Origin of the sequence: Vibrio sp. AH4 (genome assembly GCF_030710545.1) — a bacterium.
Classification (GTDB): Bacteria; Pseudomonadota; Gammaproteobacteria; order Enterobacterales; family Vibrionaceae; genus Vibrio; species Vibrio metoecus.
This window is the reverse complement of the sequence record NZ_JALAIV010000003.1, coordinates 692,057-749,727: the sequence shown is the minus strand read 5'-3', so window position 1 is coordinate 749,727 and position 57,671 is coordinate 692,057. Positions and strand designations below refer to the sequence as shown.

The following is a 57,671-nucleotide window of genomic DNA, read 5'->3' as shown; positions in this document are numbered from 1 at the left end:
TCGCATTCTTGCAATCTCAACAGCAGCGTCGTTTGGCTGTTCAAATTACTGTGGATGGCTTGCAACAGGGGTTATTAGAAGGCTTGGTGGATCCGAAAAAGCCATTCATTCAAGTGGCTTACCAACAACATGTTGATGCAGTTAAACATAACCATTCATCGTATTTTACAAAACCAGAGCATGAACAGCAGGTCCGATTCATGCACTTGCTCTCTGAGCAGCCTTACCATGATCCTCATTACTTACCATTTTTCAAACAGCTCTATCAGAACTATCGATCGAGTATTGTGCAGGTCGGCATTTCTTCAACACCAACGATCAGTGTAAGGAATCTTCCGATTATAAAAACCGGTGCGAAAGTCTCAGGGTTGGGGGGAACCGGTATCCCGAATTTTCATTTTGTGGATCGTAAAGAAGATCGCGCTTACTACTTTTTTGGTAACGACGCTTTGCAGTTAGATCGCTTAGTGAATGAACGTGGTGTAAAGACGATGTTTGATCGCCTCGATTATTTAAAAACGCTGAACTGTAATGCTCAATATGATTGGAATGCCCATGTTACCTACGATGGATTAGTGAACTTAGGGGCGGGAGAAACATTACGGGATTTTGGCGAAAAACGTTGTTTACGAGAGCTCAACGAACGAGCGGATGTCGAACAACGTTTGGCTAACTTAAGACCGAAGCTCATTGAGCAAATCTCGGCGTACCAAAATACGCCCAAGTGGGCATTGATAACCCGCGTCACCTTAAAACAACGCATTGAACAGCAATTAGAAAAATATGCCGAGCTAGATATCGATGGGATGCCAGATTACACCTTGATTTATAATCCTTGGCCTGATCATTTTGCGCATTTTACAGGGCCGTTCAGTGATGAAGTGATCATGCCAACCGGTGAATTAAATCGGTTAGATTACTGGTTGAGAGCAACGGAAGCTGCCTATCAAAAAGCGGGAGTTTACGATCGCACCTTGTGGGGTATGGCGGGTGATCATGGTTTGTCGCCAGTCTACGGTTCATTAAATCCCGAAAAACAGATTTTTGTGCCATTACAAGAGGAGCTGGGGATTTCGATTGTGGTCGAGAAAATCTCTTCCGATGAAGGCGAAGGCCCTAAGCTGACGAACGCGTTAAATGCACCGAGTTATCAAGCCGTGGATGTGGTGGTGGCTTCCACTGCTGGTGGCAACTTCATGTTGGACTTTTTTAACGCCACGGCGGGGTGGACAACACAACCTGTCTATAACGAGTTGACTCAATGGCAACCCAGAGGCGGTGATAAAGTGATTGATATCGTCAATGAAAGTCTTACCCGTTTAGGCGAAACGTTGGATTATTTGGTAGTAAGGGAAGGCGCTTGCACGCTTGAAGATTGCACGGTGCGCGTGATCGGTATGCGTGAGGGGAAACGTTTGGATGAACTCATCCGCCAATCAGGCAACAAACGTTTCTATTCCGCTGTGCAAGGCAAGCCTCAATTACTTCAATTGCAGCAACTTAACCCATATTTGCCCACCCCGGATGCGACGGATCTCAATGAATTTGCCCGTTTGATGGATAAATGCCTTTATCGCGCGAAGGAGAGTGATGTAGCGAGCTGGTGTGATGAGTCAGAGTGGCGGATGCTGACGCGTTTTACACCTCGTCCCGATTCGGTGAATCAATTAGCGGTGATTTATGAAGAAGATCGGGCCGGAACGATCAACCTATTTCCTCGTGATGGGCTAGGCTACAACACCAAAGTACCTGGCCGGCATGCTGGTGAAAGTTATTTGGAAAAAGACGCCTTCTTAGGTTTCTGGGGCAAACCCATAGGGCGCAATGCTACCGCCTTGCAATCAGAGCAAAACGGTTCTTTAGCACCGACGTTGTATGAGTACCTCACTGGAGAGCCTGTTGTTGTGGGCAACAATGGTTGGGGTTATCCCTCGTTACTGAATAAACTCGACATTCAGTAACGCAATAACAGAAGAAAACACATGATTGAGCCGGTTGATTCTCACGGCTCAATCACTCCTGCTTATTTCGGTTTTGTTGCTGTAACCAACGCGTTGGAGTGCAGCCAAACTGACGTTCGAATGCGCGAGAAAAAGCCACACCACCGCTGTAGCCCACTTCTAGGGCGATAAGTTTAACGGGTTGCCCTGCAAGTAATAATTGCTGTGCCAGTAGTAAACGTGATTCAGTCACATAACTTAATGGTGGCTGACCAATAACGTGATGAAAACGCGCGGCAAATTGTGATCGAGACATCCCTGCAAGCTTAGCTAGGTCCGCGATCGTCCATGGTGTATCTGGGTTCGCATGAATGGCTTCGATGGCTTTGGCAAGTTTAGGATCGGTCATCGCAGCCAATAAACCTGATGGGCATAAATGGTGCTCAACCAAATGGCGTAGCAACAGCAATAGCAGTAAATCCAATAAACTCGCGACAATAGCAGAGTGGGCGTAGCGTTGAGAAAAAGCCTCGTCAAACAGTAAATGGATAGTTGGAGCTAGCCCCTCAAGCTGAGCAAGAGGAATGATCAATGCATCAGGCAGCGCGCGAAAGAGAGGAGAATCACGAAACGACAAGCGAGCGCATACTAAATCACATCCACTAAAATGCATCGGTTGTAAACGATGATGCTGGCCTCGGGGGTAAACAATGAGAGTAGGCTCATCAATCATCAAAGTGGGGCTGCCTGCTTGATGGAGAGCCAGCTGACCACTGCGTAATAAGTGGAGTTGTCCCCCGTTGTAATGATCTTCGCTTACCGAGCTTTGACAAAGATTGCCGGAGAAAAATAAGCTAGCCTTGGGAGCTGCATGTTGTATGAGAGTGGAGAGTGCATCCATAAGATAAGACGTATTGTATGAATTTGTAGATGTTTAGTGATAATTCGTATTTTCCATTGTGTCAATATGCACAGCGTTAATTCACTGAAACACACAAGTCACTCAATCAATAAGGATCTTATTTATGAGCCGTATTCTTCCTGTATCGAACCCACAAGGTGAAGCTGCTGCAACACTGACTGCGATCAAGCAAAAAATTGGCATGATTCCGAATCTCTATGCCACGGTTGCGCATTCATCAACAGTATTAAACGCGTATCTCGCATTTAGCGAAGCTCTCAGCCACGGTCGCCTAACGGCTAAGCAACGTGAACTGATTGCGTTAGGAATTGGTCAAGCGAATGCGTGCCAATACTGCCTATCCGCTCATACTATGATCAGTCGTGGAGCAGGTATATCGGATGAACAAATCCTAGCTGCACGTCAAGGAATGGCATCCAATGCTCTAGATAATGCCTTGGTACAGTTAGCGGTAGCACTTGTGAAACAGCGTGGTGTTATCTCTGATGAACAATGGGTAGAAGCACAAGCACAAGGTATTGATGAAGGCTTACTATTTGAAGTTTTGGCCCAAGTGAGTGCAAATACTTTCACAAACTATGCCAACCATGTTGTCGGAACGGATGTGGATTTCCCTAAAGTTAACGTACAGCTGTAAAGCAACGCAATGGTGAAAAAAGAGCGCGCTTGTACAGGCGCTCTATTTCTCTATGAGAAACTTTGCCGGAAACACATAAGGTACAAAAAGTTCCCGCTGGGAACTTACCATTAAAAAATGAGAGTTTAATCCGTATCTAAGACGTTAAATCTCGGTGTGTTTGCCCAGTTTAAATATACATTTTTTACAGTAGCTCAATAGTAGCAATCCCTCTGATAACGCTTTCTTCAGTTCAGTAACTCAAATCACAAAAATCGCTATTTTCAAGGTTTCTTTCGGGTTTGGGATCTTCACCAATAAGATCGCATTGATCTTGTCCGTTGGTCAGTTTTTGTTGATCTAAATCAATACTCCTGCTTGATGCATTTCGTTAAATACGCCACAACATATAGTGTCAGTCGCAGAATAATTAACCCTATATAGTGTATTTGTGGATAACTCTGTGGGTATGCTGGGTAAGGAGAAAAGGTGAAACCTATCGTAATCAAACGTGATGGCTCAAAAGCGCCATTCAACAGGGATCGTATTCAAGCTGCTGTGGAAAGTGCTGCCGAGCACGCAGATCAAGACATCGCCATCTATGCATTGAATGTTGCGTTAGCGGTTGAGTTGAAGTTGCGAGATTACGAAGAGGTACATATTGCCGAAATCCAGACGCTAGTCGAAAACGAGCTAATGCAAGGCCCATATAAAGCATTAGCCCGCTCATACATCGAATATCGCCATGACCGTGATGTTGCGCGTGAGAAACAGAGCAAACTGACTCGAGAAATCGAAGGTTTGATCCAAGAAAGCAATGCGGATTTACTCAATGAAAACGCCAACAAAGATGGCAAAGTGATCCCGACTCAGCGTGATTTACTGGCGGGTATTGTGGCTAAGCATTACGCTAAAACCCGTATTCTTCCTCGTGATGTTGTGCAAGCTCACGAAGAGGGCGATATACATTATCACGATCTGGATTACGCACCATTTTTCCCCATGTTTAACTGCATGCTGATTGATCTTAAAGGCATGCTGACCCATGGCTTTAAAATGGGGAATGCAGAAATTGATACTCCTAAGTCAATTTCGACTGCAACAGCCGTCACGGCGCAAATCATTGCACAAGTTGCAAGCCACATTTATGGCGGCACCACGATCAACCGAATTGATGAAGTGTTGGCTCCTTATGTGACGGCAAGCTATGAAAAGCATCTAGATATTGCTCGTGAATGGGAGATCAGTAACCCAGAAGCATTTGCTAAAGCGCGTACCGAAAAAGAGTGTTATGACGCATTCCAATCTCTTGAGTATGAAGTCAATACCTTGCATACCGCGAATGGACAGACTCCGTTTGTCACGTTTGGTTTTGGTTTGGGAACTTGCTGGGAATCTCGCTTGATCCAGCAGTCGATCCTGAAAAATCGGATTGCGGGTCTGGGGAAAAATCGCAAAACGGCCGTATTCCCTAAACTGGTGTTTGCCATTAAAGATGGCCTAAACCATAAAGCCGAAGATCCCAATTACGATATTAAGCAACTGGCATTAGAGTGCGCGTCTAAGCGCATGTACCCTGATATTCTCAACTACGATAAAGTGGTAGAAATTACCGGCTCATTCAAAACCCCAATGGGATGTCGCTCTTTCCTCAATCCTTATGAGGAAAACGGTGAGCTGATTCATGAAGGGCGTAATAACCTTGGTGTTGTAAGCCTAAACTTGCCACGCATTGCCCTAAAAGCCAAAGGGGATGTTAAGAAATTCTATGCGCTGCTCGATGAAAAATTGAAGTTAGCTCGTCGTGCGCTGGATACACGTATCAATCGTTTAGAAAACGTGAAAGCTCGTGTAGCACCTATTCTTTACATGGAAGGTGCCTGCGGGGTGCGTTTGAAAGCCAATGATTCCATTGCCGATATTTTCAAGCATGGTCGTGCCTCAATTTCACTGGGTTACATTGGTGTGCATGAAACCATCATTGCGCTGTTTGGCCAGAAAACGCATGTTTATGATGATGTTCAATTGCGTGAAGAAGCGGTCAACATCATTCAACATCTACGCAATACCGTGGAGCAATGGAAGAAAGAAACTGGTTATGCATTCAGCTTGTATGGTACGCCGAGTGAAAACTTGTGTAGCCGATTCTGCCGTATCGATGCCAAACAATTTGGCGTGGTAGAAGGGGTAACTGATAAAGGTTACTACACCAACAGCTTCCACTTGGATGTGCAGAAAAAGGTCAACCCGTACGACAAGATTGATTTCGAGATGCCGTATCCGGAAATTTCGAGCGGTGGTTTCATCTGTTATGGCGAATTCCCGAATATGCAACGTAACGTGGAAGCGCTGGAAAACGTGTGGGATTACAGCTATCACCGCGTGCCGTACTACGGAACGAATACTCCAATTGATGAGTGTTATGAGTGTGGCTTTACGGGCGAGTTTGACTGTACTAGCAAAGGGTTTGTTTGCCCACGTTGTGGTAACCATGAGCCGACCAAAGTTTCGGTAACCCGTCGTGTGTGTGGCTATTTAGGCAGCCCTGATGCACGCCCGTTTAACGTCGGTAAACAAGAAGAAGTGAAACGTCGGGTAAAACACCTATAACTTTATGAATTATCATCAATATTACCCCATTGATGTCGTCAACGGACCGGGGACACGCTGTACGCTGTTTGTCTCTGGTTGCGAGCATCAATGCAAAGGGTGCTATAACCAAAGCACTTGGTCACTCTCCTCTGGGCATCCTTACACTCAAGAGTTGGAAGACCAGATTATTGCGGATTTGAATGACACGCGGATCAAACGGCGCGGTTTATCTCTTTCAGGAGGTGATCCCCTTCACCCCGCGAATGTTGACGCCGTGCTGCGTTTGGTTCGTCGAGTGAAAGAGGAATGCCCTGATAAAGATATCTGGTTATGGACGGGTTATCGACTGGCCGATTTTAATGACGCACAGCAAGCGTTGCTGCCTTACCTTGATGTATTGGTGGATGGCAAATTTGAACAAGCACTCGCGGATCCGATGCTGGAGTGGCGGGGCAGTGCCAATCAAGTGATCCATCGCTTTACGGTGTAATTTTTTTGTTCTTAGCGCTGTATGTAACGCTGTTGCGCTGAGAACAAAAAATCCCTTTCGGTTTTTATCTATCTGGTTTACTTTGTGGGTTGTTACCTGAATTTCAAAGGGTTGTGACTTTCATGTTTACTCATTTACCAGCACCAGTTTTAGATCCAATTCTTTCTCTCTCCGTTGCCTTTCGTAATGATCCTCGTCCACAAAAAGTGGATCTAGGAATAGGCGTTTATAAAAATAGTTTGGGCGAAACCCCAATCATGCGCGCGGTAGCATTGGCGCAAGAAAAGGTGGTCGCGACTCAGAAAACCAAATCGTACGTTGGTCTTGCTGGATGCGAAGAATTCAATCAGAGCATGCTGCAACTGGTACTTGGCTCAACGCTGGATACCGAACGCACGATTGCGATCCAAACGCCAGGAGCCAGTGGTGCACTGCGGATGTTAGGCGATTTAATGCGTGTGGCGCAGCCAGAAACGACCGTCTGGATCACGGATCCTAGCTATGTGAACCACAAACCTGTGATGGAAGCCGCTGGGCTAAAAGTACGATATTACCGTTACTTTAGCCGTGATACCAAAATGGTGGATACTCAACAGATGTTAGCGGATTTGGCACAAGCTGGTCCAAAAGATGTGGTTTTACTGCATGGTTGTTGTCATAACCCTACGGGGGCGGACATTGACTTTTCTGCATGGCAAGCAATCACAGATTTAGCCCAGAAAAATGGCTTTATTCCCTTTGTCGATATCGCTTATCAAGGTTTTGGTGATGGTTTAGAACAAGATGCACAAGGCCTACGTTATATGGCTGAACGCGTGGAAGAAATGTTAATTACGACCTCTTGTTCTAAGAATTTTGGGTTGTACCGAGAACGAACCGGTGCGGCCATTGTGATTGGTAAAAGCCTGCAAGATGTCACTAATGCACGGGGTAAAATGCTCACCTTGGCGCGCTCTACGTACACGATGCCACCAGATCACGGTGCCGCATTAGTGAAGACAGTGCTAAGAGATGAGCCGTTGACCGCGATTTGGAAGCAAGAGCTGAACGAAATGCAGCAACGTTTGTTAACTCTGCGCAAAGATTTGTGTAATGAGTTGAGAAATCAACACAATACGCGACAATTCGACTTCATTGAAAGCCACAGGGGGATGTTTACGGTGTTAGGCTTCTCCGCTGAGCAGATGGGGCGTTTACGTGAAGAGTTTGCCATTTACGGTGTGGCAGATGGCCGTATTAATATCGCCGGATTGACCGAGAAAGACATCCCGTATGTGGCGAATGCAATTATCCAGGTGTCATAAAGAAGATGGCAAAATCATACCCAATCAGGAAGGGTGGTATTTGATTAGGTGAAAGTATGAATCATCCACTGAAATTATTAGTGTCTTTAATGTTAAGTAGCGGGTTGGTGGCGTGTGCCACCACTCCTTTACCCGCAGAGCCCGAGAAAAATGCCACACCACCTGTAGCTCCGGTGGTTGAAGCTCCAAAAGTCATTGTTGATGAAAATGCACCGTTGGTAGAAACATTACCTCGTTTAGAACCAGCACATTCATTTGAATCGGAAGTCAAAGATGACTTCTCTATGGCGAAACACACCTCTGACGGCAAGATCGTGTTAGGGGATAAAGAGTGGGTTTACCTCCCTGGATTGAAAGAGAGTTTCAAAGCACGTATCGATACTGGTGCAACCACTTCATCGATCAGTGCGGTAGACATCGTCACTTTTGAACGCAGTGGGCAAGACTGGGTGAAGTTTCGGATTGAGCACGACAATGTGCGTAGTGAAGAAATCAGCTTACCAGTTGAACGCTGGGTGAGAATTCGTCAATCCAGTGCAGAGAAGCCGCAACGTCGAGCAGTGGTAATGGCATGGATCCAAATTGGTGATCTCAAAGAATATACCGAGTTTACTTTGACAGATCGTACCCATTTAACTTACCCACTTTTGCTGGGGCGCAGTTTCTTCAAAGATGTGGCGGTGGTGGATGTTTCTCGCCACTATATTCAAGAGAAGTTCTCACAAAATAAATAATGTAAACGTAAAGAAGCCAGTGTTTAACCACTGGCTTCTTTGATCTCATTGAGATTTTAAGCGGTCACGGGCTTAGCCTGTGCCGATTTTTTTACCATTGCATATCCGAAACCGGTGATCGCAGTACCGACCGCAATGGCCACTAAGTAGAGCAATACTGGGCTAATCGCATTTGGGATCAGTAGCACGAACAGACCACCGTGTGGAGCCATCAATTTCGCGCCAAACAGCATAGAAAGCGCACCCGTCACCGCACCACCCGCCATACAAGCTGGAATCACACGCATTGGGTCTTTCGCTGCAAACGGAATCGCACCTTCAGAAATAAAGCATAAACCTAATACAAAAGATGCTTTACCCGCTTCACGTTCACCTGCTTCAAACTTGTCTTTGGCAATGAATGTAGCAAGCCCCATACCTAGCGCAGGTACCATACCTGCTGCCATGATTGCTGCCATTGGCGCATACGTTTGTGATGCCAGCAGACCTACACCGAAAGTGTACGCGGCTTTGTTGACGGGGCCACCTAAGTCGAAACACATCATCGCACCAAGCACAATACCAAGTAGAACTGCGTTGGCTGAACCCATGTTGTTTAAGAACGTGGTCATCGCTGCCATGATGCTCGACATCGGTCCACCCACCACATAAATCATCACTAAGCCTGTGAATAAGCTAGCAATAAATGGGATGATCAGGATCGGTTTGAGCGCAGCCATGGATTGCGGGAGCTGCACTTTGTCTGCAATAAATTTGGCGCTATAACCGGCAAGGAAACCGGCTACTATGCCGCCAAGAAAGCCTGCACCGGTTGAACTTGCTAGCATACCGCCAATCAAGCCTGGGGCTAATCCGGGACGGTCAGCGATCGAGAATGCAATGTAACCCGCTAAAACAGGGATCATTAAGGCAAAGGCGGAGCCGCCACCAATTTGCATTAATGCCGCTGCCAATGTGCCTTCTTGTTTAAATGCTTCAATACCGAACACGAAAGAGAGCGCAATGATCAAGCCCCCTGCAACCACTACCGGCAGCATATGTGATACGCCAGTCATCAGGTGTTTGTACACACCTTTTTTCTCTGCAGATTGTTCGTTCGCATTGGCGCCGGTTGTGCTTGAGAACGTTTTGGCTTGAGCAAACGCGTTAGTTAACTCTTGAGCGGTCTTCTTCAATGCCAAGCCAGTGCTCGTTTTATAAAGAGGTTTGCCGTGGAAACGTTCTAGAGGCACATCAATATCCGCAGCGATGATCACAAGATCTGCATCGGCAATGTCTTGCGTCGTCAATTGGTTTTTAGCACCCACCGAACCGCGTGTTTCTACTTTGATCTGGTGTCCTTGTCGTACGGCTTCCGCTTCTAGTGCTTCTGCTGCCATAAAGGTGTGAGCAACACCGGTAGGGCAAGCCGTAATAGCGACAATTTTTTTCGCGGCAACAGGCGCTGTGGTGGGGGTATCACAGCGTGTTGCTTGGGCGGAACTCAGTTCGGTAGCTTGTGCTGCAGCTTGAGTTAGATAAGCCACAGGATCAGAGGTACAGGCCGAAATGGTGCTTTGATACACTTTTTTGCCCACAAAGCGTTGTGTATCGATTGAACTGTTTGTGGCTAGAACCACCAAATCCGCAGCGCGGATTTCGTCTGCAGTCAGGGAGTGCCCTGCGATCACTGTAGAGTGGCATTCAATCATTGCCTCCCAACCAAGGGTTTTAGAGGCTTGTTGCAGTAAACCTGCCGCAATTATGCTGTTAGCAACGCCACTTGGGCATGCGGTTACGATGGCTATTTTCATATTCATGACCTTCTGTCCTTAGGCACTCATCGTAGGATGGAGTGCGGATACTTGAATTTGTTGTTGTAGAGTATTGAGTTGTTCTTTATCGCTGATGCCTACACCCACTTGCGTCACCGCAAGAGCCGATAAGGCTGTGGCGAAACGGAGTAAATCATCCTTCTCCATATGTTGCATATGACCCCAGCATAGACCAGCAACCAGCGTATCGCCTGCACCAACAGTGCTCACTACTTGCATTTTGGGTGGTTTAGCATGCAGCCATTCATTTTCATTGAGCCACATCACACCATTAGCACCCATAGAGATGACGATGTTTTCAATCTCTTTTTGTGCTAGTTGAGATGCTGCTTGTTGGCATTCCTTTAACGTAGTCAGTTCTTTACCACACCATTGGGAAAGTTCTTCATCGTTAGGCTTGATAAGCCAAGGCTTCGCTTCAAGACCTGCCATGAGCGCCTCACGGCTACTATCAAAGAGCACTTTTTTATTCATACTGCGAAGTTGGCTAATCCAACCGGCACAGTGCTGCGGCGAAATGCCCTTAGGTAGGCTGCCTGCCAGTACGAAATAATCATGATCTTGTGCTAGGCGCAGTAATGTGGCTTCAAAAGCATCAATATCGGCTTGAGTGACAGTAATGCCCGGGAAATTGATATCGCTGACTGCACCATTGTGTTCAACCAATTTGACATTGATACGAGTCGCACCGTCGATGCGGATAAACTCATCATGAACACCGAGCTGATCAAACAACTGGCAAAACAGCTCTTGGTTATCACGGCCAAGAAAACCGGTGACGGTGACGTCTGCACCTAACTCGCTGAGAACTTTGGCGACATTGACGCCTTTACCCGCGGCATGCAGTGAACTGTGCTCAACAAGGCTGACAGATCCGACATTGAGCTGATCCATGCTACCGGTTAAATCCAAAGCAGGGTTCAGTGTGATGGTGACAACTTTATTCGTCATGATGCCTCCTTAACCTTCACCTAAGCCTGCATTGATCGCCGCGCCAATCGCTTGCAGTGCAGCCTCTGCATCTGGCCCTTCCGCCGTAAATTGCAGTTGATGATTGTGTTTCACCCCAAGCGCAATCACTTTCATTAGGCTTTTCGCGTTGACGACTTGTCCATCACCATCGAGGTTATAGACGCGAATGTTAGATTCAAATTTCTTCGCTTCCGCGACAAGCATCGCCCCGGGTCGAGCATGCAAACCATGGGTATTTTTAATCCGAAACGTTGCGTTGTGTCCGGTGGTGATGACCGGCTCGGCAACGGTTTCATTCTGTTCAGTAAACAGGCTAATCAACTGATTGACATCGGCTTGCAACAATGAGGCTTGTTTTTGTTGGAATACGAGTTCGGTAATTTTGGCCAGGAAAGGTTGATGTACATCGTTGCAAACGGAAAACGCAATTAAGGCTTTAACTGGTTGCTCATTATATTCACAATGGTTCGCAGTGGTCACAATCGACATACCTGTACGTTTGACTGCGCGATCACTGGCGAGTAACCAAAGACCATGACCCAAATGCGTTGGCGATTTCGTGACTAAATCAGCCACAAATTCACTTTCCGCGCAGCCGGTATTTCTTAATAATCCACCCGCTACCGCACTCATCTGTACCATATCGCTCGCTGGGAACTGCAATTGAATCAGTGAAGCATCAAAGTCTGGGTTGAGTTGGGCTTCACCTTTGATCACCGCGATGATTTGCTGGGCAGTTTTAGCTTGCTGTAACGCTTGCTCAACACTATCGGCAGATAGAACTTTGGTCAGTTGTTTGAGAATGCCTAAATGCTCATCTGACTTGGCGGCAATACCAATGGCAACGTATACGCGGTTACCGTCTCCCCAATCTAATCCATCAGGGAAGTGCATCGCAGTGACGCCAGTTTGCTTTACTAACTCGCGGGTATCGGTGGTTCCATGTGGAATGGCAATTCCGTTACCGAGATACGTAGAGTGTTGCGCTTCGCGATTGAGCATACCTTGCGCATAACCTTCAGCGACTAAACCTTTACTGGTTAGGGCATGAGCGAGTCCTTGAATCGCAGCTTGCTTATTCGCAAAGTGCTGCTGCAATTGAATATCTTGTGTAGTGAGTTCCAACATACTTAACCTCTTTTGGCCTTGTGGGCTGCCTATTAGGGCGGGATAACCTCGGTTGCATTTACCGGCTTATCAGGCTTAATTGCCTGTGGAGGTCATCCAATGTGTTTTGGTTTACCTAAAGCTGAATCGGTTCAGCTTTAGAGGCAAAAAAATTCAGCAAAGCCTCGAATAATCACGATCCTGCTGCTTTATCTCTCACTTTCTACACGAACTAAAAGTGCAGACTGTGAGTAAAGGGTACTTTTGCTGAATCCTTTCAGCTTTAATACTGAATCGATTCAGCGTATAATTCAACTCCAAGCAAGGATCAAAAATCGCGTTCTATGATCGGACGCACATAAAATGAGTAACCACTATGACACTGGATGAAATCGCAAAATTGGCGGGCGTTTCGAAAACCACGGCCAGTTATGTGATCAATGGCAAAGCGCAAAAGTATCGGATCAGTGAGAAAACCCAGCAAAAAGTGATGGCGGTGGTCGAGCAGTACAATTTCCGTCCCGATCATGCCGCCTCGGCGCTACGTGCCGGTAACAGTCGCTCTTTTGGTTTGATCATTCCTGATCTTGAAAACACCAGTTATGCGCGCTTGGCAAAACTGCTGGAACAAAACTCGCGACAGGCGGGGTATCAAATTTTGATCGCCTGTTCTGACGATGATCCTGAGATTGAAATGGCGGCAGCTGAGGCATTAGTCTCAAGGCGAATTGATGCTTTATTTGTGGCTAGTGGTATTCCTAACGCAAGTGAGTTTTATCTCAAGTTACAACAATCGGGTACACCGGTGATCGCGATTGACCGCGCACTGGATGATGAGTTTTTCTCTTGTGTGATCAGCGAAGATTTTGGTGCTGCTTTTGAATTAACCCGTTCATTATTAAGTCATGACGTTAAGAGTGTTGGCTTAGTTGGAGCCTTACCTGAACTGAGCGTTTCCCGTGAGCGGGAACAGGGTTTTACGATGGCGGCAAAAGAACGCAGCTTGTCCGTTATCCTCGGTTACGGCGAACACTTTAATCGTGAAGAAGGCCGTAAAGTCTTTGCACGCTGGGTGGAAAGCAACCAATTACCGGATGCGGTTGTGGCCACTTCATATACCTTGTTAGAAGGAATTTTGGATGTTCTGCTTGAACAACCAGAGCTGATGCAAAAAGTGCGCTTAGCCACTTTTGGTGATAATCGTCTACTCGACTTCTTACCGATGCGAGTCAATTCGCTGCCTCAACAGTTTGAATTGATCGCCGATAGTGCGCTGGCATTGGCGCTTAATGCTTCAGCCAAACGTTATCAAACGGGGATTGAGCTGATCCCGCGCCAATTAAAAGTGCGCACTTAAATCAGTGTTATTGCGCCGTGGTGGAGTGTGGTGCAAAGCTTTCCACCAAAGCGTGGTGATATAGCATAAAAAAGGCTGATTTATCGCAACTTATCGCGGTACAACATCGAAATTGCGCAAAATAAAGGTATGATATGCGCCAGTTTTCGTTTTCCCCTCAGGCAAGGCATGAAGTTTCTGCATACCTCAGATTGGCATCTTGGTCGCCAATTTCATCAAGTCACATTATTGGATGATCAACGAGCGGTACTCGACCAATTGATCACCTATTTACGCAATAACCCTGTGGATGCCGTGATTGTGGCGGGGGATATTTATGATCGCTCCGTCCCTCCTACGGCGGCCATTGACTTGCTTGATGATGTTGTACGCGTGATTTGTGGGGAATTGAATACGCCCTTATTGATGATCCCAGGTAACCATGATGGTGCAAAACGTTTAGGCTTTGCAGCTAGCCAAATGAAAAAATCGGGTTTGCACATTTTTGCTGATTTTGAGCAGATGATGCAGCCTTTGGTGCTGCACTCGGAGCAAGCGGGTGACGTGGCTTTCTGGGGAATGCCTTACCATGATCCAGAATCAGTACGTCACTATTTTCACAATGACATCAATAGCCATGACGCCGCGCATCAGTTTTTGTGTGAAAACATTCTCGCGCAAACGCAACCTTCCCAACGTAATGTATTGATCAGCCACTGCTTTGTTGATGGTGCAATGGAATCTGAGTCTGAACGGCCTTTATCGATTGGTGGCTCAGACCGTGTTGATCATCGCCATTTCTTGCCTTTTGACTATGTCGCGCTTGGGCATTTACATCAGCCACAAATGAAGGGGGCTGAGCACATTCGTTATTCAGGCTCACTCATGAAATACAGTTTTGGTGAGCAGCACCAAAGCAAAGGTGCAACGTTGGTCGAATTAGATCAGCAAGGTTTTGTGCGTGCCACCTCCGTGCCGCTGCAAGCGCCTCATCAAATGCGCATTATTGAAGGTGAACTCGAAGCGATTATAGCCAGTGGCGCGACGGATCCTCAACCAGAGGATTACTTATTGGTTCGTCTGCTGGATAAGCATGCGATTTTAGATCCGATGGAGAAACTGCGTCAGGTCTACCCGAATGTATTGCATATCGAAAAGCCGGGCATGTTGGTTGGCATTGACCAAGAAATGGGGAAAGCACGTTTGGCTCGGGGGGAATTGGATATGTTTCGTGATTTCTTTTTAGAAGCGAAGCGTGAACCGTTAACCGAGCAGCAAGAAAAAGTGGTGCTTGAGGTGATCCAACGTCTAAAAACGGAGGGAATGTAATATGCGCCCGTTAAAATTGACTCTACAAGCCTTTGGTCCTTTTGCTAGTAGAGAGGTAATTGATTTTACTGAACTTGGCGACGCACCTCTGTTTTTAATTAATGGAGCAACTGGAGCGGGCAAAAGCTCGATTTTGGATGCCATTTGCTATGCGTTATACGGAGAGACAACGGGCAGTGAGCGTACTGGCGATCAGATGCGCTGTGATTTTGCTGATCCTGAGTGTTTAACGGAAGTTGTTTTTGAATTTGAACTGGGCGGTCGGGAGTACCAAATCACCCGTCAACCCGATCAAGAAATCCCGAAAAAACGTGGCGAAGGCATGACCAAAAAAGCCCATTCGGCGATGCTGGTGGCATTGAAAAAGGGCGAAGATGAACTGCTTGCGAATAAACCAAGCCCCGTCGCGAAAGCGGTGGTTGAACTCATTGGCTTGGATGTGAAACAGTTTCGGCAAGTGATGGTACTGCCACAGGGCAAGTTTCGTGAGTTGTTGACGGCCAACTCGAAAGAGCGTGAGCAGATTTTTGGTCAACTGTTTCAAACTCAGCTCTACAGTCAAATTGAACGGGCATTGTTTGAACGCGCTTCTGGGATCCGCAAAGAAAAAGAAGAATTTGATCAGCAAATCAAAGGGACTTTGAATGTGGTGGGTTTAGCCAATGAGGAGGAGTTGCAGGCGGAGTTAGCTCACGTCACCCCTCTAGTTGGTCAAGCACAACAAGAGCTAAAGAATAAACAGCTTGGGTTGGATCAAGCGAAAGCCCAGTATCAAACGGCTTTGGAAATTGATCAGCAATTTGCTCGCCAACAACAACTGGTGGTTGAGCTTACTCAACATCAACAGCAGGTGACACAGATTGATACTCTGCGTCAGCAGCGGCAACAAGCCCAAAAAGCGGCGAATTTAGCTCCAGCGCATCAACAGTGGCATCAAACACAGCATGCTTTTATTCAAGCGGGACAACGGGTTGAACAGCAAAAGTGGCAACTTGAACGCATCGAGATCCTGCAGCGTCAAGCTCAGGAAGCTAGCCAGCAAGCGACGTTAGCCTGTGAAATCTTACCCAAACTGAATGAACAATGTATTCAGTGGCAACAGGCTGAGCAAAAGCTGCTCACGCAGGAGGCGGTACTGCAACGGGCGGCGAAATCGGAACGTGAACTGCAACTGACAACGCAAAATGTATTGAACTTGCAGCATGCGACCGAACGGCTTAGTCAAGAGATAAAAGCTAAGCGTGGACAATGGGAGCAACAACAACGCCAACTCACACATTTAGAGACCCAAAAGGCGCAGCTGAACCACCTTATGTTGCACATTCAGGGACGAGAACGTGAACAACGCTTGTTAGCAGAATTAAACAGTGTTCAGCAAGAGCAGCAACATCTCGATCAAGCGCATCAGCAAGCCCAACGCTATGTTGAGCAAGTTAAACGTACCGCAGATGAATTGGAGTTAGCGTGGCATACCCAACGTGCGGCGGAATTAGCCCAAGCATTGCAGCCGGACCATCCTTGCCCTGTTTGTGGCAGTATTGAACATCCACATAAAGCGCAGTTTTATGGTGACGTTGTCACTAAGTCTCAAGTTGAACAGGCTCGACAACAGCAACAACAGGCTATCGAACGCTTACAAACTGCACTGAATGTATGCCAACAACAGCGCTTCAAAGCACAGCAATTAGAGCAGACGATTGCCACTTTAGCGGCTGAGTTGAAGGAGCAAAATGCGGCAGATTTTGCAACATTGCAACAACAGCAACAAGTATTACGCCATGAAATTGAGGCTTTACAGCAGCTCCACCCCGAACAATTGCAACGCGAAATTGAAGAGACTGAACAGCGCTTAATTGAAACAACTGCGGCATTAGAAAAGCAAAATCAAATGAAGCAGCATGTCTGGCAGACTTTAGCGCAAGCCCAAGCGGAACTGGCGACGTTACGCCAAGATATTCCGGAAGCCATGTCGGATCTCAATACTTTGCGTAACGCAATAGAACAAGTGCAGTTGCAAATGGCAGGCTTACAAAGAAGTGAGCAGGTGGCTCGTGAGCAATGGGTGCAAACGCAAAAACAATGGGCAAGTGCTCAAGCCGCCTATCAAGCTGCGCAGGAGCAATATGCCCAATGTGATCAGCAAGCTCAACGGGCCATACACGATTGGCAGCAAGGTCTGCTCAAATATGGATTTTCCGATGAGCCACATTATTTATCTGCGCGATTGAATGATGACACGCTAACCCATATTGAAAAGCAAATTACTCAGTATGAAGAACGCTGTGCAATGCTCAATGGTGAGCTGCAAGCGTTATCTCGTCAATTAAACGATAAAGAGCCTCCGCTGCTTGAACCTCTCTTGCTTGGGGTGCGTGAGCATGAAGAATATGTAGCGCAAGCCTTGCAACAAATGACGCAACACCAATCGCGTTTAGATGGTTTACAACGAGTCGCGAAACAGCTTGATGAGCTATACCAGAAAAACCGTCTGCTAGAAGATGAATATCAGGTAGTGGGGACGCTCAGTGATATTGCCAACGGTAAAACGGGCGCTAAAGTGAGCTTGCACCGTTTTGTGTTAGGGGTGTTGCTGGATGACGTTTTACTGCAAGCCTCGCAACGGCTACTCAAAATGAGCCGAGGCCGCTATTTGCTCAAGCGCAAAGAAGAAAGAGCCAAAGGTAATGTAGGGTCTGGTTTAGATCTGATGGTTGAAGACAGCTATAGCGGTAAATGGCGTGATGTGGCGACCTTGTCGGGCGGTGAGTCATTCATGGCGGCACTCGCATTAGCACTTGGGTTGTCCGATGTTGTGCAGTCATACAGTGGAGGCATCCGTCTTGATACGCTATTTATTGATGAAGGCTTTGGCAGTTTGGATCCTGAATCTTTGGATCTGGCCGTTCAAACATTAATCGATCTACAGCAAGGTGGCCGTACGATCGGCATTATTTCCCATGTCAGTGAATTAAAAGAGCAGATCGGATTACGGTTGGATGTATTGGCTACGCGTGTAGGCAGTACACTACGGATAGTGACATAAGATAAGAAAACTAAGGGCTATGATGATTATCACTGACCTCGCACGAGAAAATAGGTAAATTAGGTGCATATTAATGAATAGCGAGAAAACGCAACGGTAGCGACGGTGAGCATGGATGTGATAAAGAAAGTTTACCAGTACGCAGAACCCAATCTTTCTTTAGTGGGATGGATGGGGATGCTTGGCTTTCCAGCCTACTATTTCATTTGGGAATACTGGTTTCCACAAGTCTATGAGAACTTAGGTTTGCGCTGTGCTGCTGCAGTCTTGTTCGCAGGGTTGGCATTTCGTGGCTCATTCCCCAAAAAATGGCAGCGCTACATGCCGCACTATTTTTTGTTGACCATAGGCTTCTGTTTGCCTTTTTTCTTTTGTTTCATGATGTTAATGAACGATTGGTCAACGATTTGGGCTATGTCGTTCATGGCATCGATATTTCTGCACATCTTACTTGTGCATGATACAAAAGTGATGGCACTACAAGCTATCTTCTCTGTGTTGATGGCTTACCTTGCAGTGTATGGTTTTACGGATTTTCGTCCCTCAACCTTGATTGAGTGGCCGTATATTCCCGTTTTTTTGTTTACTTATGTTTTTGGCAATCTGTGTTTCTTTCGTAATCAGATTTCTCATGAAACCAAAGTCTCCATTGCTAAAACCTTTGGGGCTGGGATTGCGCATGAAATGCGTAATCCACTCAGTGCACTCAAAACGTCTATCGATGTTATTCGGACCATGATCCCAAAACCACAAGCGGCGGCTCAAGCTGCATACCCGCTGGATGCGCAAGAGCTGGATCTATTACATCAGATTTTGAATGAAGCCGATGATGTTATCTATTCTGGAAATAACACCATTGATTTATTGCTGACGTCGATCGATGAAAACCGTGTTTCTACCGCGAGTTTTAAAAAATACTCTGCAGCCGATGTTATCGAAAAAGCTCTGAAAACGTTCCCGTATAAAAATGTGGCGGATCAGCACGCTGTTCAGCTTGAAGTTATCCAACCGTTTGATTTTTTTGGCAGTGATACGTTATTGAGTTATGCATTGTTTAACTTATTGAAAAATGCCTTTTATTACCAAAAAGAACAATTCTTTGTGCGGATTCAGATTGAACAAAGTGACGAGTGTAACCTGATTAAAGTTCGTGATAACGGTGTCGGGATCGCATCTGAAATGCTGGAAGATATTTTCCGTGATTTTTACACTTTCGGTAAAAATGGCAGCTATGGGCTTGGCTTACCATTTTGTCGAAAAGTGATGACGGCTTTTGGTGGCAGTATTCGTTGTTTTTCACAGCAAGGTGAATGGACGGAGTTTGTACTGGCGTTCCCTCGTTACGATTCTGATGTGGTACAAGACATTAAAGCGGATTTATTAAAGTCTAAATCTTTGATTTATATTGGGTCAAACCAAGCGATTGTTCGAGAGCTGAATCAATTAGCGCTAGAAGATGAGTTTAAATTCACGGCTATTTCTGCTGTACAGGCAGTGAGACGACAAGATTACGAATTTGAGTTTGATCTGATTTTGCTGGATTTGGATGAGGCGACAGCGCAAGGCGAATTACTTCCTAAGCTGGAAGGCACATTAAGTTTTACAGAAGGCTGCATTGGCTATGTGTATGATCCGGCCAAAGAGTATGCCGTTAATATCAATCGATACTTACATATTCAACCGATAAGTATCCATGCGGTGCTTCGTAAACCTAGAAGTATCATAGATCGTTTATTGTTTGAACAAGATTCACTGTTGATGAATCGTAACGCGATTCCGGTGCAGAAGAGTCGTCATGAGCGGCGAATTCTGGTGGTGGATGACAATCAATCCATCCGCACATTTACGTCTATCCTACTTGAACAGCAAGGATACGAAGTAATACAAGCGAATGATGGCAGCGAAGTCCTCACTCATATGGATGAACACACGATTGATCTGGTATTGATGGATATTGAAATGCCGAATGTGGGTGGATTAGAGGCCACTCACTTAATTCGCAGCTCTGATCGCGCTTATAAAAACATCCCAATTATAGGTTATACCGGTGATAACAGCCCGAAAACATTAGCGTTGATACAGACGTCGGGGATGAATGATTTTATTGTTAAACCCGCCGATCGTGATGTATTACTCAATAAAGTTGCAGCGTGGGTATAAAAGTGGGAGCTAAGCTCCCACTATAAAATGAAATGAATTTTTACTTACTATCGAAAATAAAAATCACCACATTTCACTGCGTCAGAGCAAATTTCAATTATTTTTGAAATCTCTTCTTCAGTTACATCACTATTGAGAGATAAGCGAATAATATTCTTGTTTTTTGAGGTCGCAGGACGACAAAATACAGAACCAAACACGCCGTTATTTTCTAAAAAGTCACGAACTTTTTCCGTATTTCTCTCATCACCGGTTTCTAAGCCAATAATCTGGCTTTCACTGCGGATCGTTATCCCTAATTGGGTTAAACCAATCCGTAATTTTTTTGCCATACGTTCTAAGTGATCCCGTCTAATATCGGCACATTCAATAATCTCTAATGTGGTTTCTAATCCAGCTGCTTCATAGGGTAGTAACGTTGAACTGAATATAGCGGGATAACTAATAAAAGGAACACATCGATTAACCTCATTATTGCACCAGATGGCTCCAGCCCGATAAGCAAAAGTTTTCGCCAAACTGGCTGTCATAAAATGAACCTGTGAGGTGAGGTTCAATTCAGCCAATAATCCTGCACCTTTAGGTCCATGTGTGCCTAGCGAGTGGGACTCATCCACCACTAAAGCGCAGCCAAACTCTTGGCTAATTTTTACCAACTCAGCTAATGGAGCAATGGTTCCAATGGTGCTGTAAATCGAGTCAACCACGATGATTCCTGGCCCATGACGTTGAATCAGCATGCGCAAGTGGTCACAGTTGTTATGCATAAAAGGGTGCGCCTGAGCATTGGCGTAGCGTATTCCTTCCCATAATGACATGTGAGCAAAGAAATCGATGTAAACATTCGTATTGGGTTGGCAGATGGTTTGCAGTAAACCCACATTCGCGTTCCAACCTGATTGAGATAATAAACACTCATCAAACCCCGTGAACTGGGCTAAGCGTTTTTCAAGCAACGGTTTGTCATAATCATTTTGTAAAAATGATGCTGACATAAATAAACTTTGTTGCTCTTCCAGTAATGATTTAGCTAAGCGAGCTTTAATCAATGGATGATTTGCTAACGCTAAATAGTCATTACTTTGCAAAATAATGTCATCACTGCTGGCATGTTTACCTAATACGAGGTGTTTACCGTTTTTGTTTATATCAAAATAATTTTCAATATAGTGACTTATCTTATCCTGAATAAAATCAGGAAGTTGTGGTCTATTCATCGCAATATGTCCTAGTTCTTAATAATTTAACGCCAGCTGACGAGTGATATATTGCGTGATTAAAAAAGTCTGTCATCTAGGAAAAATCAAAATTATTAGCGACCTAGAATAATTGATAATTCTCGATGGTGACTGGAGGGAAAATCATTAGGGGTAGGGGCTCTACCCCGAAGAATATTCTGATATTAAAAATAATTTAAGTTCTATCTGAGTTATTTTTAAATAGCTCTGGCCAATACATTTTGATGTATCCCCAAGAGACCCAAGCAACCAAAATAGTCGCAATCATGATCTCTAAAAATCCAAAATAATGTAACCAATACCATTGGGGATGATCGGTGGCGAAAAACTCCGTTAAACGCTGCATGGCAACCGCACTGATCACCGATGGAAAAGTGACTGCGGCGATGGAAGGCTGAAATTGCAGGCGCAGTAAACGTAGATAACAGAGGTAGATAAGTAAAGTCATGGTAATGGCAATACCCGCTAAAGCCCCGGTTAGAATCGGGTCAGGCTGTGCAAAATTAACTAGATAAGTGGCTAAGGTCAGGTTAATAGGCGCCGCCATAATGGCCAGTGTCGGGCGTGCTCTTTTGGGTAAGGTTCCGGCAAAGACCAAGCGGTATAAGACAACCGGCAGCATGACGAAATAGATAGCGATACAGACGTTAACCATGGTTTCCGAAAATAGGGTGTGTCCAAATTGGGTGCCTGCAAGTGAACTGCTGATGACGCCGACCGGATACAAAAACCAGCTAGGCACAATGTTGGCGAGCTTGAATTGACGCAACTGAAAATAGAAGAACAGCGTCATCATGGTTAAATGCAGTAATAAGGCTGCCGCCCAGATCGGATAGGCAATGAAAGGAGATAGAATCGCGAGATAGTCGCATAGGATGAGTAAAGCCATACTCATCGGAGCCATTAAACTCCCTGATACGGGGTGCCTAAGATCATTGATGAAAGTACGCCAATGAAGATATTTGAGCAGTACAGGGAGCAGTAGCAAGGCTCCACTGAACGCTAAGTAGGGGCGAATCACCATGCCAACGGCGGGATAATAGAGCACCCAAGCATGGCCGAGTCCAATCATACCTAACGCTAATGCGGCTTGTGAAGGGGGCACGTTTTGTACTTGAGTAAACCTATACCAGTTCAATGATAACTCCTTGGCTGAACATCCTAATCAGTAGTAATAAAAAACCGCTCGATTTCGCGAGCGGCTATTATCTGGTTTCATTATCCGTTAGGCAAACTGACTTTTATGAAGTGGTATTTTGCTGAGGGAGATCTTGTTGCTGCAATTTTTGGTTTTTCAAGGTGCGATGTAGGAGTTGGCTGTAAATCGGTTGTCCGCCTAGCATCTGTGCGAAAATTACCGCTCCTAAGCTAGTAATGATCAGCGGAAGAATGAGGTGGTAATTATTGGTCATTTCAATAACCAATAAAATGCCCGTAATCGGTGCTCGTACTGTGGCTGCGAAAAGAGCCCCCATACCTGCGATAGCAAACATACCAGGCTCGATGTTGAGATCTGGAAACCATGCTTGAGCAATTAAGCCAAAGGCATAACCAAAGAGAGTGCCTAGAGCTAGCATGGGAGCAAAGATACCGCCTGGCGCTCCCGAACCAAAACAGAGCAGGGTGGTAAAAATTCGTCCGGCAAACAGCAGTAACAAAATACCTGCCCCATAACCGCCATTGGTTATCGTTGGGATTAAGCTGATCCCGCCTCCTGTCAATTCAGGTAGATAGAGCAATAAGAGTCCAAAACAACCACCAATCATTGAGCCGGTTAGCAAATAGCGTTTACGGTCATTGCGATGAAATTTGACGAACAAGTCTTGAGCCAAGGTGATCAGATAGTTAAACAAGACACCGAAAACGCCAAACAGAGCACCAAGTAGCAAGAAAAGGCCAAGGGTGGATAGTCCGGGAGCGTCGTATTGTGGCATGCTGATCACGGCCGCTTGGCCATTAACGAGGCGAAATACGATATTCGCGGCCACGGCGGAGATGATCACAGCACGCACGGAGATCAGGGTATAGCGAAACTGCGGTCTCATCTCTTCGATCACAAACATAATACCGGCAAGAGGCGCGTTAAATGCGGCAGCAAGACCACCTGCCGCACCCGCAGCCAGTAATGAGTGGCGCGTATCTTCGTTTTTGACTCGGAAAATATCGGAGATCATTCGCCCAACGGCGCCGCCCATTTGTACGGTTGGACCTTCGCGGCCAAGCACCATGCCTGAGCCCAACGCGCCCATGCCGCCAAAAAATTTCACGGGCAATACTCGCCACCAACGAACAGGACGCATGCCATCCATCGCCCCTTCAATTTCTGGAATACCGGAACCTGCGGCTTCAGGGGCAAACCGATGAACTAAGAAGTAACCAATAAAAGCCAGAAATGCACTAATTAAAAATGCCGCTAGCCATAGTGGTAAAAAGCTGCCGATTTCACTTTTTAACCAGTCAGTTCGAGTCTCTGACACTAAATGGACGGCATGTTCAAAGTAGGTACCGACTAAGCCGGCCAAAATGCCCACGAGTAAAGAGAGAAAGAGCACTGAAAGGGGTGTTTTATCTTTAGAGAGAAATTGATTGATGGCATCTTTGGGCACTTTTGCCATCAAACTGATCTTAAACGTCTCTCTGGTTGACATGCTAATAACACCTACGAATATGTTTGAAAGGAAGGAACGCGGGAATTATACGCCGCATGAGGTTCAACTATAGCGATAAAGTTGAAATATTGATTTCCATATATGGTTGATTTAATAGATTATTCTAAAAAAATTGAGATCTATGCCAAATATTGAATAAGTTGCCTTGTAAATCCAGCATTATGTACCATAGTTAAAGCGTAAGGTTAGTGAGAACATTTCTGATGGAGGATATGGAACCTTACAGACAATTTGGATGGAATCAAAAAGTTCATATCAGTACCTCGGTAAAGAGACGCTTGCAAACATAGTCAAGCGAATTCGCAAAAACTCACGATTGAGTCTACGAGGAAAAAAGGCGCGCTTTACAGTGCGCCTTTTGCATTTCTGCATTTACGCTATTCATCCAATTTGGAACTGTTTCTTTAAAAGCTTTTGGATATACTTCGGCCAAAAGGAGAATCAGCATGATCAATCGAGTTCCGACCAATATTATTACGGGTTTTCTGGGCGTTGGAAAAACCACCGCGATTTTGCACCTGCTAACCACGAAACCTGCGCATGAAAAATGGGCTGTGCTCGTTAATGAGTTCGGTGAGATTGGCATTGATGGTGCCATCATGAGCGAGCAGGGTGCGGTGATCAAAGAAGTACCGGGGGGATGTCTGTGCTGCACGGCTGGGGTTCCAATGTCCGTTGGCATTAACGCCTTGTTGCGTCAAAAGCCCGATCGTTTAATCATCGAACCCACAGGATTAGGGCATCCTAAGCAAGTGGTCGCCACATTAATTTCTGAGCAGTATCAGCCTTATGTGGACTTAAAAGCCACGATTGCGTTGATGGATCCTCGCCACTTGAGCATAGATAAATACTGCAGTAACCAAAATTTCAACGACCAACTGGCGAGCGCGGATATTGTTTTGGGGAACAAAGTCGATCAGTGCAGCAGTAGTGACATTGATGCTTTTAATGATTGGGTTACGGACCAAACGCCGGCCAAAACCTTTAGTCAGCTCATCAAGCAAGGGCAATTCCCTATAGAGTTACTGGATATGCCGCGTTTAGTTGGTCATGCATCCACTCATATTGACTCCCATCATCACCACCATGCTGCCGATGAGCCGCAATTTCAGCTTGCACCTCAACAGCCATTTTTGCGCAAAGAAAATCGCGGCCAAGGCTATTTTAGTTGTGGCTGGCTGTTTGGTGCGGAGTATCAGTTTAACTTCGATCTGTTGTTTCAACTGCTGAATGATTTAACCGCCGAGCGAGTGAAAGGGGTGCTGAATACCGATCGTGGTTGCTACGCTTTCAACGTGGCGAATGGCGTGGTTTCTGTGACTGAAATGAGCTTAGACGGTTTTGAATCGCGCTTAGAAGTGATTGATTCACAACTGATGCCTTGGAGCGAGTTAGAAAGCATACTGCTCAAGATTGTAGGCATTCCACAGGCGTAAATCACAGGCCTTTCTTTGCGAAAAATTTACGAAAAAGATTTGTGAAAAAGGCGAGTAATACTCGCCTTTCTGTTATGCGCGGAATGATTAACGCTTGTTACGCAGATAACGCTTACGGCGCTCTTCTTTACGTTTGGCTTTCTCTTCGGCTTTCAGCGCTTCATCAATTTCAACTTGCTGTAGCTCTTCGGTGATCATTTCTGGACGCTCCAAGGTGATTTGTCCAAGCACACCTTGACGCAGCTCATGCAGTAGGATTTCAGAGGCTTTATGCAGATCCACTCGCGCGCCCGCACGTAGCGCGCCACGCTTACGACCGATCTCTTCCATCAATTCAACATCGGTTTCTGGAAGTTCATCGATTTGGTAACGCTCTTTCAATCTTTCTGGGTAGTGCTTAGCCAGATACTCGACGGTGTAAAAAGCCACTTCATCGTATTCCATCGCGGTATCTTTCACCGCGCCAGTGGCCGCCAAACGAAAACCGCTATGAGGGTTTTCCACTTTTGGCCACAAAATTCCCGGAGTATCAGAGAGCACGATTCCGTTTTGCAGATTGATGCGCTGTTGACGACGAGTCACTGCGGGTTGGTTTCCGGTTTGAGCAATTGCACGGCCCGCTAAGGTATTGATAATGGTCGATTTCCCTACGTTCGGAATGCCCATGATCATGGTGCGAATGTTTTTGCCGATCTCTTCACGCTGTGGAGCGAGCTTGCGGCACAGTTCGAGGATCTTGTGTACTTCCTGCGGATTGGATGTGGTGATCGCCATCGCTTTCACCCCTTTCTCTTGCTCAAGATGGGCAATCCACAGCTCGGTTAACTCAGGATCCGCAAGATCGCGCTTATTCAGTACCTTCACACAAGGTTTTTCACCACGGATATGCGAAATCAGCGGGTTTTCGCTACTGAAAGGAATACGCGCATCAAGCACTTCGATAATCACATCGACTTGCGGAATCGCTTCTTCGATTTCCTTGCGTGCTTTGTGCATGTGCCCCGGAAACCATTGGATTGAGTTGTTAACCATTTGAAAAATTAGCCTTTTAATACAGTCTTAAATGAGTTGAGAGATAAGAATGATGCTTAACATGGAGTCAGCAGAAGCCACCTCGCTCTCAACTCCGTGACGCTATGGTCATTGGAATGCGCCAATGCTAACACTTTACGCCGGATGCGGGAATCGTCATCAGCCCGAACCATGGATTACACCAGTGGACGAGGGTGTGGGAATGGGTATTTCTATATATTTTCTTTATACCCGACTGGCGCTTTTATACACCTTCTTTAAATCGGGCTAGTTAGTATGCTGGAAGCTGTGATTTAGGAAGCACCGCGGTGCTTAAGAACCATGAAACCTGCAAAACAAACGACAGCCAGCTTGGCATTTCTGGCAATGGGTATCGTCTATGGCGATATTGGAACCAGTCCTCTTTACGCTTTTAAAGAAGTATTCTTCAGTCATCATCCACTCGCGATTAGCCCTGACAATGTGTTAGGGATTTTATCTTTGGTGTTTTGGGCATTTGTCCTGATCGTTTCCATTAAATATCTTTTGCTGGTGACACGCGCCGATCAAAATGGTGAAGGCGGTATTCTGACTTTATCCGCCATTGCTCAACAAAATGCCCCCAAACCTTGGCAGAGGATTGCCATGTTACTCGGAATTTTGGCGACGGGCTTTTTCTTTGGTGAAGCGGTGATAACGCCGGCTATGTCAGTACTTTCTGCGGTAGAAGGGATTGCGGTGGCGCAACCGGACTTAGCTCCTTATGTACTGCCCATTGCCATGATGATCATTGTGGCGCTGTTTGCGGTGCAAGCGATGGGAACTGAGCGTATCGGGCGCTTTTTCGCGCCAGTGATGTTGCTGTGGTTTTTAGTGCTGGCTTTACTCGGTGCCCATGCAATTTGGCACGCGCCCCAAGTATTACGTGCACTCAACCCAGCGTATGCGGTGCATTTTGTCTTGCTTCATGGACAGCACACCCTGTTTATTTTGGGCTTAGTCGTGCTTTCGGTGACTGGGGTTGAAGCACTGTACGCCGATATGGGGCACTTTGGGATTAAGCCGATCCGCATTGCGTGGTTTGCACTGGTGATGCCCAGTTTGCTGCTCAACTATTTTGGGCAAGGGGCGTATCTGCTTACCCTGTCTGCGCCCACAGGTTCTACTTTCTTTAGCCTTGCGCCTAAAGCTTGGTTGTGGCCTTTGATCTTGCTGGCGACGTTTGCCACTGTTATTGCTTCGCAAGCGGTCATCTCTGGGATCTTTTCGTTAGCGAGACAGGCCATCAATTATGGCTATTTGCCGCCGATGAAAATTGCGCATACTTCAGAGCATTCACAAGGGCAGATTTATGTGCCCGCGGCGAACATGTTGTTGTTTGTGGCCGTGATTTTTGTGATGTTGCGTTTTCGCTCATCCGCCAACTTAGCGGCCGCCTACGGTATTGCGGTCACGGCGATCATGATGATCTCTTCACTGCTGTTGGTTTTGGTTGCGCGTTATCAATGGCAGTGGAGATGGCCGCGAGTCGTCACGATTGGGATCGTGTTTATTGGCATGGATAGTTTGTTGTTAGCGTCGACCTCAACCAAATTGATGGAGGGTGGTTGGTTGCCTCTGCTTTTAGGATGCGTGGTGTTTATCATCATGTATATCTGGCAGCAGCAGCGCCAACGCTTACTGGAAATTGCCGGTAACGAGCTCTCGGTTTCGGCGATGATTCAGTCATTGGAGGAAGAGTCTTTCCAACGTGCCGCGGGAACCGCCGTTTATCTGTCTCGCTCGTTGAATCATGTGCCGCGCTCGCTGCTGCACAATATCAAATACAACAAGACCTTACATGAAAGAAATGTATTGATGACCTTTCAATATGAAGCGGTACCAAGGGTTCACCCATGTCGCAGAGCTGAGATAGAGCAGGTCTCGGCCAGTTTTTGGCAAGTAGTGATCCATATAGGTTATCAAGAGGAGCCAGATATGGCGCAAGTGATGCATTGCTGCGGTCTAAAAGGCTTGTATTTGCATCCCAATGAAACGCTCTTTTTGCTCTCTTCAGAGCGATTGAAAGTACAAAAACTGGGGATGTGGCATGACCTGAAAGTCTGGTTCTTTATTCAGATGAGCAAACATGCGCTGAGAACGTCGGAAAGATTGAATATTCCTCCCGATCGCCTAATTGAGATGGGTGTGTACCGAGAGATGTAAGGCTCGCACGAAAAAACCGTTCAAGATTGAACGGTTTTTTTAGCTCTGAGGTTTAGCCTTTACAAGGCTCCCCTAGTTTTTCGCTAGGGGAGCGAGGCTAATCTTGTTGCGCGACGCCCGCATACAGCGGCCATGCGCCAGATTTCACCACCTCTTTTGTAACTTGCGCACTGTGTGCCAAATCGTAATGGTGCTCGATGCAGGGCGAATAGGCGACAACCAATGACGGACCAGAATGTTCACCTGCAGCTTGCAGTGCTTTAATGGTCTGATTGATGTTGGCACCCAAGGCTATTCTCGCTACAAACGCACCGGGCAGATCTTGGTAAAGTTTAACCAGATCTTTGGCTGGACTTGGATTGGGTAAACTGCACAATTTCGCGGTTTGTCCTTGCGGGGTGGACTTGGATTTTTGTCCACCAGTGTTGGAGTAACACTGCGTATCCAGAACCAGAATATTGATGTTACGTCCGCTGCGCATCACATGATCGAGTCCGCCAAAGCCGAGGTCATAAGCCCAGCCGTCACCTCCTATCATCCACACCATTTTTTCGCTTAAATAATCGGCCAGCAGTTGCTCTTCCGAGTGAGCAGGAAGTCGCTGCTTCAGCTCACCAATCTGCGATCTTAGATCGGGAAGCGGAGATTGCGGGGTATGTCCGCCTAGCAAACGCTGCGCACGCGATTGTAAGGATTCCAGTGCCATATTCATGCCCAAGCCAAATTCGGCATTATCCTCAAATAGGCTATTGGCCCAAGCAGGACCTCGTCCATCACTATCCTGACTGTAAGGCGTAGTGGGTAGATTACCGCCAAAAATTGAGGAGCAGCCTGTCGCGTTGGCAATCATCAATCGATCGCCGAATAACTGAGTCAAAATACGGATATAAGGCGTTTCTCCGCATCCTGCACAGGCATTCGGGTATTCAAAATAGGGCTCAACGTGCTGCAATGTTTTGACATCAATTCGCTGCTGCTGATAGGCCGACTGCTTCGGCAAGGCTTGGAAATAAGTGAATCTTTGTTGCTCTGACTGATAACTGAGGTTCTTCTCAACCATATTCAATGCCTTACGCTCTGGCTCTTGTCGATCTTTTGCTGGGCAAACCTGAGTGCATAACTGGCAGCCAGTACAGTCATCCGGCGACACTTGCAGTACATAGTGCGCATCAGATTGCTGTCTTGAGCGATAAGGCAGGCTTTTTAACTCACTCAAGGTAGGATGGGTTTCACTCACAATGCGGGCACGAATCGCCGAATGCGGGCAAATCGCGACGCAGTAACCGCATTGAGTGCAAAGATCGGTTTCCCAAACCGGTAGCTGTTCAGCAAGATTACGTTTTTCTAACTGCGAAGTATTGGTAGGCCATACTCCATCGGCCGGATAAGCCGAGACAGGTAGCGCATCGCCTTTCCCCGCCAGCAACTGTTCAACCAAGCTCGCGCCCCAAATCTTCGGCTGGCTTTGGATGGCCACCGTTGTTTCACTTGGGATCGCAAATGGCATCTCACACACCGACTGATACGCTTGGTTTAGGCATTGCAGGCTTTGTGTCAGTTGCTGGGCTGAACGGTGTTTGAGCTGTTCGGTTAGACTCGCTTCCAGTGAGGTCAATAACGCCTGTTCGGTATGCTGGCTTAATAATCGAGCCGCCGCGGCTTGCATCACAATACTGGTTTTATTGCCGAGTTGATGGCGTTCAAGCAAGCCATCGGCATCGATGGTGGCCACTTGAACCGATAAGGCCTGCAGGCGACTTTGCAACGCGGGCGGTAAAGCGGCCCACAGTGCTTGCCCCGTCAGTGCAGTATTGAGCAACAGATAACCATTGGCGATCAGCTTGCTGGCAATATCACGTTCATGGAGAAGTTTCAGATTGCTGAGCGAAACCAACCAAGCGTGACGAACCGGATAGGGAGCAGTGATCGGTTGCTGACTGAAACGGATATGTGTCGTGGTGACATTGGCAGATTTTTTGGAGTCGTATTCAAACTGACCCTGTACATGCCAGTTTTGGCCTAGGGTTTTAATCAGATTTTTTCCCGCACTGACACTCCCATCGCCGCCATAGCCATACATCAGAACACTTTGATAGGGCTTGTCTCTCGTCGCTGAAATCGTTTTCGGTAGAGTAAGTTGGCTTACGTCATCTTCAATACCCACCACAAACTCGTGCATTTGCTCCTGCTCGGGAGCTTGCATCATGGTGAAAATCGCTTCGACATCTTCTGGGAAAAACGCTTTTCCTGATAACCCATAGCGACCGCGAGAGAGTCGGATCGAGTTTGCCCTTTGGGTATACAAGGCACTTAAAACGTCAAGATAAAGCGGTTCGCCGTGACTGCCCGGCTCTTTGGTGCGATCCAATACGCTGATATGAGTCACCGTGGCTGGAAGCGCATCCCGTAAGGCTTGGCTTGGAAAAGGGCGATATAGGCGGATCTGAATAACGCCAATCCGCTCACCTTGTTGAACGCCGGCAAGGACGACTTGTTTGATGGTGTCGACGGAAGATCCCATTGCGACAATCACAGATTGTGCTTGCGGATGACCGATATACTCGACCAACTGGTAGCGGCGTCCGGTCTGTGTTTCAAAACAGTTCATGATGTTCTGCACCTGCTCAGGCGTACTTTGATGGTACGGCGTTCGAGCCTCGCGACACTGAAAGTAACTGTCGGGATCGGCAGTGGCTCCACGTAGAGTTGGCCGATCGGGCGTTAAGGCTCGGGCACGAAAATCAACTAACGTTGGCATGGGCAGCAGCGCAGATAACGCCTCTTCGGAGAGCGGCTCAATCTGGGTAATGGCGTGTGAGGTGAGGAATCCATCAAAGAAATGCACAAACGGTAAGCGGCATTGTAAAGCACTGAAAGTGGCAATGGCGGCCAGATCTTGCGCCTCTTGCGCATTACTGGCGCAGAGCATTGCAACGCCCGTTTGGCGGATGGCCATCACGTCCGAATGATCGCAGTAAATGGATAACGCATGAGTAGCGACAGTGCGAGCCGCCACATGAATGACACAAGGCGTCAGCTCACCAGCAAGCTTGTATAAGCTTGGGATCATGAGCAATAAACCTTGCGATGAGGTAAAGGTGGTGGCAAGTGCACCGCTCATGGCGGCGCCATGAACAACCGCAATACTGCCTGCTTCCGATTGCATTTCCACAAGTTTGGGTACATCACCTAGCAGATTGCTCTTTTGCTGGCTTGCCCATTGTTCACAGCTTTCGGCCATGCTGGTGCTCGGTGTAATAGGGTAGACGGCTAGCACTTCACTCAGTTGATAAGCAACGCGGGCAACGGCCGTATTCGCGTCAATAATCCAAGTCATAATTCACCTCTGTCGATATCGCAGCGTTTGCGATGGAGGATGGAAGATGTATGATCCGGCCACCTAGGTGACGAGATCACGAACCAACAGGATTAAGAAGCAGTGGTGACAAGACTTAATGAAGCACACAAAGCGCTGATTCTGGTTGCGCTGTACGCCATGGTCACTGTCGTGGGTGTGATGTACCGCAAAGATATGATTGAGACTGATGTAGCTATGTTGTTTTTGCTGCTCAATATCTTGAGCGCATCAGTACTCAAACCGCGCAACGCTTACTTGATGATGGGATTAAGCATCATCGATTATCACTACTTTCTGCTACCGGACTATCAATCGTTCCGATTTGAGAATGCGCAGTACGTGATTACCTATGCGGTGTTAGCTTTTAGTGGGATTTTCGCGGTGAATATAACACAGGCTCAGCGCAAGCAAATAGAGAAAAATAAGCGCCTGCAGCAGCAACACAAGAAGTACTATGAACTTGCTTGCCATCTTTCTGCACTCAGTACCAGTGAAGACATTGCTCAAGCCACCGTCAAATTTTTAAGTAAAGAGAAGGGGATAGTCAGTGCGATCGCGCTATACCAACTGCAGTGGCAATGGGCGACGCAGCACCCTGATTTCCCCGTTGCAGCAATTGAACTACCACAGCCTCTTTCGACTGATAGCACATCAACCTTGGTGCAAGATGAGCAGATCAATGCCTTCACCTTGGTGGATCGTGGGACAACCCTTGGGGCTATTTATTTCCTACGTTATCCCCATGACCGCTTCGCATCGCCAGAGGCTTTGCGGCGTGAATCTAAAATCGCACCTTGGGTACGCTCTCTTCTGACCCTCTCGTTAGCAAGGGCACATGCGCATCGCACCTTGGCCAATGTGGAAGCGGAAAAACAGCTGGAAAGTACGCGCACAACGTTACTCGCGTCTGTCTCACACGATCTAAAAACGCCGCTTGGCGCGATCATTGGCTCTGCTACCACTTTAACCGATCCGAGTCTTCACCTCTCGACGGAAACCCAGCAAGAGCTGCTGACGTCAATTGCTGAGCAAGGCGAGCGGTTAAATCGCAGTTTGACCAAACTGCTCGATATCACCCGCTATACGGCATCCGCGCTAGTACCCAAGTTAGATTGGGTTGAGCCGGAGGAATTGATTGGAACGGTGCTTAGTCGTTTAGCACCGCGATTAACCCATCACAAAGTACAGATTGAGAGTCAACCGATGTTGGTTGAGCTTGATAGCTTACTGATTGAACAGGTGCTGATTAACTTAGTGGAAAATGCCGCGAAATATACACCTAGAGGTAGCGAAATTGAGATCGCTTGTGCTTATCAAGATCAGCAGTTTACGCTGGCGGTAATGGATAACGGCGCGGGCATCCCCGATGAGGCATTACCTAGAATTTTTGACCGGTTTTATCGTGTGGAAGGCAATCATGCTGATGGAACGGGGCTTGGCTTGGCGATTTGCCAAGTGATTGTTGCGGCTCACCAAGGTTCGATTCGGGTACATAATCGAGAGTCTGGGGGCGCATGTTTTACGGTGACGATTCCTTGCCGCCAATACAATTTAAAGGAACTGTATGAACAGTGAAATTAAGATCCTCATTATTGAAGACGAAGCGCCAATTCAACGGTTTTTGACTGTGCTTATTTCTGGTTATGAGTATCAAGTGAAAGTGGCCAGCACGGCAGAGCAAGGGCTGCATCTGGTGGCGAATTGGAACCCGCATTTGATCCTGTTGGACTTAGGTTTGCCAGATCAAGACGGCATCAGTTTGACGAGAGAACTGCGAGCATGGACGCAAACCCCAATCATGGTGATTTCTGCCCGAGAAAAAGAAGCGGATAAAGTGCAAGCTCTGGATGCCGGGGCGAACGACTATTTGACTAAACCCTTTGGCAGTGAAGAGCTGATGGCTCGTATTCGGGTGGCGCTGCGTTTAGCGCCGAGCACCGAAAGTGTAGAGCAAACTCGTTTTGAATTGGGGGATCTGGTGTTGGATCTTGTGTTAAAGCAAGTCACCAAGGCTGGAGAGCCAGTAAAACTGACCAAAACCGAATACAACATTTTGAAATTGCTAGCAAAAAATATGGGTAAGGTGCTCACACACAAGCAGATCTTAAAAGAAGTGTGGGGCGGCAATTATGTCGAGCATCATCACTATGTGCGCATTCATGTCGCGCAGTTACGCCATAAAGTGGAAGACAATCCCGCGCAACCGCGCTTCATCCTGACTGAAAATGGGGTCGGTTACCGTTTAGTGGATAAATAGGCACGTAAAATAAAACTATCTTTATAAAATCTATACAGATGTATGCCTTATCCATACAACCGATTTATACAGGGTTCGCTACACTGCTTCACAGGTTAAGGACAGGTAAGGCGTGAACTTTTAGTGGGATTGTTTACGTGCACTTTGCATGGTCTGAAATCTACTTGGTAAACACACATTGTAAAAAGCAGAGGACAACATGGGTGGAATCAGTGTGGGTAAGCTCTTAATCTTGGGGTGTATTGTTGCGCTGGTTTTCGGCACTAAGAAATTGCGAACCATAGGTGAAGATGCGGGTTATGCAATTCGTTCTTTTCAAAAAGCGTTACGCGGTGACGAAGTGACGACTCAGTCATCCACGACCGAGGAATCTGTCGACAGCTTCGCTATTGAGCAAGAGCCGTCCCATTCTTCTGATTCTCAGCGCCACTCATAATGTTCCCATTCTCAATACCATCGCATTTGCGGGGCTCTTATGAGCCCCTTTTTTATGTTTAATGTTCACTCAGAAACTTATCTTGCTTGTCAAGCCGCACGGTACTTAGTGCGGCTTGACACATTTTCAGTCTTCTATCCGGACTTTCACTTTTCGATCACGTTTTTTGATGATGCTGCTGGTTAGGAGTGTCAGTATGGCCAGCGCTAGAGTCAATACCGGGGCAATCATGAGTAGCTTGGTTGCCAGCTGTTCTAACTTCGTGGGTAACATCGAAATTCCAAAACCTGCCCCTACTAAAGATACAATCCAAAATAGAGCGCTGATGGCTGACGCTGAAATAAATTGAAGCGGCTTAACCCCGTTACGCCACCCCATCACCATCGGCAATAAAGATCGTACCACGGGGAAGAAACGACCGAAGAACAAAGCAATCAAACCGTAACGGCGCATTAGCTTATCAGTGGTTTTTAATTGCTTATCAGGAACCTTGGCTAGCCAGCGGTTAATAATGTTCCAATGTTTGAGTTGGGCTCCTTGATAAAAGGCAATCAAACTACCTAACCATCCAGCCATACATAAAGTTATGAGCACCCAATGCAACTGTAAAATACCAGCTGCGGCAAGTGAGCCGCTCAGGATGATGACACTGTCGCATGGCAATGGTGCCGCTGGTAAAAAGCCACTTTCCAAAAAAATCAGCAAACCTAAACAGAGGTATAGCAGCAGTAAATTCACCTGTTGTAGGGCGAAAACATCATGGTGCCAGAGCGCACTAAAAATAGAGAGTATGGAATCCAAACGGAGATCCTCTTTAATGTGAAGGTGTAAACGTCCAACATGAGTAATAACAAAGAGAGTGCATGTTCAGCTTCGGCAGAGAAACTCTGACGGTCGATGTTCAACGCATTGACGACTTGTTATAACAACTCATTGAGAATAAAAGAGAAAAGAGGAGGGTTAAGCGTGAGCGTAACGAGAGTACAGGTTTGTGAATAACCAGGCTTTTCGAGCATAGGTTAGTGTTGTCCGGTTCAGTAAAGCAACGTTATCGATATGAATGCTTTGGCTTAGAGCGAAACGAATAGAATCGTATGCTGCATTAGGGAGAGAAGACAGCGGAGATTCTTCTTTTTCTTCCGGCTCACAACTTAGTAGTAAACGATGCCCTTGGAGGCGAGTGGGCAACATAGCCAGTTTAGCAACGGTGTGATGCGTTTGATGCTGTAGCTGGTTATCGAAGTGAGATGCTGAGGAAAAAGGCGTATCAGCATTATGCAGCAAAGACGCTGCACAGAGCAGAATAAAACTCAACAGTGACGCCGCAGTTTGAAACATGGGTGATTCACCTCAATAACACATAGGGCGAGTATGCGGCGTCTTCCCCTTAGTGTAAAGAATCAAGTTCTCTTTGGCGTTGATTGTCGAGAACTCAAGCCTCAATGCTGGCATTAATGTGCATTAGCAACTTTCGCTGATTGTGCAATCCCTTCGGGCAATGCTAGGTAATAGCCTTGGTACATATGAACATTGAGTTTTTGCATGGCGGCTAATTGTTCCGCTGTTTCAATCCCCTCAACCACGGTATGTGCACCGGTACTGTTGGCTAATTGGAGGCCAGCAAGTAAACCGCAGCAATTTCCCGCCATAAAATCGAGCAGTAACTGCCTATCTAATTTAATGATGTTAGGCCGCAGCATGGCAACACGTGCTGGCGTTGAAGCTTTGCAGCCAAAATCGTCAATTGCAATTTGAAAACCACTCGCGGCAAGTCTTTCCGTGGCTATCTGTAACATATTTTCATCGCCAGACTCCACTTCAACCAACTCCATTACGATGCGTTGGTGTGGAATCGCGAGTTCTGCCAGTCGTGTCGCCAATAGTGTGGTACTGATATTGCAATAAGCAAATTGTTCACCAGCAACGGGAAGCACATTGAGGAATAAGCGAGCATCTCGATAAGGAGAAAGGCTAAAATTGCGGATATGAATGGCGCGGCTAAGTCGTTCCACATTCAACTTATCATCAGCAGCAAAGGTATCAGAATGGAAAAATAGGTCGGGTCTTATCTGAGTGTGTTGCTGAGTGAATATACGAACAAGCGCTTCAGCTCCGACGATTTGATGTTGTTTATCAAAAATGGGTTGAAACACACTACGTAGTGTTAGCCCGTTATACTTCGCATAATATTCTCCGTCTTCATCGTAATGGATGCAGTCGAGAAATTGTTGTTTATCAGTCAGAACCATACAAATTGAGCATCCTTGGGTAAAAACAGCGCAACGCTTCCCTGAAGTAATACTTTTGACGTGCGCCATATTATTGGCGAAACGTCTAGCCTGTCAAATAGGAAGTCACACAATAGCATGAGGTGTGATGACGGTTTTTTGCGTTAAATTAAGCTTTGCTTCGTCTCAATCAAAAGTGCTTTCTTTTAAGCAATACCTTAAATTACATTACCTTAGGGATGGATGATGAAGATCACATAAATATTCATCAAGAATGCATCTAGCATTCATATTGCGGTGCTCAATGAATGTGCTTGTATACTATGCGCAAAAAGGTTTTATAAATATCGACACACTTCACTATTTCAAAAAACAACAAAGTGAGAAAACCCCGCAATACCTTTAAAGCAAACGATTAACTCCACTGTAAGACCGCATAAAATTGAACATATTTACGCACTAACTGTTGATTTTTAGAACGCTTAAGAGGGTGTGCAAACTTAATATAGCAGGGGCTTATGTGGTAGTAGTGTTCTAATGTGTGTGTTAACTGTGAGTCACTTTCCTGTAGCGCAATACCTTGTGCGTGATATTCATCTATCTCATCGGGTAAATGCCCTGTCCACCAATGGAGTAATTCTCGGCTTTTTTGGCTACGTCCCATCCAGTGATCACTCAGTAATAAAAGTAAATCATTGGGTTGCATTGCATAAGCATATTCTTGTTTCCACTGGCTAATATCACGCATTAGCTTTGCTCGGCAGGCTTTACCCGCACTCATGAGATGATGGGTGAGGATCCATACGGTACCCGCATCACTAGAAACTCGGAAATGATGGGGAAGATCGCGTTGAAAAGTCGATTCGATAGGCGCGTATTCACAGGGGTGACCAAATTCACTAAGCGTTCGGGCAAGACGTCTTGCAAAGGCTAAACCTAAATGGTGTTCACTCATTCCTTGATTGTGAATGGTCGGATAGTGCTTCTCGCATAATCTGAGGCAATCGACCTGAAATTCATTCACACTTTGCGTAACGATGTCCAATAGCAAGATGCTGTTCTCCTTAACAAAAGCTAAGCAAGATTATCACAGTTGTATTTTGTCACTAGCAGTAAACGGCGACTTCTTGATCTCTAGCGCTTTTCTCACCCACAAACTTTTAGCGTGGTTATCATGCTCCTCATTTTTTCTAAGTCACATCCTGTTACAACTCTGTTAGGGTCATTGTGTGGTTGAAAACACTAGGAAGGATGGATTCAAACCTTACTGGCACAAGGCTAGTTCTCGGTTTCAGAAAAGTTCGTTCTAAATTTTTGATGTACTTCTTCAGTCTGTTTGACTATTCGCAGCGTAAAATTTAGTAAATACTCTTTCGTGAATAGTTATTAACCAATAGGCTACATGCTTGTAACCAAATTCTTATAAGAGCATTCATGCGATGAAAAATTCAAACAATCCACACTATAACGGGCTTGCACGTAGTATCCATTGGATTTCTGCATTGATCATTGTTGGTCTGTTTGCGCTAGGTACCTGGATGGTGGACCTCTCTTATTACAGTGAGTGGTATCGTACGGCACCGCACTGGCATAAGTCGGTAGGCTTGCTACTTGGGGGATTAACGCTTTTTCGTCTGATTTGGAAAGTGCTCTCTTCATCACCGAAAATTGAAGGTGCGCGCTGGGAAATCGTAACGGCTAAAAGTGCTCATCACTTGATGTACGTCGGACTGTTTGTCCTTTTTGTTTCTGGGTATCTCATCTCAACAGAAGATGGTCGAGGTATTGAAGTTTTTGATTGGTTTACCGTACCGGGGGCGGGTGCGCTATTTGAAAACCAAGCAGATGTTGCTGGAGAGATCCACTTCTACACCGCTTGGGGTTTAATTACGATTGCAGTCTTGCATGCTTTGGCTGCTCTCAAACACCATTTCATTAATCGTGATAATACGTTACGCAAAATGCTGACAGGAGCATCAAAATGAAAAAAACACTAATGGCAGTGGGTCTTGCTGCAGTCATGTCCATTCCGTTTACAGCGAATGCTGCTGATTATGTGATTGATACGAAAGGTGCTCATGCATCCATCAACTTTAAAGTCAGTCATTTAGGTTTTAGTTTTACTAAAGGACGTTTCAATAAGTTTGATGGCGAATTTTCTTATGACCCAGCCAATATTGCGGCTTCAAGTGTCATGGTAAATGTGGATACCAGAAGTTTGGATTCAAACCATGCGGAACGTGATAAGCATATTCGCAGTTCAGACTTTATTGATGCTTCTAAGTACACCACGGCAACCTTTAAAAGTACCGAAGTTGTTGACAAGGGAAATGGTCAGTTGGATGTCAAAGGTGACTTAACACTGCATGGTCAGACTAAGCCCATCGTGATTAATGCGGAGTTTATTGGTGCAGGGCAAGACCCTTGGGGTGGTCAACGTGCTGGTTTCATGGGTACAACACGTTTGGAATTGAAAGATTTTGGTATTCAAGTCATGGGGACATCAAGCTACGTTGATATGGAGTTGTATGTAGAAGGTGTTCAGAAATAGTTATTTTACTCTTAACTCACTGATGGCTCAGGTGAGATGAGTAAAAAGCCCCCTAGTAAACTAGGGGGCTTGCTTTTGGTTAAGCGACTTATTTCCTAACCAAAATGAGGGGGAAGATTAAGCGCGAGCGAGCTCTTTCTCTTTGACAATCTGCATACGTTCACCGTAGATAGGACGAAGCGCTGCAAGTACATCGTTACGTTCCAATACACCGACAAACTGACCATCTTGCAGAACAGGCAATACATGAGGTTTGTTGACTTTCATGCTTTTTGCACGTTCTTCCAATGAGAGTGAATTAAAGCGAGTGGCAATGCCCATATTCGTCGTTGGGAAGAGTTGTTCTTTATCGATACAGAAGAATTCCGCGACATCAACCAACTTGTCATTAATATCAATGGCGATCACATCACGTGACATTAAATCTACGACTTTTTGATCTTTGCTTGGCAGGTAGTCTTGGCACCACAAATCCACCATCACATCATGAGTGGAGAGAACGCCAACCAAACGGCCTTGAACATCAACAACAGGAGCCGCAGATAAATGATGGTCGAGTAGAGTGTCGATTGCGGCAGGCGTTGTCATATCAACACTGAGAGTAACAGGTTGAGTATTCATCATATCTTTTACTGTAATTGTGCTTTTCATAATAATTTCCTTGACTGACGTAAGTGCTTGAGTTTCTGTAATCGTTGCAACATTTGCGGCTTTTAACTGTGGACGACGATAAATGCTCCAGTTCGCTAGCCCCACGAGGACTGCACCACCGACAATGTTACCTAACGTGACAGGGATTAAATTGGCAGTAACAAATTGGGTGACATTTAAATCGCTGTATTGGCTTGCTGAAACACCCACTTGCTGCCAAAAGCTATCTGGTGCGAAGTTTTGAATAACAATGCCCAGAGGCACCATAAACATGTTGGCAACGCAGTGTTCAAAACCACTGGAGACAAACATAGCGACAGGCATGATGGTCATGGCAGCCTTGGTCATGGCATTAGCAGAACTAAAGGTCAGCCAAATGGCCAAACACACTAAAAGGTTACAAAGGATCCCCAACGCAAAGGCTTGTACCACGGTATGGTGCAGTTTGTGCTGTGCGATATTCAGTGCATTTAATCCCCATTGACCATTATCTAGCTGGTAAAGGCCGGCCGCAGTGACCAACAGCAGGAGAAAAATGGCACCGATAAAGTTACCGACATACACTTTGCCCCAGATCGACAACATTTTGCCGAAACTGATTTCGCGGTTAGCCCATGAAATGCTGGACAACACAGAGCTCGTGAACAACTCGCCACCACAGATGACGATCAAAATCAGCCCCATACTGAATGCCACACCACCCGCTAGGCGGCTTAACCCCCAACCAGCAGATGCACTGCCTGTTGTGACCGTGATATAAAACAGAAAAGCCAGACCGATAAACGCCCCCGCCATTACAGAAAGACCTAAAATCATTCCGCTGGTTTTTTTGGCTTTGCTCAGCGCAAATTTTTCTGCTTCAGCCATCATTTCTGTAGGTGAAAAGCAGTTTTGATTTTTAGAGTAGGCTGCAGACATATTCGCTCCCCAAACTCAGTTTCATGTTTACCTCCGTTTAATAAACAACACCTGATGCGTTGCTACGGCCTTAGGTTAGGGGGAGGGACTAGTAAAGGTAAAATTGATAATTTTTAAAAACCTCATCAATTATGTTGATAAGGAAAAAGGGAGGCGTAAAATGAAACCGCTTGCTCATGTCGAGCAAAACGATCAATGAAAATAATAGGATAGGTAGTGCGATATTCATTAAAGCAATTAGCGGTATTTGATGCTGTTGCCGATTGTGGCAGCGTGAGTCAGGCAGCCGATAAACTGGCGCTCACCCAATCCGCTACTAGCATGTCTTTAGCTCAGTTGGAAAAAATGTTAGGGCGCCCGCTGTTTGAGAGACAAGGCAAACAGATGGCATTAACGCATTGGGGTATGTGGCTTCGCCCCAAAGCAAAACGCTTACTACAAGATGCACAGCAGATTGAGATGGGATTTTATGATCAACATCTGCTCAGTGGAGAAATTCGCTTAGGAGCAAGCCAAACACCCGCGGAACACTTAGTGCCAGATCTTATCAGCATTATTGATAGTGACTTCCCAGAGATCCGGATTTCATTAGGTGTGAAGAGTACCAAAGGGGTGATTGAAGGTGTTCTCGACTATAAATATGACCTTGGCATCATTGAAGGACGTTGTGATGATAACCGCATCTACCAAGAAGTGTGGTGCCGAGACCATTTAACGATAGTGGCTTCTGCTCATCATCCGTTTGCCAAACGTGAATCTGTCAGTTTGGCTCAACTTGAGCAGGCGAAATGGGTACTGCGTGAACAAGGCGCAGGCACTCGCAATATTTTTGATAGTGTGATTCATCCATTAATTGCTGACCTAGATGTATGGCGTGAATATGAACACGTACCTGTGCTGCGCACCTTGGTGGCTAATGGACCTTATTTGACCTGTTTACCTTATCTGGATGTGGAACGCTTTATCGAAAGTGGATTGCTGGTTGCGTTGAATGTTCCTGAGCTCAATATGGAGCGTACGCTTTCATTTATCTGGCGTGCCGACATGGAAGAGAACCCGCTAGCGGAGTGTATTAAACGTGAAGGGCTGCGGATGATGAAAGGAAAACCCAGTGTCTTATAGGTACTATCATATTTCCTGAATCTGTTGATTTATCGGTTGCGTCACCAAATGAATGTATATTGTATTTATGTATACATTTTATTGTGACAAAGTTCACTTGATGCGGTGCGAGATTCCGTTAGCATGACGCCTTAATCACCAACGCTGGACTTGTTCAGTATTTTTGAGGCGGGTATGAGCACACTGTTTGCAATTGCATTGACTACTGGGATCCTTTCTGGGGTTTGGGGATGGGTCGCGGTCTCCCTTGGCTTACTCTCTTGGGCTGGCTTCTTAGGATGCACGAGTTATTTCGCATCACCGAAAGAGGGTCTAAAAGGACTAGGGCAAAGTCTGCTGACGAACCTTAGTGGTGTTTTTTGGGCAATGCTCATTATTCACGCTAGCCAGTGGGTTGGTGTTGAAATTATCGGTTACGTTGTGACGGCCATCGTGGCCTTCATCATGTGTATTCAAGCTCAAAAATCATGGTTGGCTTACATCCCAGGAACTTTTATTGGCTGTTGTGCAACCTTTGCGGCGGCAGGCGACTGGCAATTAGTCGTTCCTTCTTTGATGCTCGGCGGTGTGTTTGGGTATTTAATGAAAGCGAGTGGGCTTTGGTTATACCAAAAGTCGAATCAATCTTGCTCTGCATCAGCAAAAAACGAGGTGGCGGCCGAAATGGCGTCTCGTTAAAGTAAATCCCCCAGATGATATCGACAATTTGACACTTCAACAGGTTAGGGAAAACGGTTTGAGTCTTGATAAAGGTATTATCATTCGTATCAATAAATGATTGGATACCGCCACACCCTAAAGGTGTGGCTTTTTTGTTATTTGGCCACGATAAACTTAGGTTGGGACTGAGTCTAGGTTGGGACTGAGTAATGTTAAGTATTGCCATTTGCCATGGTGATGACGCGTTTTAGCGTCCAGCGCAAAAGTACGGGAATGCATTCCATTCCGTTCATCTCGCAATGAGAGACAATCGCCAAGGCGAGATCGGGTTTGGCATGTTTTTTCAGAACTTTGGAAACCACTTTTTTGGCCGGAATCGGGTGATCGTGGGGGATTTTGGCCAACTCTTTAAAGAAATATTCAAAGCCATGTGTATATAGAAAGTGTTCAATATCGCGATCCGGTAATTCGGTTAATCGATGTCGTTCTTGGTCATGCCCCAGTAAGCTGCGTACCGTCGCCGAGTATTTTTTACCGGCAGGATCGCCATCGGTGACGACATGCCAATCAATTCCAAATGCACGAGCGACTTTGATCAATGATTTCAGTCCTGATTGGGCAAATTCAACTATCTGGACACCTTCTGCCGCAAGGTTATAGCCACATTGGCGAGCCAACTCATTAAACAACCAAACTTCGGTTTCACCCTCAACCAATAACCAGCAACGGGCGAAGAGAGCTCCTGAACGGTGAAAGCGGATATGGAACCCAATTTTACGTAATTCATCACGACTTAGACTGCGTTGTGACACTCGGGTTGCAATGGTGCGATCCGATTTTCTCACCAAGCGTCGAATCGAGTGTAATGGCACTGCGCCTAATAAATCTCCGCTGTTAGTGGTTAAAATTTTCTGCATGGGTAATAAATCGAGAAAGCTCCAAGCACGTGCAAGGTGGGTTGGGTGTAAGCGACCTTCAGGATCTTCAATGATCAAAATCGGTCGTGCACAGCGTCTAAGTTCTTTCGGGCCTTTACCTTGTAAGTAGGCATTTAATAAACCCAGTAATAACAGCTTGGTTTGTTTGTTCTTTGTTTCATGAACAATTTGGCTGAGCGTCTTTTCATTGGGTGAGGCAGAATAAAGCAAGCTATCCCGCTCACGACGCGGATTCTTACGGGTTTGACTTTTGAACGAGAAGTAGTGCTCTACCAAGGAGTTCATCGCGCTAAGACTACTGCGGATCTCACCTTTATTGACATGTCCGGGCGTTGCCATGAGGCGTCGCCAAGTATTGCTGATCCGCTTTTCAACTCGTGCATTCTTACCGTTGCCATTTTGAATGTTTTTCTCAAAACGCCGTGAGTCTTTTAAACGGATCACGGGGTGCAAACTCATCAACTCCTGCGCCAGTTTTTCAGAGTGATGGAGTGGTAATGGATTTCCAGCTAAATCTAAAAAGGCGAATTGGGTGCTGATATCGTATTTAATTCGTGAAGCGCTGATGCGATAAATGATTTTTTGCGCGCCTTGCTCATCGGTTTGCCAAATGGGTTTGAGTTTTCTGTAGCGGCCGGCTTTCGGCTCATAGTGATCGGCGGCTTGAAAAATCAAGATAATCTGCAAATCCTGAGTTTGAGGATCGGCAATCGAATAATCGACGTGGAAATCTTGTAACGTAAATTGGTAAAGAGAACCATCAGCAGGCAAAACCACAGATAACGCATCTAACAACGAGGATTTACCCCAAGTGTTTTCGCCAATAAGGGTCGTTATTTCATCAAAGGTTAGTGATAGTCGGCGGATGCCACGAAAGCCAGCGATTTCAATTCGCTCTAAATGCATAGGCTGCTCCTTAGAATGCTCACCAGAGTGAAAAATAAGCTCAAGTGAGTTTTCTTTAAGAATAAAGGAAAAAACCAATATAAGCAGGGTGTTAAGCTTGGGTTTTCCGATGAGAGGTCACACTTTTGTGATGAAGCACCGAAAGAAAATGTGACACAGGTAATTTTGAGTCACTAAAATTTCAGAGAGGTTTCATAAAAGTCACGATTCTGTCATGATCGGCGAGCTAGGATAGGAGTGGATAAGAGAGAAGACGTATGCCTATGAGAAGAACAAATCAGCCAGCGTCGATCACGTTGGCACACATTAATGACACCCATTCCTACTTTGAACCCACCTCGTTACAACTGACGCTTGAACATGAAGCGGATACGCTAAAACCGTTTGTCAGTGCTGGTGGCTTCGCACGAATAGCAACCCGTGTCGCACAGTTACGTGATGATGCACTGCGTATGCAGCGAGAATTCCTGTTTTTGCATGCAGGTGATTGCTTTCAAGGTACCTTGTATTTCTCGCTGTTCAAAGGCAAAGCCAATGCCGACATGCTCAACGCCCTAAAATTGGATGCAATGGCGGTCGGTAATCATGAACTGGATATGGGAAATTATCCGGTTGCTCAGTTTGCCCAGCGTATCCAGTTTCCATTATTAGCCGGCAACTGGGATCTCTCACATGAGCGCGAGAGTAAATCACTGCGTCTGGCAACCAATCCGAAGGTTTACAGTTTTAACGCAGCTCAAGGGCATGCTCGCTGGATCGAAAAAGAGGCAAAAGGGGAGAAGATTGCCATCTTTGGCCTTTCGATTGATAAAATGGCCGATATTGCTAACCCTGACAGTGATACTCCTTTCGTTAACGCAGTGGCTACGGCCAAAGCCACCGTATCAGCCATTCATCGGCAAGGTATCAATAAAATTGTGTTACTGAGCCATCTTGGCTATGAAGGTGATATCGCGCTTGCAGAACAAGTCACAGGGATCAGCGTGATCGTCGGTGGTCATAGCCATGTCTTGCAGGGAGATTTTTCTGCACTCGGGATTGGCAGCCAAGACGAATATGGCTTGAAGATCAATAACACCTATATTGTTCAGGCGGGCTTTTATGCGCTCACACTCGGCCATTGCCAAATTGATTTTGCTGCTGATGGAGAAGTGACACGATTTGAGGGCCGTAACGAGCTATTACTGGGACGACGCATGTTTGTCGATGCAAGTATGAGCCAAGAACAAATCAGTGTGCGCTACAGCCAAGCACGCGATGAAGTGGATAACCATCCAAATGTCGTGGTCTGTAAGAAAGATCCGCTATTGCACAAATTGCTACAGGAAAAATACATTCCAAGAGTTCGCCAGCTACAGCAACAAATCATTGCACAGGCGGATCGCACGCTGCGCCATATCCGAATTCCGGATACTGAAGGAGGCAGTGAAATAGCTCCGCTGGTAGCTAAAGCGTTTGTACATGCACTGAATAAGCGAGGTTTGGACGTTCAGTTCGCGATTCATAATGCCGGCGGTGTACGAACGTCTATTTTGCCGGGATCGATTTCGGTTGCCGATGTGGCAGGAAAACTTTTGCCTTTTGCCGTGCCGATTGGGGTTTACCAAGTCACAGGGCGGGTTATTGCTCGTGCACTTGAGGGCGCGATCAACAATGCATTAAGCAATGGTGTAGAAGGGACAGGATCGGGCAGTTATCCGTATTGTCATCAGTTACGCTACCAATATCAGGCGCATAAACCACTTGGTCAACGTATTGCACAACTGCAGATTTGCTTAGAAGGAAAATGGCAGTCTGTCGATTTTGACCGCTCATATTGCGGGACTTCTTCGGCTTATACCATGAAAGGCAAAGAAGGTTATGATGCTTTGCTGGAAATGGAGGGGGAAGGTATGGTCACGCAGATCTCCATGGCCGATGCCTTTATTGAACTGCTTTCTGATTGTCCTGATTTGCTCACGACACACTCCAATAATCTTTGTGAATGCCATCATTAAGATTGATATCGAACATCACCGCATAAGAGAGTATTGAGAACCAATAATTGGCATATAGCTTGCAAAGTTCTGTTTAGTTTCTGCTCAATTCTGCCGAGCAAAAAGGGGGAGAACATGTTAAGTAAAGATTGGTTCGATACATTAGTGGTGGTGGCTTGGGTTGGCGTATGGTCAGCTCTAATTTATCTATTACCCTTTGCCGGTGTTTAGATATTCCCCAGTATTGAATTACCGTGTCTGCTGCAATTCAATACTGGGTAGCCACACATAGAAGGAGCCTTTATTACGGCTCCTTTTTCTTCATCCGCTCATAGACATCGTTTTAGCGCAGGCATAAAATGGCGCTGTTTTGGGGAGTAGTCGCCTTAGGTTTATTTGTCGTCATCACGTTGAGATTGACTCAACCGGCAAATATAAGCTCTGAATCCAACTTCAATGCTTCGACGAGACCAACGCATTCAATGCTGCATTTATTGCAGTGCTTATTGGTATGCGGAAGGTCTTGAGGTTTGGCGACTATCTAAGATCTTCCGTTTTCGGAGGAAATATGTCCCCAATGACTTATCTGGGCTTCGGCCTACTTACCTTAACTCTCGTGGCTGTTGATTTGTGGCAAACCCGTGGAGGAAAAGTCACGATCAAAAATGCGGCTATCTGGAGTCTTTTCTGGTTTCTTCTGGCATTTGTTTTTGCCGTAAGCCTTTGCTACGGTTGGCATTGGTATGCACCGCACAGCACTTACAGCGCAGAAAAAGCCACAATCTCCTTTATTACCGGTTACTTGCTCGAAAAATCATTGAGTGTTGATAACTTATTTGTTTTTGCGATTATTTTTCATCAATACTCCGTGCCGGAGCACTTGCGTCCGCGTGCGCTCTTATGGGGCGTGGTTGGTGCTTTGGTTTTACGTGCCATCATGATTGCCGTAGGGGCTCAGCTACTCAGCCAATACCATTGGATTTTATATGTGTTTGCTCTGTTCCTGATTTGGACAGGGATCCAATTAGCGCGAGACAAAGGTGAAGAGGCCATCAATCCATTGCCTGAGCGATTGATTCGTCGCTGGTTTAAAGTGACAGAAGAGTATCAAGGCAATCGGCTTATCACCAAACAGAAAGGCCACTGGTGGGTGACACCTATGTTTATAGTGATTGGTGTTATCGCATTTATGGATGTGATGTTTGCACTGGACTCGATCCCCGCGATTTTTGCGGTGACACAAGAGCCATTTTTAGTTCTGGCAGCAAACGTATTTGCTCTATTAGGTTTGCGATCTCTGTATTTTGTGCTGCAGGGGATGATGGATAAATTTTTCTATCTTAAACCGGCATTAGCTTTCATTATGATGTTTATTGGTGTGAAGATGATGTTAGTCGGTTCTCCTTGGGCAATACCAACCCCTGTTTCCTTGTGTGTTTTGTTGATCACGATGAGCGTGGCGGTGATTGCTTCATTAGTCCGTCAAAAAGGACAAAGTAAAGCCGTCATTGGGAAAAATTTATAATAAACAGCACTCTCTCCTTACTTACCCATGTAGGGAGAGAGAGTCATTTAGTAAAAAAACACAGTAAATGGTTTGTTAAATTATTTGAGTGCAAAAATAGTAATCAAATAATTATGCTCTGAAAGTGCTTGGTTTTTGATCTTTTTGGTTTTGAATTGCATATCTAATTCGATGTTTGTTAATGCCTTGTTTCATTACTTTAACTTATTCGAATATATAAAATTAGTCATTTTCTAACCGTTAAGTGATTGACTAATATTCACATCAACAAAGTAAGTGACCGATTCAAGAGAGGCTAACATGGCTCATGCAATGCAAATGGGAACAATGACTGTCCCAACCTCTAAGGATAAAAAAACCTATACGGTTAACTTCAAAGGATTGATTGCTCATCTGTTTGACATTTTGTTTGTAGATAATGAACCACGTCATTACTACACCGCTGAAATGTCAGCACACATCCAAAAAGATGTGGGTTTATACCGTTAAGCACACAAAAATCGAATTTGAAAAGTCGGCAAATTGCCGACTTTTTTGTTTTTAATTTTGGTTGATGACGTCACCAGATGCTGCAAATAAAGAAAAAGCGCCAACAGCGCTTTTTCTTTATTCATCTCGTTCGAACACTCAATGGTTCATTCGTGATTATTTTTTACGGCAGTACTCAGCAATGATATACATGCTCTGGCCGTTGACTTTGCCTTGAATATGCTTTGGATCTTCAGTCAGGGCGATGCCACGTACAGCAGTACCTTGCTTGATCACCATGCTTGAGCCTTTTACTGGCAGATCTTTGATGACAGTAACATCGTCACCTTTTTTCAGTTCAACACCGTTCACGTCACGTGGCTTCTCTGCATCATCATCCATGCCGATTTCTGCCCATTTAGCAGTCTCTTCATCCAGATACATCATATCCAGCAGATCACGAGCCCAAGTTTCTGTTTCAGAAAGGCGTTTGAGCTGGCGCCATGCTTGAACCTGAACAGGTTGTACTTGGCTCCACATGCTGTCATTTAAACAACGCCAGTGATTTACATCCACTGTCTCTGGGTTTTCGATTTGTCCTTTACAGGTGTCACACAGCATCACAGCGTGATCAACAGTGACTAAGGCATGCGGAGCAACCACAAAAGGAGAAAGAGGAGCTGATGCAGCGCATAACTCGCATTGTGATTGACAGCGTTCAAGTAAAGTTGCTTCAGTAGACATAAGTACCCACCTTGTAAATAAATGTAAGCGCGTATTATCCATTTTAAGCTCAAGATTTAAAGGGATAATCGGTAAATTCATCGAAATCACAGCTTTTCTTTAGCAATAGGCGGAGCTAAAAATGGGAAATTTCTGCCTCTTTTCAAGGCTTTCGTTATAATGCGGCATCTTTATAGCGACCATCGGATTGAAACTTGGAACTGCTTCGCATTGATTATTTAGGCAAACCATTACGACTTGAAGGGTCGATGGCAGGATGGCAACAACTGTTTTGGAATGACATTTTGGTAGCACAACGTGCTGCTCAGGAGGGCAATGACGGCGAGATTCTGCATCATTTCCAACTGACGCAAGGGGAAACCGTTCTGGATTGTTGTGTTGCGCTCCAATTGACTTGGCAACCATTTGAATTGCGTTACCAAACTTTGCTCAATGGTGACGTTATTTCGCAAGGTGTGCGTAGTGAAAAAGACATTGAGCGCCAAACGCCACATGAAGCGCCAAAAGTGGAACGAAGATTGAGCGTGGTCGGATTGGCTTCGTTGGCGATGAAAGCGCTCAAGAGTGCCAAGATGGTTAAAGTGGTGATGGCTTCCGCCAGTCTTGCGGCGTATTCATGGTTATTTTCATTTCAATTTGCTCTCGCGTTGATCGGCTGCCTCGTTTTTCATGAGTATGGTCATGTGCGAGCAATGAAGTATTTTGGTATGAAAACCAAAGGGATATATTTGATCCCATTCTTCGGTGGCTTGGCACTCAGTGACGAGAAAATCAATACCCGTTGGCAAGATGTCGTGATCTCAATCATGGGCCCCTGCTTTGGCTTTTTGCTTTCACTGCTTTTTGTCGGAGTGTACTGGGTGACCGATTCCCCGTTTTGGGCTGCTCTTGCCGTGTTCAACGCATTTCTGAATTTGTTTAACTTATTGCCAGTATTACCACTAGATGGTGGTCATGTGTTGAAAAGCGTGAGTTTTTCTATGAACAGTAAGGCGGGTCTGATTGTCTGTGCATTGGCGATCGCGGGGGGGATTGCGCTGAGCTATCGTTTAGGCTTAACCCTATTTGGATTCCTACTTTTGATGGGGACACTCGATATTATTTTTGAGTGGCGTCAACGTCATCATAGTCATTTACTTCCACTTAACCGTTACGCGCAGGTAGTTTCTACCGTTTGGTATTTAGGGTTGGTGTGTGGCTTAATCGGCATCATCATCGGGTTTGCTTCCACGGGAGATACGCTGTTGAGTCTGCCACTACTCATCTTGGGAACTTAGTTTTTGAGTCACGCGATAAGAGCCGAAGCACTAGATTCGGCTCTTATGGTCGAAATCCCCAATCATTACGCTCAAGGCGGATGAGCATTGGGTCATTAACGCCAATCATTATCCCAGTAGTCTCTACCTTCTGGTGCATAGGGTTCATGGCTGGTGACCTTACCGCGCAACTGTTCTAATTGCTGTTCAAGCAGAGTGACGGTTTCTAAATCACCTTCTGAACAAGCAACATAGATTTCTTGTTCAATGGTTTCAATGCGATCACGAATGTTCATCGACTACCTCCTGTGATGGCTCTTGTATGTCAATCATTAGGACATTGCGTTGATGGATTTTTCTCCCATCTAGAACAAGTTTAGTCCAAAGCCATGTTGGTTCGTCATGCAAATGTGACGAGAAAACGATGGTTACTGCTAGGTACGAGTTAACGTTGGGAAAAGATCCCCTTTAAGAGAACTTTTCTTAAAGGGGATAGAAAGGATGAATTAACGATTTTCGAAACGGTTGTAATCGAGTAAGCCAAATTCAATGGGTTGGTCTTGGCGGTACCATTGATGAACTTGATCGCTAAATGCCCAAAATTCGGGGGAACTGCGGCGAATGGCAAAACGATCCAGTAACGCAATATAGTCTTGCTCAGTCTTCATCTGAGCAAGGCGCTGGTAAAGCTCTGGAATTTGATTTTCTTTCAGCTTCAAATACGCCGAAGGGTAACTGCCCACAACACCTCGTACTAAGGTTAAATCATCGTTTTTGGGATCACGATTATTGTGCTCATCGAACAAGCTGGAAATATTGGTATGCGCATTGTTATGGATAAGCGTAAACAGCTGCGACTGGCCATGCTCATTTTCAACCATTAGCATTATCAATTGTGGGATAGGCAGTAAGCCTTCCCCACGTAAATGATCGATCTGGCGTAGTGCAAATTCATTTTCGGCTTTCAAACCTGTCTGGGTAATGGTGTAGCGTTCATTCAGCACAGGTTGTACCTGAGCACGAAGTTTTGTAAACAACTCCAATTTCGGGTTGTCGCTAACATAGTGGACACTGGTTGGTTGATCAAAAGGTTTGACGTTGCGTTGCAAGAAATCTGAAAACTGTACACTTTGGTCTTGGTACCAACTCGATAATTCTTGATGGCGCATATCACGAGGTAGGAGGGCAACAAAATTACTCTCGCCTTCCATACGCAGAAAATCCATAAACATGCGCGTAATGAGCTGATGCCCGAAATTGCCGTAAACATCAAAACCGGCAACAAGTAAGTAATGGATACGTTCGAGTAAGGCATAATCCATTACCCAAGCGGTTTTCGGTGGCTCACCAACCAAACCTTGTACTACTGAAGCACTATCAAAGTGGCGGAAAATGGTGAGTGCTGCATTTGGGTTAGAATCGGAACCATTCCAAATAATATCGGTAGTGAGGTGTGTTCCATTTTTAAACCATTGATTAATGAATGCCGATTTAGCTTCAAGGTAACGGCTTTGTTGCAATGAATAGCGTACCCAATTACTCAAGGGAAGGGCGGTATTCTCCTGCTCCGCGGGCAGTTTTAAGTTATCAACTTGTGAGCGATAAAACTCGTTGACCTCAGGCAGATCGGCTTTATCCGGATCAAGGAAGAATACCCAGAAGCGGTCATTTATCACGTTTAAAGCGAGCTGCCCCCGACAAACTGGCCCTTTAATAAACGCCATCACGGTGTTCTGGGCATTATCCAGTAAGAACTTGAAACGTGCTTTTACAGGTAAATCAATAAATGCAGACATAGGATTAGCCGCAATGTCTGGGGTATAACTTGGTAATTGTGCAACCTGATAGTCAGCATCGATAAACCATGTTTTCCAGTTTGCTATGCGTTGTTGATTGAGCGCAAAGGGCATGTGTGTTTTATCCACAATCGTTTCTTGCTCAGGGATCAGGCGATAGTAAACACGGTCAACCTTTGGATCATCATAAGGACGGCGAGTGGCAATCAGCTTCACAGGCTCACTGGGTGGTGTCGCTGAACGAACCAATTTAAAGAAACGCGGACGTTCTACGGCGATGTCTGAAAAATAGAGATGTGAGAGAAATAAGTGCTCATAGATATAACGTGCAGTGAGCTGATTTTTACGTGCGCTAAAATTCAGTAGAGCTTCATATTCATCGACGAAGGTTTGTTCCTGTTGTGAAAGTGGCAAAGGCTGATTCATGATCGCGCCTTGTTCTAGCCAAGAGAGAAGCGTTGCGTATTCTTTTGCAGATAAGTTCGGCATGCCAAAAGGCATTCCCCAGTTCGGGTTATTTTTCTCAAATTGTTCCATTTCATTGATCGTTGGACAGGTTTGTTCACGATCGATCGAAAAATCAAATCCCGTCAATTGATCTTGTTGAGGTAATGGGTGGCGTTCTTTCTGCATCAATAAACGAGCCATGACACCTGCATCAAGGTTGGCTTGTTGTATTTGCTCTCGTTCATTCAATACGGGGTGAAAACCCGCTTCACGCCATTGTTGAGTGAATTGTGCATCTTCATAAAGACGAGTCGGAGTGGCTGCAGTGAGGCGAGTGCCTTGATAAACCAATGCCTTACTCGCTCCGCGATCAATTCCGTCAACCGAAGTCATTTTTAACTGACAAGGGGCATCGTAGCAGGCATGACAAACAACACAGCGATTATCAATGATCGGTTTCACTTCATTCATGAAATATTGTGCTTGATTTGATTGCAGAGGCACCTGCCGGTTGCGGACATGCTCTGAACCAAACAGTTGGTCATAATTGATGCCTGCGTACATGGCACACCCAGAAAATAGGGTCACGAATAGCAGAAGGAGAGAAGATTTAGAGTTCATGATCACTAAACGAAAAATGAGAATGAGTGAATTAAAGCAAAGGAAGAGGGGAAATGTCCAACTTGTGGCTCTCTCTACTAAGAGAAAAGCAGATAAAAAAGAGCCTGACTAGGTCAGGCTCTGAACAACAAAAAAGTGGCGGGTTATGCGGTTTGTAGTTGTGCTACTTTTTCCGCAGACATCGGCTTTGTGATCAACGCAAGTACAATACAGACTGCCATCATACCTGCAGAAATGGTGTAAGCGAGTGTATAACCACCACCGTGAGTCATTGAGTAGCCGACAACGGCTGCACCAATCGCACCACCAATACCCCATGAGGTATAAAGTACACCATAGTTAGTGCCGTAGTTTTTCAGACCATAGAATTCTGCGGTGATCGATGGGAAAACGGCCAACAAAGTACCATAGCCAATGGCTGCAATCGCGGTACCAATGATCAATGTAAACTCAGAGTCGAATGATGCAAACAGCACCATATTTGCCCCTTGTAGTAAGAACGCGAGAAGCAGAGTACGTACACCACCAATTTTATCGGACAGGATACCCGCTGCAATACGGCCACCAGAGTTAAAAATCGCCAAGATAGAAGCGAGATAAACAGCGTTAGGAAGATTGGCCTGAACGCTGGCGATATTGGTGATGTTGCCGATGATCATCAAACCCACAGAAGCGGCTAGGGCATACATTAGCCATAGCGCATAAAATTGTGGTGTTTTTAGCATCGCTTTCCAGCTTAGATTTGCCGTTTTAGCGACAACCTTAGCTTCTTGACCTGCTTTTAGCTTTGGTTCTGCCGGAATATAACCCGTTGGCGGATTATTGATTGTGCAAGCTAGAGGAACTGCAATCACCAATACACCGACACCCAAGATCATAAAACTGGTTTGGATACCTAAGTGAGTGATCAATGCAGATGTTAGCGGCGCAAGGTAAATGGCAGCCAAACCGAAACCCGCTGCAATCAGACCGTTAACCATCCCTTTTTTACTTGGGTGGAACCATTTCATCGCAGAAGGTGATAGGCAAGCATAACCAAAGCCGATACCTGCACCTGTGATCACGCCAAAAGTGATGTTGAGCATCAGCACAGAAGACGCAAAACCTGAGGCAATCATGCCAAGGCCTGTCAATGTTGTGCCTAGGATCAGGATATTACGAGGACCCATACGATCTTGTAAAATGCCAGCAACTAAAAGGCAGACAGAAAAAGCGATAGTCGCAATAGCATAAGGTGAAGACGCATCGGCTGCGCTCCAGCCAAAGTCTGTTACTAGGGCTTTGTTAAATACGCTCCAGGCATAAAGAATGCCAAGACAAAGGTTGATACAGAAACCCGCCAGCAGAATGCGCATAGCTTTATCAATCTTGCTCATTGTTTGTGATACTCAATAAAAATTAGGATAGACAACCCCATTTACTAGGGTATTTGTTCAAAATAACTTTGCAAAATTCAACTCTTTTGGCAAAGCGCGCGGATTATATCCAATACACTTGTGATTGGAATCACTTTTTTTAGGTCGGCAAAAAATATTTTTTGGGTGTTTCCAGACTGTTGTGTGTCTGGATAAAAAATGTGCTTTTAACTCAAGGCAGCAATCAGTCGTCGTATTGATTATGGTCACTCATTAGCAGCATGAATGTTACTGTTTTGTGCCAAACCATCACGGTGCTATATCGGTTTTGGTGCACTCAAAGAGCTTGGTAAAAATATGGTTAATTTGGTTTTTAACCTCTTCCTAAACCCCAAAAAATCTCTACTATCGCCCGCCCTTTCCATTAGTGTAGAGATAGTATGAAACCGCAAGTATTAAAAATGGCATTGGTTGCCAGTCTAGGTGTAACGTCATTAACAGGTTGTATGGGGCAAATGGCCGCTACAGGTTTAGTGAATAAATTCAACTTAGAAGTTGTCGACAACCGCTATGCACGTGAAGGCTTGTTCTTACTACTTTCACCAGTGTATGGTTTAACCAGTACGGCTGATCTGTTTATTTTCAACTCGATTGAATTTTGGACAGGTAAAAACCCGATTTCAGGTAAATCACCCGCAGTGGTTGATATGCCAGCGAATGCCATCATTAAAGTCAATGGCCAGCTAGATCGCTCACTGACAGAGGCGCCTTTACAAACCAATGTGCTACCTATTGAAAAGGCGACAATGCAACAGCTCGATGAAGGTACTCTGCAAATGGAAGTGACTTACGTTGATGGTTCACGCAAAGTCTTACGTGGAGAGAAAGGGCAAAATGATGTCGCTTTCTACCTTGATGGCGAACTGCTTACTGTAGTGAGCAACCAAGAGCTTAATGCTTATATTCAAGCAAGCCACATTTAACTCGCCCATCTCAAGCCTACTGGCTTGATAGCGCGAATAAGATTAGTATTACCCACGAGCATAAATGACGGTGAGTGGGTAATCCCTAAGTAGTAAATTTCTTTTCAATCAAATGATCTGTTAGGTTTGTAATCAGGCCTACTCACCACCATACTTTCTAGTACCTGCATTCATGGCATACGCGCCCTCCTTATTGTAAGTTAATGAGGATTTTCAAGGATATCATGCGAATGAAGCATCGCTTTTCTCGTCAATTTTTTCTCATTGTGCTGTGCAGCCTCATGGCAATTTCGGTAGGAATGGCCGCTGAACGGCAGACGCTGATCATCACGAATTCCAAAGCATGGAAGCCGTATTCATACCTTGACGATCAAGGTAGACCGTCTGGAATTTTGATCGATTACTGGATCGCTTATGGTCAAGCGAATAAGGTCAATATTGAGTTTAAACTGATGGACTGGGGGGAATCATTACAGGCAGTGAAATCAGGGCAAGCGGATATCCATGCCGGATTAGTTCGTTCACCAGTCCGTTTGCAGTATTTAGATTTTGGAATGCCGTTGCTGGAATTAGACACAGAGCTGTTTGTGCATCAAAGCCTATTAGGGGAAAATCTCAGCGAATTACTCGCTGGGCAACTCGATGTTTCCGTTGGGGTGGTAAAAGGTGGCTTTGAAGAGGAATTTGCTCGACGGCGCTTTCCTGAGCTCACTTTGGTTGAATACCTCGACAATGATCTTATGATGCAAGCTGTGCAAAGAGGAGAACTGGATGCCTTTATTGCAGACTCACAAGTGGCCAATTTTTATATTGTGATAGAGAAAGGGGCGAAAGAGTTTACGCCCGCACAATTTCTGTATTCAGAGCTATTGCGTCCTGCGGTACAAAAAGGCAATGAAAAGTTACTTAAAGAAATCAATCAAGGCTTTAGTAAACTGACGACCGAAGAGAAAAACCGTATTTTGAGTCGTTGGGTCCATATCGAAACCGTCTATCCCCGTTATTTGATCCCAGCTCTCGCCGCTAGCATCGTCATAGCGGCTCTATTTTACACGCTTCAACTTCGCCGAACCGTCCGATTACGAACTCAACAGTTGGAAAATGCAAATCAAAAGCTCACCCATTTAGCGCAAACAGACAGTTTAACTGGGATCCACAATCGTCATTTCTTTTTTAGCCAATTACGTAAAACACAACAAGAGTCAGGAAGCTTAACGTTAATGGTATTTGATATTGATGATTTTAAGGCGATCAATGATACCTACGGTCACGGTATTGGTGATAAAGCGATTTGTCTTGTGGCGGCCAGTGTGCGTGAAATCCTTCCCCCGGAAATGCAATTTGCCAGAATCGGAGGAGAGGAGTTTGCCATTTTGATTCGTGCAAAAAGTGCGGCAGAATCACTTCAATTGGCTGAACGTATCCGCCAACGGATTGCGGAGAAAAAGTTGGTGGTCTCTACCACTGAGTTTGTTTCTTTAACCGTGAGCATCGGTTGTGCATTTTATCCATCACCTGAAAACCCATTTACTCTCCATACAGCAGACAGTTTAATGT

The 57,671-nt window shown here is 45.7% G+C and carries 44 protein-coding genes (2 of these 44 running past the window's edge); 25 read left to right on the top strand and 19 right to left on the bottom strand.

Annotated features, from left to right (window positions below; all coding sequences use genetic code 11):
- Positions 1 to 1,961 carry the 3' portion of an alkaline phosphatase family protein gene (locus MKA69_RS16385; RefSeq protein WP_305848644.1) on the top strand. It extends 817 nt beyond the left edge of the window, so 1,961 of the gene's 2,778 nt are visible here — the last part of the coding sequence; the start codon falls outside the window, past its left edge; its stop codon occupies positions 1,959 to 1,961.
- A 52-nt stretch (positions 1,962 to 2,013) separates the two neighbouring features.
- On the opposite strand, the gene MKA69_RS16380 is transcribed toward MKA69_RS16385, so the two are convergent.
- Positions 2,014 to 2,841, bottom strand: coding sequence for an AraC family transcriptional regulator (locus MKA69_RS16380; protein ID WP_055035566.1), 828 nt, complete (start codon positions 2,839 to 2,841; stop codon positions 2,014 to 2,016).
- A 124-nt stretch (positions 2,842 to 2,965) separates the two neighbouring features.
- On the opposite strand from MKA69_RS16380, the gene MKA69_RS16375 reads away from it, so the two are divergent.
- The 5 genes from MKA69_RS16375 to MKA69_RS16355 all read left to right on the top strand — a co-directional run bounded on the left by MKA69_RS16375 (position 2,966) and on the right by MKA69_RS16355 (position 8,598).
- Positions 2,966 to 3,499, top strand: a complete 534-nt coding sequence (locus MKA69_RS16375) for a carboxymuconolactone decarboxylase family protein (protein ID WP_000086836.1) — start codon at positions 2,966 to 2,968, stop codon at positions 3,497 to 3,499.
- 468 nt (positions 3,500 to 3,967) lie between these two features.
- The gene (nrdD, locus tag MKA69_RS16370) at positions 3,968 to 6,088 is read left to right on the top strand and encodes an anaerobic ribonucleoside-triphosphate reductase (protein WP_055030489.1); all 2,121 of its coding nucleotides are present in this window, start codon (positions 3,968 to 3,970) and stop codon (positions 6,086 to 6,088) included.
- A gap of 4 nt (positions 6,089 to 6,092) precedes the next feature.
- A complete protein-coding gene (gene nrdG, locus MKA69_RS16365; RefSeq protein WP_055044917.1) occupies positions 6,093 to 6,560 on the top strand; it encodes an anaerobic ribonucleoside-triphosphate reductase-activating protein in 468 nt (155 codons plus the stop codon).
- A gap of 122 nt (positions 6,561 to 6,682) precedes the next feature.
- Positions 6,683 to 7,864: an amino acid aminotransferase gene (locus MKA69_RS16360; RefSeq protein WP_055030491.1), complete on the top strand. Its 1,182-nt coding sequence runs from the start codon at positions 6,683 to 6,685 to the stop codon at positions 7,862 to 7,864.
- A 56-nt stretch (positions 7,865 to 7,920) separates the two neighbouring features.
- Positions 7,921 to 8,598 (top strand): ATP-dependent zinc protease, encoded by a 678-nt coding sequence (locus MKA69_RS16355; protein WP_134818265.1) that lies wholly within the window; start codon positions 7,921 to 7,923, stop codon positions 8,596 to 8,598.
- Positions 8,599 to 8,654: 56 nt separating this feature from the next.
- On the opposite strand, the gene fruA is transcribed toward MKA69_RS16355, so the two are convergent.
- From fruA to fruB, 3 genes are read right to left on the bottom strand one after another with little or no spacing between them, the layout of a single operon-like run.
- Positions 8,655 to 10,391 carry a PTS fructose transporter subunit IIBC gene (gene fruA, locus MKA69_RS16350; RefSeq protein WP_055030504.1) on the bottom strand — a complete coding sequence of 579 codons (1,737 nt, stop codon included), beginning with the start codon at positions 10,389 to 10,391 and terminating at the stop codon, positions 8,655 to 8,657.
- An 18-nt stretch (positions 10,392 to 10,409) separates the two neighbouring features.
- Positions 10,410 to 11,363, bottom strand: a complete 954-nt coding sequence (gene pfkB / locus MKA69_RS16345) for a 1-phosphofructokinase (protein ID WP_055030493.1) — start codon at positions 11,361 to 11,363, stop codon at positions 10,410 to 10,412.
- Positions 11,364 to 11,372: 9 nt separating this feature from the next.
- On the bottom strand, positions 11,373 to 12,512 hold the full coding sequence (fruB, locus tag MKA69_RS16340; RefSeq protein WP_055030494.1) for a fused PTS fructose transporter subunit IIA/HPr protein: 1,140 nt from the start codon (positions 12,510 to 12,512) through the stop codon (positions 11,373 to 11,375).
- Between the two features lie 355 nt (positions 12,513 to 12,867).
- Between fruB and cra the strand changes: the two genes are divergently transcribed.
- The 4 genes from cra (at position 12,868) to cqsS (ending at position 20,359) form a co-directional block, all read left to right on the top strand.
- Positions 12,868 to 13,848, top strand: coding sequence for a catabolite repressor/activator (gene cra, locus MKA69_RS16335; protein WP_000171132.1), 981 nt, complete (start codon positions 12,868 to 12,870; stop codon positions 13,846 to 13,848).
- Between the two features lie 168 nt (positions 13,849 to 14,016).
- Complete coding sequence (locus tag MKA69_RS16330; protein WP_158118885.1) at positions 14,017 to 15,156, top strand: exonuclease SbcCD subunit D; 1,140 nt, start codon at positions 14,017 to 14,019, stop codon at positions 15,154 to 15,156.
- Position 15,157: 1 nt separating this feature from the next.
- Positions 15,158 to 18,199, top strand: coding sequence for an SMC family ATPase (locus tag MKA69_RS16325; RefSeq protein ID WP_305848502.1), 3,042 nt, complete (start codon positions 15,158 to 15,160; stop codon positions 18,197 to 18,199).
- A 111-nt stretch (positions 18,200 to 18,310) separates the two neighbouring features.
- Positions 18,311 to 20,359 carry a quorum-sensing CAI-1 autoinducer sensor kinase/phosphatase CqsS gene (gene cqsS, locus MKA69_RS16320; RefSeq protein WP_081024589.1) on the top strand — a complete coding sequence of 683 codons (2,049 nt, stop codon included), beginning with the start codon at positions 18,311 to 18,313 and terminating at the stop codon, positions 20,357 to 20,359.
- A 47-nt stretch (positions 20,360 to 20,406) separates the two neighbouring features.
- On the opposite strand, the gene cqsA is transcribed toward cqsS, so the two are convergent.
- The 3 genes from cqsA to clcA all read right to left on the bottom strand — a co-directional run bounded on the left by cqsA (position 20,407) and on the right by clcA (position 24,245).
- Complete coding sequence (cqsA, locus tag MKA69_RS16315) at positions 20,407 to 21,576, bottom strand: alpha-hydroxyketone-type quorum-sensing autoinducer synthase (protein WP_055030498.1); 1,170 nt, start codon at positions 21,574 to 21,576, stop codon at positions 20,407 to 20,409.
- 196 nt (positions 21,577 to 21,772) lie between these two features.
- Complete coding sequence (locus MKA69_RS16310) at positions 21,773 to 22,735, bottom strand: TDT family transporter (RefSeq protein ID WP_055028175.1); 963 nt, start codon at positions 22,733 to 22,735, stop codon at positions 21,773 to 21,775.
- Positions 22,736 to 22,838: 103 nt separating this feature from the next.
- Positions 22,839 to 24,245, bottom strand: coding sequence for a H(+)/Cl(-) exchange transporter ClcA (gene clcA / locus MKA69_RS16305; RefSeq protein WP_000107459.1), 1,407 nt, complete (start codon positions 24,243 to 24,245; stop codon positions 22,839 to 22,841).
- A 467-nt stretch (positions 24,246 to 24,712) separates the two neighbouring features.
- Here clcA and MKA69_RS16300 point away from each other — a divergent pair, with 467 nt between their 5' ends.
- The gene (locus MKA69_RS16300; protein ID WP_305848501.1) at positions 24,713 to 25,702 is read left to right on the top strand and encodes a GTP-binding protein; all 990 of its coding nucleotides are present in this window, start codon (positions 24,713 to 24,715) and stop codon (positions 25,700 to 25,702) included.
- A gap of 87 nt (positions 25,703 to 25,789) precedes the next feature.
- Here MKA69_RS16300 and ylqF read toward each other — a convergent pair whose 3' ends face one another.
- Entirely contained in the window at positions 25,790 to 26,734 is a 945-nt protein-coding gene (ylqF, locus tag MKA69_RS16295; protein WP_000247909.1) for a ribosome biogenesis GTPase YlqF, read from the bottom strand.
- 321 nt (positions 26,735 to 27,055) lie between these two features.
- Here ylqF and MKA69_RS16290 point away from each other — a divergent pair, with 321 nt between their 5' ends.
- Positions 27,056 to 28,918 carry a potassium transporter Kup gene (locus MKA69_RS16290; protein WP_095464970.1) on the top strand — a complete coding sequence of 621 codons (1,863 nt, stop codon included), beginning with the start codon at positions 27,056 to 27,058 and terminating at the stop codon, positions 28,916 to 28,918.
- A gap of 97 nt (positions 28,919 to 29,015) precedes the next feature.
- On the opposite strand, the gene nifJ is transcribed toward MKA69_RS16290, so the two are convergent.
- Positions 29,016 to 32,255, bottom strand: coding sequence for a pyruvate:ferredoxin (flavodoxin) oxidoreductase (gene nifJ / locus MKA69_RS16285; protein ID WP_305848500.1), 3,240 nt, complete (start codon positions 32,253 to 32,255; stop codon positions 29,016 to 29,018).
- Between the two features lie 102 nt (positions 32,256 to 32,357).
- Here nifJ and MKA69_RS16280 point away from each other — a divergent pair, with 102 nt between their 5' ends.
- From MKA69_RS16280 to tatA, 3 genes are all read left to right on the top strand, one after another.
- Entirely contained in the window at positions 32,358 to 33,851 is a 1,494-nt protein-coding gene (locus MKA69_RS16280; RefSeq protein ID WP_305848499.1) for an ATP-binding protein, read from the top strand.
- Positions 33,841 to 34,533, top strand: coding sequence for a response regulator (locus MKA69_RS16275; protein ID WP_001083605.1), 693 nt, complete (start codon positions 33,841 to 33,843; stop codon positions 34,531 to 34,533). Before MKA69_RS16280 ends, MKA69_RS16275 begins: the two co-directional genes overlap by 11 nt.
- Before the next feature lie 199 nt (positions 34,534 to 34,732).
- The gene (tatA, locus tag MKA69_RS16270; protein WP_002045098.1) at positions 34,733 to 34,969 is read left to right on the top strand and encodes a twin-arginine translocase TatA/TatE family subunit; all 237 of its coding nucleotides are present in this window, start codon (positions 34,733 to 34,735) and stop codon (positions 34,967 to 34,969) included.
- A 126-nt stretch (positions 34,970 to 35,095) separates the two neighbouring features.
- On the opposite strand, the gene MKA69_RS16265 is transcribed toward tatA, so the two are convergent.
- From MKA69_RS16265 to MKA69_RS16250, 4 genes are all read right to left on the bottom strand, one after another.
- The gene (locus MKA69_RS16265; protein WP_305848498.1) at positions 35,096 to 35,770 is read right to left on the bottom strand and encodes a DedA family protein; all 675 of its coding nucleotides are present in this window, start codon (positions 35,768 to 35,770) and stop codon (positions 35,096 to 35,098) included.
- Between the two features lie 159 nt (positions 35,771 to 35,929).
- Positions 35,930 to 36,307 carry a hypothetical protein gene (locus MKA69_RS16260; RefSeq protein ID WP_055029596.1) on the bottom strand — a complete coding sequence of 126 codons (378 nt, stop codon included), beginning with the start codon at positions 36,305 to 36,307 and terminating at the stop codon, positions 35,930 to 35,932.
- Positions 36,308 to 36,420: 113 nt separating this feature from the next.
- Positions 36,421 to 37,218, bottom strand: coding sequence for an EAL domain-containing protein (locus MKA69_RS16255; protein ID WP_055029595.1), 798 nt, complete (start codon positions 37,216 to 37,218; stop codon positions 36,421 to 36,423).
- Between the two features lie 394 nt (positions 37,219 to 37,612).
- Positions 37,613 to 38,248: a hypothetical protein gene (locus MKA69_RS16250; protein WP_055030874.1), complete on the bottom strand. Its 636-nt coding sequence runs from the start codon at positions 38,246 to 38,248 to the stop codon at positions 37,613 to 37,615.
- Between the two features lie 388 nt (positions 38,249 to 38,636).
- Here MKA69_RS16250 and MKA69_RS16245 point away from each other — a divergent pair, with 388 nt between their 5' ends.
- Both MKA69_RS16245 and MKA69_RS16240 read left to right on the top strand, forming a co-directional pair.
- Positions 38,637 to 39,182, top strand: coding sequence for a cytochrome b (locus tag MKA69_RS16245; protein ID WP_055029593.1), 546 nt, complete (start codon positions 38,637 to 38,639; stop codon positions 39,180 to 39,182).
- Positions 39,179 to 39,748 carry a YceI family protein gene (locus MKA69_RS16240; protein WP_305848497.1) on the top strand — a complete coding sequence of 190 codons (570 nt, stop codon included), beginning with the start codon at positions 39,179 to 39,181 and terminating at the stop codon, positions 39,746 to 39,748. The genes MKA69_RS16245 and MKA69_RS16240 overlap by 4 nt, the downstream gene beginning before the upstream one ends.
- 117 nt (positions 39,749 to 39,865) lie before the next feature.
- On the opposite strand, the gene focA is transcribed toward MKA69_RS16240, so the two are convergent.
- Positions 39,866 to 41,317: a formate transporter FocA gene (gene focA / locus MKA69_RS16235; protein WP_055029592.1), complete on the bottom strand. Its 1,452-nt coding sequence runs from the start codon at positions 41,315 to 41,317 to the stop codon at positions 39,866 to 39,868.
- Positions 41,318 to 41,533: 216 nt separating this feature from the next.
- Here focA and MKA69_RS16230 point away from each other — a divergent pair, with 216 nt between their 5' ends.
- A complete protein-coding gene (locus tag MKA69_RS16230) occupies positions 41,534 to 42,439 on the top strand; it encodes a LysR substrate-binding domain-containing protein (RefSeq protein ID WP_001270754.1) in 906 nt (301 codons plus the stop codon).
- A 174-nt stretch (positions 42,440 to 42,613) separates the two neighbouring features.
- On the top strand, positions 42,614 to 43,117 hold the full coding sequence (locus MKA69_RS16225) for a DUF1097 domain-containing protein (RefSeq protein WP_305848496.1): 504 nt from the start codon (positions 42,614 to 42,616) through the stop codon (positions 43,115 to 43,117).
- 194 nt (positions 43,118 to 43,311) lie between these two features.
- Here MKA69_RS16225 and MKA69_RS16220 read toward each other — a convergent pair whose 3' ends face one another.
- Positions 43,312 to 44,943 carry an ATP-dependent endonuclease gene (locus MKA69_RS16220; RefSeq protein ID WP_055063925.1) on the bottom strand — a complete coding sequence of 544 codons (1,632 nt, stop codon included), beginning with the start codon at positions 44,941 to 44,943 and terminating at the stop codon, positions 43,312 to 43,314.
- A gap of 257 nt (positions 44,944 to 45,200) precedes the next feature.
- On the opposite strand from MKA69_RS16220, the gene MKA69_RS16215 reads away from it, so the two are divergent.
- The 3 genes from MKA69_RS16215 to MKA69_RS16205 all read left to right on the top strand — a co-directional run bounded on the left by MKA69_RS16215 (position 45,201) and on the right by MKA69_RS16205 (position 48,933).
- Complete coding sequence (locus MKA69_RS16215) at positions 45,201 to 46,940, top strand: bifunctional UDP-sugar hydrolase/5'-nucleotidase (protein ID WP_055028183.1); 1,740 nt, start codon at positions 45,201 to 45,203, stop codon at positions 46,938 to 46,940.
- Positions 46,941 to 47,487: 547 nt separating this feature from the next.
- Positions 47,488 to 48,444: a TerC/Alx family metal homeostasis membrane protein gene (locus tag MKA69_RS16210; RefSeq protein ID WP_305848495.1), complete on the top strand. Its 957-nt coding sequence runs from the start codon at positions 47,488 to 47,490 to the stop codon at positions 48,442 to 48,444.
- Between the two features lie 300 nt (positions 48,445 to 48,744).
- Complete coding sequence (locus MKA69_RS16205; RefSeq protein ID WP_000929606.1) at positions 48,745 to 48,933, top strand: hypothetical protein; 189 nt, start codon at positions 48,745 to 48,747, stop codon at positions 48,931 to 48,933.
- 156 nt (positions 48,934 to 49,089) lie between these two features.
- Here MKA69_RS16205 and MKA69_RS16200 read toward each other — a convergent pair whose 3' ends face one another.
- On the bottom strand, positions 49,090 to 49,656 hold the full coding sequence (locus MKA69_RS16200; protein WP_055028184.1) for a PhnA domain-containing protein: 567 nt from the start codon (positions 49,654 to 49,656) through the stop codon (positions 49,090 to 49,092).
- A gap of 194 nt (positions 49,657 to 49,850) precedes the next feature.
- Here MKA69_RS16200 and MKA69_RS16195 point away from each other — a divergent pair, with 194 nt between their 5' ends.
- The gene (locus MKA69_RS16195) at positions 49,851 to 50,933 is read left to right on the top strand and encodes a site-2 protease family protein (RefSeq protein ID WP_305848494.1); all 1,083 of its coding nucleotides are present in this window, start codon (positions 49,851 to 49,853) and stop codon (positions 50,931 to 50,933) included.
- A gap of 95 nt (positions 50,934 to 51,028) precedes the next feature.
- Here the strand turns inward: MKA69_RS16195 and MKA69_RS16190 are convergent, their stop codons facing one another.
- The 3 genes from MKA69_RS16190 to MKA69_RS16180 form a co-directional block, all read right to left on the bottom strand.
- Positions 51,029 to 51,208, bottom strand: coding sequence for a hypothetical protein (locus MKA69_RS16190; RefSeq protein ID WP_055034042.1), 180 nt, complete (start codon positions 51,206 to 51,208; stop codon positions 51,029 to 51,031).
- Between the two features lie 210 nt (positions 51,209 to 51,418).
- The gene (locus MKA69_RS16185) at positions 51,419 to 53,776 is read right to left on the bottom strand and encodes a fatty acid cis/trans isomerase (RefSeq protein WP_305848493.1); all 2,358 of its coding nucleotides are present in this window, start codon (positions 53,774 to 53,776) and stop codon (positions 51,419 to 51,421) included.
- Positions 53,777 to 53,919: 143 nt separating this feature from the next.
- Positions 53,920 to 55,152, bottom strand: a complete 1,233-nt coding sequence (locus MKA69_RS16180) for an OFA family MFS transporter (protein WP_000034182.1) — start codon at positions 55,150 to 55,152, stop codon at positions 53,920 to 53,922.
- A gap of 419 nt (positions 55,153 to 55,571) precedes the next feature.
- Here MKA69_RS16180 and MKA69_RS16175 point away from each other — a divergent pair, with 419 nt between their 5' ends.
- Together MKA69_RS16175 and MKA69_RS16170 are read left to right on the top strand one after the other, a co-directional pair.
- Complete coding sequence (locus tag MKA69_RS16175; protein ID WP_000804352.1) at positions 55,572 to 56,114, top strand: DUF3332 domain-containing protein; 543 nt, start codon at positions 55,572 to 55,574, stop codon at positions 56,112 to 56,114.
- A gap of 230 nt (positions 56,115 to 56,344) precedes the next feature.
- Positions 56,345 to 57,671 carry the 5' portion of a diguanylate cyclase gene (locus MKA69_RS16170; protein ID WP_154139214.1) on the top strand. 53 nt of this gene lie beyond the right edge of the window, so 1,327 of the gene's 1,380 nt are visible here — the first part of the coding sequence; the start codon lies at positions 56,345 to 56,347; its stop codon lies off the right edge, out of view.

What these genes read in the sequence shown, in the direction of transcription:
- MKA69_RS16215 (WP_055028183.1), top strand. Translation starts at nt 45,201, where the DNA reads ATGCCTATGAGAAGAACAAATCAGCCAGCGTCGATCACGTTGGCACAC.
- pfkB (WP_055030493.1), bottom strand. Translation starts at nt 11,363, where the DNA reads ATGACGAATAAAGTTGTCACCATCACACTGAACCCTGCTTTGGATTTA.
- MKA69_RS16210 (WP_305848495.1), top strand. Translation starts at nt 47,488, where the DNA reads ATGTCCCCAATGACTTATCTGGGCTTCGGCCTACTTACCTTAACTCTC.
- cqsS (WP_081024589.1), top strand. Translation starts at nt 18,311, where the DNA reads ATGGATGTGATAAAGAAAGTTTACCAGTACGCAGAACCCAATCTTTCT.
- tatA (WP_002045098.1), top strand. Translation starts at nt 34,733, where the DNA reads ATGGGTGGAATCAGTGTGGGTAAGCTCTTAATCTTGGGGTGTATTGTT.
- MKA69_RS16175 (WP_000804352.1), top strand. Translation starts at nt 55,572, where the DNA reads ATGAAACCGCAAGTATTAAAAATGGCATTGGTTGCCAGTCTAGGTGTA.
- MKA69_RS16240 (WP_305848497.1), top strand. Translation starts at nt 39,179, where the DNA reads ATGAAAAAAACACTAATGGCAGTGGGTCTTGCTGCAGTCATGTCCATT.
- MKA69_RS16360 (WP_055030491.1), top strand. Translation starts at nt 6,683, where the DNA reads ATGTTTACTCATTTACCAGCACCAGTTTTAGATCCAATTCTTTCTCTC.
- MKA69_RS16205 (WP_000929606.1), top strand. Translation starts at nt 48,745, where the DNA reads ATGGCTCATGCAATGCAAATGGGAACAATGACTGTCCCAACCTCTAAG.
- MKA69_RS16225 (WP_305848496.1), top strand. Translation starts at nt 42,614, where the DNA reads ATGAGCACACTGTTTGCAATTGCATTGACTACTGGGATCCTTTCTGGG.
- fruA (WP_055030504.1), bottom strand. Translation starts at nt 10,391, where the DNA reads ATGAAAATAGCCATCGTAACCGCATGCCCAAGTGGCGTTGCTAACAGC.
- fruB (WP_055030494.1), bottom strand. Translation starts at nt 12,512, where the DNA reads ATGTTGGAACTCACTACACAAGATATTCAATTGCAGCAGCACTTTGCG.
- MKA69_RS16375 (WP_000086836.1), top strand. Translation starts at nt 2,966, where the DNA reads ATGAGCCGTATTCTTCCTGTATCGAACCCACAAGGTGAAGCTGCTGCA.
- nrdG (WP_055044917.1), top strand. Translation starts at nt 6,093, where the DNA reads ATGAATTATCATCAATATTACCCCATTGATGTCGTCAACGGACCGGGG.
- MKA69_RS16300 (WP_305848501.1), top strand. Translation starts at nt 24,713, where the DNA reads ATGATCAATCGAGTTCCGACCAATATTATTACGGGTTTTCTGGGCGTT.
- cra (WP_000171132.1), top strand. Translation starts at nt 12,868, where the DNA reads ATGACACTGGATGAAATCGCAAAATTGGCGGGCGTTTCGAAAACCACG.
- MKA69_RS16180 (WP_000034182.1), bottom strand. Translation starts at nt 55,152, where the DNA reads ATGAGCAAGATTGATAAAGCTATGCGCATTCTGCTGGCGGGTTTCTGT.
- MKA69_RS16275 (WP_001083605.1), top strand. Translation starts at nt 33,841, where the DNA reads ATGAACAGTGAAATTAAGATCCTCATTATTGAAGACGAAGCGCCAATT.
- MKA69_RS16330 (WP_158118885.1), top strand. Translation starts at nt 14,017, where the DNA reads ATGAAGTTTCTGCATACCTCAGATTGGCATCTTGGTCGCCAATTTCAT.
- MKA69_RS16290 (WP_095464970.1), top strand. Translation starts at nt 27,056, where the DNA reads ATGAAACCTGCAAAACAAACGACAGCCAGCTTGGCATTTCTGGCAATG.
- MKA69_RS16245 (WP_055029593.1), top strand. Translation starts at nt 38,637, where the DNA reads ATGAAAAATTCAAACAATCCACACTATAACGGGCTTGCACGTAGTATC.
- focA (WP_055029592.1), bottom strand. Translation starts at nt 41,317, where the DNA reads ATGTCTGCAGCCTACTCTAAAAATCAAAACTGCTTTTCACCTACAGAA.
- MKA69_RS16355 (WP_134818265.1), top strand. Translation starts at nt 7,921, where the DNA reads ATGAATCATCCACTGAAATTATTAGTGTCTTTAATGTTAAGTAGCGGG.
- MKA69_RS16185 (WP_305848493.1), bottom strand. Translation starts at nt 53,776, where the DNA reads ATGAACTCTAAATCTTCTCTCCTTCTGCTATTCGTGACCCTATTTTCT.
- cqsA (WP_055030498.1), bottom strand. Translation starts at nt 21,576, where the DNA reads ATGAATAGACCACAACTTCCTGATTTTATTCAGGATAAGATAAGTCAC.
- MKA69_RS16190 (WP_055034042.1), bottom strand. Translation starts at nt 51,208, where the DNA reads ATGAACATTCGTGATCGCATTGAAACCATTGAACAAGAAATCTATGTT.
- MKA69_RS16255 (WP_055029595.1), bottom strand. Translation starts at nt 37,218, where the DNA reads ATGGTTCTGACTGATAAACAACAATTTCTCGACTGCATCCATTACGAT.
- MKA69_RS16200 (WP_055028184.1), bottom strand. Translation starts at nt 49,656, where the DNA reads ATGTCTACTGAAGCAACTTTACTTGAACGCTGTCAATCACAATGCGAG.
- ylqF (WP_000247909.1), bottom strand. Translation starts at nt 26,734, where the DNA reads ATGGTTAACAACTCAATCCAATGGTTTCCGGGGCACATGCACAAAGCA.
- nifJ (WP_305848500.1), bottom strand. Translation starts at nt 32,255, where the DNA reads ATGACTTGGATTATTGACGCGAATACGGCCGTTGCCCGCGTTGCTTAT.
- MKA69_RS16380 (WP_055035566.1), bottom strand. Translation starts at nt 2,841, where the DNA reads ATGGATGCACTCTCCACTCTCATACAACATGCAGCTCCCAAGGCTAGC.
- MKA69_RS16260 (WP_055029596.1), bottom strand. Translation starts at nt 36,307, where the DNA reads ATGTTTCAAACTGCGGCGTCACTGTTGAGTTTTATTCTGCTCTGTGCA.
- MKA69_RS16325 (WP_305848502.1), top strand. Translation starts at nt 15,158, where the DNA reads ATGCGCCCGTTAAAATTGACTCTACAAGCCTTTGGTCCTTTTGCTAGT.
- clcA (WP_000107459.1), bottom strand. Translation starts at nt 24,245, where the DNA reads ATGTCAACCAGAGAGACGTTTAAGATCAGTTTGATGGCAAAAGTGCCC.
- MKA69_RS16220 (WP_055063925.1), bottom strand. Translation starts at nt 44,943, where the DNA reads ATGCATTTAGAGCGAATTGAAATCGCTGGCTTTCGTGGCATCCGCCGA.